This is a genomic window from Actinokineospora sp. NBRC 105648 (genome assembly GCF_030269645.1).
In the GTDB taxonomy this organism is placed as follows: domain Bacteria; phylum Actinomycetota; class Actinomycetes; order Mycobacteriales; family Pseudonocardiaceae; genus Actinokineospora.
Genome location: NZ_BSTR01000006.1, coordinates 204,883 through 256,859 on the forward strand (window position 1 = coordinate 204,883; position 51,977 = coordinate 256,859).

General features: G+C 71.4%; 40 protein-coding genes (1 of these 40 running past the window's edge). 18 read left to right on the plus strand and 22 right to left on the minus strand.

The annotated features are described in order from the left end of the window. The 3 genes from QSK30_RS08540 to QSK30_RS08550 all read left to right on the plus strand — a co-directional run. On the plus strand, window positions 1–1,145 hold the 3' portion of the coding sequence (locus QSK30_RS08540) for an ATP-grasp domain-containing protein (RefSeq protein ID WP_285501067.1). The gene continues 76 nt to the left of window position 1, outside the view; the window shows 1,145 of its 1,221 coding nt (coding positions 77–1,221); its start codon lies beyond the left edge, outside the window; it ends in the stop codon at window positions 1,143–1,145. Window positions 1,146–1,252: 107 nt separating this feature from the next. Further along, window positions 1,253–2,344 (plus strand): prenyltransferase/squalene oxidase repeat-containing protein, encoded by a 1,092-nt coding sequence (locus QSK30_RS08545; protein WP_285501069.1) that lies wholly within the window; start codon window positions 1,253–1,255, stop codon window positions 2,342–2,344. Beyond that, window positions 2,341–3,561 (plus strand): multidrug effflux MFS transporter, encoded by a 1,221-nt coding sequence (locus QSK30_RS08550; protein ID WP_285501071.1) that lies wholly within the window; start codon window positions 2,341–2,343, stop codon window positions 3,559–3,561. The genes QSK30_RS08545 and QSK30_RS08550 overlap by 4 nt, the downstream gene beginning before the upstream one ends. 34 nt (window positions 3,562–3,595) lie before the next feature. Here QSK30_RS08550 and QSK30_RS08555 read toward each other — a convergent pair whose 3' ends face one another. From QSK30_RS08555 to QSK30_RS08580, 6 genes are all read right to left on the minus strand, one after another. Next, a complete protein-coding gene (locus QSK30_RS08555; protein ID WP_285501073.1) occupies window positions 3,596–4,456 on the minus strand; it encodes a glycosyltransferase family 8 protein in 861 nt (286 codons plus the stop codon). A 21-nt stretch (window positions 4,457–4,477) separates the two neighbouring features. After that, window positions 4,478–5,230, minus strand: a complete 753-nt coding sequence (locus QSK30_RS08560) for an SDR family NAD(P)-dependent oxidoreductase (protein WP_285501076.1) — start codon at window positions 5,228–5,230, stop codon at window positions 4,478–4,480. Then, on the minus strand, window positions 5,230–6,546 hold the full coding sequence (locus QSK30_RS08565) for an aminotransferase family protein (protein ID WP_285501078.1): 1,317 nt from the start codon (window positions 6,544–6,546) through the stop codon (window positions 5,230–5,232). The genes QSK30_RS08560 and QSK30_RS08565 overlap by 1 nt, the downstream gene beginning before the upstream one ends. Window positions 6,547–6,780: 234 nt before the next feature. Further along, on the minus strand, window positions 6,781–8,781 hold the full coding sequence (locus tag QSK30_RS08570) for an elongation factor G (RefSeq protein ID WP_285501080.1): 2,001 nt from the start codon (window positions 8,779–8,781) through the stop codon (window positions 6,781–6,783). 148 nt (window positions 8,782–8,929) lie between these two features. Further along, window positions 8,930–10,243 carry a helix-turn-helix domain-containing protein gene (locus QSK30_RS08575; protein WP_285501082.1) on the minus strand — a complete coding sequence of 438 codons (1,314 nt, stop codon included), beginning with the start codon at window positions 10,241–10,243 and terminating at the stop codon, window positions 8,930–8,932. 307 nt (window positions 10,244–10,550) lie between these two features. Beyond that, the gene (locus QSK30_RS08580; protein ID WP_285501085.1) at window positions 10,551–11,285 is read right to left on the minus strand and encodes a class I SAM-dependent methyltransferase; all 735 of its coding nucleotides are present in this window, start codon (window positions 11,283–11,285) and stop codon (window positions 10,551–10,553) included. Between the two features lie 328 nt (window positions 11,286–11,613). Here QSK30_RS08580 and QSK30_RS08585 point away from each other — a divergent pair, with 328 nt between their 5' ends. Beyond that, window positions 11,614–12,852, plus strand: coding sequence for a helix-turn-helix domain-containing protein (locus tag QSK30_RS08585; protein WP_285501087.1), 1,239 nt, complete (start codon window positions 11,614–11,616; stop codon window positions 12,850–12,852). A gap of 515 nt (window positions 12,853–13,367) precedes the next feature. Here QSK30_RS08585 and QSK30_RS08590 read toward each other — a convergent pair. From QSK30_RS08590 to QSK30_RS08600, 3 genes are all read right to left on the minus strand, one after another. Beyond that, a complete protein-coding gene (locus QSK30_RS08590; protein ID WP_285501089.1) occupies window positions 13,368–13,994 on the minus strand; it encodes a hypothetical protein in 627 nt (208 codons plus the stop codon). Between the two features lie 166 nt (window positions 13,995–14,160). Then, window positions 14,161–16,227 (minus strand): hypothetical protein, encoded by a 2,067-nt coding sequence (locus QSK30_RS08595; RefSeq protein ID WP_285501092.1) that lies wholly within the window; start codon window positions 16,225–16,227, stop codon window positions 14,161–14,163. A gap of 19 nt (window positions 16,228–16,246) precedes the next feature. Then, complete coding sequence (locus QSK30_RS08600; RefSeq protein ID WP_285501094.1) at window positions 16,247–16,537, minus strand: hypothetical protein; 291 nt, start codon at window positions 16,535–16,537, stop codon at window positions 16,247–16,249. A 187-nt stretch (window positions 16,538–16,724) separates the two neighbouring features. Between QSK30_RS08600 and QSK30_RS08605 the strand changes: the two genes are divergently transcribed. Together QSK30_RS08605 and QSK30_RS08610 are read left to right on the plus strand one after the other, a co-directional pair. Then, a complete protein-coding gene (locus tag QSK30_RS08605; RefSeq protein ID WP_285501096.1) occupies window positions 16,725–19,898 on the plus strand; it encodes an ATP-binding protein in 3,174 nt (1,057 codons plus the stop codon). A gap of 99 nt (window positions 19,899–19,997) precedes the next feature. After that, window positions 19,998–20,453, plus strand: a complete 456-nt coding sequence (locus QSK30_RS08610; RefSeq protein WP_285501099.1) for a nucleoside/nucleotide kinase family protein — start codon at window positions 19,998–20,000, stop codon at window positions 20,451–20,453. A 275-nt stretch (window positions 20,454–20,728) separates the two neighbouring features. Here the strand turns inward: QSK30_RS08610 and QSK30_RS08615 are convergent, their stop codons facing one another. Together QSK30_RS08615 and QSK30_RS08620 are read right to left on the minus strand one after the other, a co-directional pair. Further along, the gene (locus QSK30_RS08615; protein ID WP_285501101.1) at window positions 20,729–21,340 is read right to left on the minus strand and encodes a dihydrofolate reductase family protein; all 612 of its coding nucleotides are present in this window, start codon (window positions 21,338–21,340) and stop codon (window positions 20,729–20,731) included. A gap of 187 nt (window positions 21,341–21,527) precedes the next feature. Then, window positions 21,528–22,820, minus strand: a complete 1,293-nt coding sequence (locus QSK30_RS08620) for an IS256 family transposase (protein ID WP_502871807.1) — start codon at window positions 22,818–22,820, stop codon at window positions 21,528–21,530. Between the two features lie 437 nt (window positions 22,821–23,257). Between QSK30_RS08620 and QSK30_RS08625 the strand changes: the two genes are divergently transcribed. Next, on the plus strand, window positions 23,258–25,090 hold the full coding sequence (locus tag QSK30_RS08625) for a tetratricopeptide repeat protein (protein WP_285501104.1): 1,833 nt from the start codon (window positions 23,258–23,260) through the stop codon (window positions 25,088–25,090). A gap of 279 nt (window positions 25,091–25,369) precedes the next feature. On the opposite strand, the gene QSK30_RS08630 is transcribed toward QSK30_RS08625, so the two are convergent. The 3 genes from QSK30_RS08630 to QSK30_RS08640 all read right to left on the minus strand — a co-directional run bounded on the left by QSK30_RS08630 (window position 25,370) and on the right by QSK30_RS08640 (window position 29,304). Next, a complete protein-coding gene (locus QSK30_RS08630; RefSeq protein WP_285501106.1) occupies window positions 25,370–26,794 on the minus strand; it encodes a DEAD/DEAH box helicase in 1,425 nt (474 codons plus the stop codon). Window positions 26,795–27,199: 405 nt separating this feature from the next. Continuing rightward, complete coding sequence (locus QSK30_RS08635) at window positions 27,200–28,414, minus strand: FAD-dependent monooxygenase (protein ID WP_285501109.1); 1,215 nt, start codon at window positions 28,412–28,414, stop codon at window positions 27,200–27,202. A gap of 245 nt (window positions 28,415–28,659) precedes the next feature. Next, window positions 28,660–29,304, minus strand: coding sequence for a M23 family metallopeptidase (locus QSK30_RS08640; protein WP_285501112.1), 645 nt, complete (start codon window positions 29,302–29,304; stop codon window positions 28,660–28,662). 145 nt (window positions 29,305–29,449) lie between these two features. Here QSK30_RS08640 and QSK30_RS08645 point away from each other — a divergent pair, with 145 nt between their 5' ends. From QSK30_RS08645 to QSK30_RS08660, 4 genes are all read left to right on the plus strand, one after another. Continuing rightward, window positions 29,450–30,574 (plus strand): sensor histidine kinase, encoded by a 1,125-nt coding sequence (locus tag QSK30_RS08645; protein WP_285501113.1) that lies wholly within the window; start codon window positions 29,450–29,452, stop codon window positions 30,572–30,574. Next, the gene (locus QSK30_RS08650) at window positions 30,571–31,677 is read left to right on the plus strand and encodes a hypothetical protein (RefSeq protein WP_285501116.1); all 1,107 of its coding nucleotides are present in this window, start codon (window positions 30,571–30,573) and stop codon (window positions 31,675–31,677) included. Before QSK30_RS08645 ends, QSK30_RS08650 begins: the two co-directional genes overlap by 4 nt. Then, complete coding sequence (locus tag QSK30_RS08655) at window positions 31,674–32,309, plus strand: response regulator (protein WP_285501118.1); 636 nt, start codon at window positions 31,674–31,676, stop codon at window positions 32,307–32,309. Before QSK30_RS08650 ends, QSK30_RS08655 begins: the two co-directional genes overlap by 4 nt. A 484-nt stretch (window positions 32,310–32,793) precedes the next feature. After that, a complete protein-coding gene (locus tag QSK30_RS08660; RefSeq protein WP_285501120.1) occupies window positions 32,794–33,408 on the plus strand; it encodes a hypothetical protein in 615 nt (204 codons plus the stop codon). Window positions 33,409–33,685: 277 nt separating this feature from the next. Here QSK30_RS08660 and QSK30_RS08665 read toward each other — a convergent pair whose 3' ends face one another. Next, window positions 33,686–35,128, minus strand: coding sequence for an alpha/beta hydrolase family protein (locus tag QSK30_RS08665; RefSeq protein WP_285501122.1), 1,443 nt, complete (start codon window positions 35,126–35,128; stop codon window positions 33,686–33,688). Between the two features lie 209 nt (window positions 35,129–35,337). Here QSK30_RS08665 and QSK30_RS08670 point away from each other — a divergent pair, with 209 nt between their 5' ends. Both QSK30_RS08670 and QSK30_RS08675 read left to right on the plus strand, forming a co-directional pair. Next, entirely contained in the window at window positions 35,338–36,438 is a 1,101-nt protein-coding gene (locus QSK30_RS08670; protein WP_285501124.1) for a sensor histidine kinase, read from the plus strand. After that, window positions 36,435–37,097 carry a response regulator transcription factor gene (locus QSK30_RS08675; protein ID WP_285501126.1) on the plus strand — a complete coding sequence of 221 codons (663 nt, stop codon included), beginning with the start codon at window positions 36,435–36,437 and terminating at the stop codon, window positions 37,095–37,097. The genes QSK30_RS08670 and QSK30_RS08675 overlap by 4 nt, the downstream gene beginning before the upstream one ends. 249 nt (window positions 37,098–37,346) lie before the next feature. Here QSK30_RS08675 and QSK30_RS08680 read toward each other — a convergent pair whose 3' ends face one another. The 3 genes from QSK30_RS08680 to QSK30_RS08690 form a co-directional block, all read right to left on the minus strand. Then, window positions 37,347–37,904 (minus strand): hypothetical protein, encoded by a 558-nt coding sequence (locus tag QSK30_RS08680; RefSeq protein ID WP_285501127.1) that lies wholly within the window; start codon window positions 37,902–37,904, stop codon window positions 37,347–37,349. 3 nt (window positions 37,905–37,907) lie between these two features. Next, window positions 37,908–38,756 (minus strand): FG-GAP repeat domain-containing protein, encoded by an 849-nt coding sequence (locus tag QSK30_RS08685; protein WP_285501129.1) that lies wholly within the window; start codon window positions 38,754–38,756, stop codon window positions 37,908–37,910. A 214-nt stretch (window positions 38,757–38,970) separates the two neighbouring features. Then, window positions 38,971–40,092, minus strand: coding sequence for a Dyp-type peroxidase (locus QSK30_RS08690; RefSeq protein ID WP_285501131.1), 1,122 nt, complete (start codon window positions 40,090–40,092; stop codon window positions 38,971–38,973). A gap of 65 nt (window positions 40,093–40,157) precedes the next feature. Here QSK30_RS08690 and QSK30_RS08695 point away from each other — a divergent pair, with 65 nt between their 5' ends. Then, window positions 40,158–41,468: a right-handed parallel beta-helix repeat-containing protein gene (locus QSK30_RS08695; RefSeq protein ID WP_285501133.1), complete on the plus strand. Its 1,311-nt coding sequence runs from the start codon at window positions 40,158–40,160 to the stop codon at window positions 41,466–41,468. Between the two features lie 7 nt (window positions 41,469–41,475). Here the strand turns inward: QSK30_RS08695 and QSK30_RS08700 are convergent, their stop codons facing one another. After that, window positions 41,476–42,240 carry a hypothetical protein gene (locus tag QSK30_RS08700; RefSeq protein WP_285501135.1) on the minus strand — a complete coding sequence of 255 codons (765 nt, stop codon included), beginning with the start codon at window positions 42,238–42,240 and terminating at the stop codon, window positions 41,476–41,478. Between the two features lie 145 nt (window positions 42,241–42,385). On the opposite strand from QSK30_RS08700, the gene QSK30_RS08705 reads away from it, so the two are divergent. The 3 genes from QSK30_RS08705 to QSK30_RS08715 all read left to right on the plus strand — a co-directional run bounded on the left by QSK30_RS08705 (window position 42,386) and on the right by QSK30_RS08715 (window position 46,027). Beyond that, entirely contained in the window at window positions 42,386–44,827 is a 2,442-nt protein-coding gene (locus QSK30_RS08705) for an SdrD B-like domain-containing protein (protein ID WP_285501137.1), read from the plus strand. A 435-nt stretch (window positions 44,828–45,262) separates the two neighbouring features. Further along, entirely contained in the window at window positions 45,263–45,499 is a 237-nt protein-coding gene (locus QSK30_RS08710) for a hypothetical protein (RefSeq protein WP_285501139.1), read from the plus strand. Window positions 45,500–45,523: 24 nt separating this feature from the next. After that, complete coding sequence (locus QSK30_RS08715; protein WP_285501142.1) at window positions 45,524–46,027, plus strand: hypothetical protein; 504 nt, start codon at window positions 45,524–45,526, stop codon at window positions 46,025–46,027. Window positions 46,028–46,570: 543 nt separating this feature from the next. On the opposite strand, the gene QSK30_RS08720 is transcribed toward QSK30_RS08715, so the two are convergent. After that, window positions 46,571–47,950 carry a hypothetical protein gene (locus tag QSK30_RS08720; protein WP_285501144.1) on the minus strand — a complete coding sequence of 460 codons (1,380 nt, stop codon included), beginning with the start codon at window positions 47,948–47,950 and terminating at the stop codon, window positions 46,571–46,573. A 16-nt stretch (window positions 47,951–47,966) separates the two neighbouring features. Next, window positions 47,967–49,184, minus strand: coding sequence for an MFS transporter (locus QSK30_RS08725; protein WP_502871806.1), 1,218 nt, complete (start codon window positions 49,182–49,184; stop codon window positions 47,967–47,969). Between the two features lie 179 nt (window positions 49,185–49,363). Here QSK30_RS08725 and QSK30_RS08730 point away from each other — a divergent pair, with 179 nt between their 5' ends. Then, on the plus strand, window positions 49,364–50,308 hold the full coding sequence (locus tag QSK30_RS08730) for a LysR family transcriptional regulator (protein WP_285501145.1): 945 nt from the start codon (window positions 49,364–49,366) through the stop codon (window positions 50,306–50,308). Between the two features lie 341 nt (window positions 50,309–50,649). Here QSK30_RS08730 and QSK30_RS08735 read toward each other — a convergent pair whose 3' ends face one another. Beyond that, window positions 50,650–51,561, minus strand: a complete 912-nt coding sequence (locus QSK30_RS08735) for a phosphotransferase family protein (protein WP_285501148.1) — start codon at window positions 51,559–51,561, stop codon at window positions 50,650–50,652. Window positions 51,562–51,977 lie beyond the last annotated feature (416 nt).

Sequence of the window (51,977 nt, forward strand, 5' to 3'; positions counted from 1 at the left end):
GCCAGGCCCGCGACCGGGGCGTGCGCACGCACGTCCTGGGCCGCCCCGACCAGCTCGCCGCGACCGCGGAGATCACCGCGCTGGCCGACGCCGTCTCCGCGGCCGACCCGGAGGACCCCGCCGACTGCGCGCGCTGGGCCCGCGCCGAGGCGGCCAGGGGCACGCGCTTCGACCTGGTCCTGGGCCTGCGCGACCCGGTCCTGGCCGCCACGGCGGCGTGCGCGGAGGTGTTCGGGGTACCGGGGAACCCGCCCGAGGCCATCGCGCGCACCCGGGACAAGGACGTGTGCCGGGCGGCGTTGGCCGCCGCGGGCTTCCCGCAGCCCGCCGTGCGGCTCTGCCGGGATGAGGCCGCCGCGGCCGAGTTCCTCGCCGCGTCCCGCGGGCCGTGGGTGGTCAAGCCGAGGGCGGGGATGGGCAGCGTCGGTGTGCGCGGCGTCGCAGGCCCCGATGACCTGCCCGCGGCCGTCGCCGGACTGCCCGACCGGGAGCCGTTCCTGGTCGAGGAGTTCGTCAGCGGTCCGGAGTTCAGCGCCGAGGGGGTCTTCCTCGGGGGCGCCCCGCGGGTGCTGGCCGTGACGGCGAAGGACAAGCTCCCGCCGCCCTGGTTCGTCGAGAGCGGGCACGTCCTGCCCGCCGAACTGCCCGAACATCGCCGCGCGGAGGCCGAAAAAGCCGTGTGCGGCGCGCTCACCGCCCTGGGGCTGCGTTCCGGGGTCTTCCACGTGGAGTTCTGGCTTCGCGCGGGCGAAGTGGTGCTCGGCGAGGTCCACGCCCGACCCGGCGGCGACTGGCTGCACCGGCTGCTCACCGCCGCGGTGCCCGGCCTGGAGCTGTTCGGCCTGCTCTACGACGACCTGCTGGGCGTCGGGCCGCCCGCCGACCTGCGGCCCACCCGGGCGGGCGCGGTCCGGTTCCTGGTGGCCGAGCCGGGCGAGCTGCTCGACGTGGCCGGCTGGGACCGGGTCCGCCTGCACCCGGCGGTGCTGCACGCGGACCTCTCGGTCCACCCGGGGGACGTGGTCGCCCCGGTGCGCGACTCCGGCGGCCGCGCGGGCGTGGTCGTGGTGGGCGCGGCGGACCCGGCCGCGGCGGCCGCGCTCGCCGACGACCTCGCGGACGGGGTGCGGTTCACCGTCAGATGACGGGTTTGCCAGCTGTGCCCGCGGTTGTCACAGCCGCCATACTCGATCTGCCGCCAGTCGAACCGACACCGACGACCGGGGCGCGCGTCCCCGCGGGAGGTACCGCAGTGAACCCGTCCCACCGCCGAGCGCTCGCCGACGCGATGGCCTGGGTGGCCGCCGCGCACGAGGCGACCGGTCGTCGAGGCGTCTCCGCCGGGTACGAGCTGGTGGGCGGCTGGCAGCCCACCTACCCCGAGACCAGTGGCTACCTGATCCCCACGATGCTGCGGGCCGCCGACGCCCTCGGCGACCCGGACCCGGCCGAGCGGGCCGGGGAGATCGGCGAGTGGCTGCTGGGCCTGCAGCGCCCCGACGGCGCGTTCCCCGGCGGCACCGGTACCGACGGCGACCCGGTGGTGTTCGACACCGGCCAGATCGTCCTGGGCCTGCTGGCCCGCTGGGAGCGCGACGGCGACCGGTCCGCGCTCGACGCCGCCGCCCGCGCCGTCGACTGGTTGTGCGCCCGGCAACTGCCCTCCGGGGCGTGGCTGTCGCACCTGGGCTGGGCGAACACCTACGCCACCCGGGTCACCTGGGCGGTCGCCGCGGTGTGGCGGCAGACCGGGGACCCCGCCCACCTGGCCTGCGCGCACCGCTCGCTGGACTGGGTCCTCGACCAGGTCGAACCGGACGGCTGGATCCCGCGCACCGGGTTCGACGACAGCCGCGTGCCGTGGACGCACACCACCGCCTACGCGCTGCGCGGTCTGCACCGCACCGCCGACGCGCTCGGCGACGACGAGCGCGCCGCGCGCGCCAGGGCGCCCGCCGACCGCGCCGCCCTCGGGCTCGCCGACCTGGTCTCCCCGCTGCACCCCCTGCTGCCGGGGCAGATCGGCGGCGGTTTCACCCCGGCCGCCGACTACGCCTGCCTGACCGGTGACGCCCAACTGGTCACGGTCTGGCTCGACACCGCCAAGCGCCACCGCGGCGACGAGCTGCGCGCCCGCGCCGCCGCGGTCGTCGACCGGCTGGTCGAGCTGCAGGTCCGCCAGCCGCTCGAACCGGCCGCCGTCGGCGCGCTACCGGGGTCGTGGCCGCTGTCCGGCGGGTTCGAGCCCGCCGCGTTCCCCAACTGGGCCACCAAGTTCCTGGCCGACGCGGTGCTCAACCTCGCCGAGGCGACCGGCGGCGCCGGTCTCGCGCCCGCGGCGTGAGCGGGCGGGGCGCCGCGCGCCGCACCAGACCCGCCACCGCCGCGCTGGCGCTCGTGACGGGCATCGGCCCGTTCGCGACCGACACCTACCTCGCCGCGCTGCCGGACCTGCGGCAGTCACTGCAGTCCAGCGCCACCACCGCGCAGCTGACCCTCACCGCGTTCATCGCGGGCATGGCCGTCGGGCAACTGGTGCTGGGCGCGGTCAGCGACGCCACCGGCAGGCGCAAGCTGCTGCTGATCGGCGCGCTCCTGTTCACCGCGCTCACCGCGGTCTGCGCCATCGCGCCCAACGGGGCGGTCCTGGTCGCGGCCCGGTTGGTCGCGGGCATCGCCGCGGGCGGGGGAGTGGTCATCGGGCGGGCGGTGGTGACCGACGCCCACGAGGGCACCGCCGCGGCCGCGATGTTCGGCACCCTGGCCTCGATCAGCTTCCTCGGGCCGATCGTCGCGCCCGTGCTCGGCGGCGCCATCCTCGGCGTCGGCACCTGGCGCACGGTGTTCGCCGTGCTCACCGCGCTGGGCGCGGTCATGGTCGTCGCGGTGCTGGTGGGCATCCCGGAGACGCTGCCGCCCGAGCGCAGGCACCCGCCAGGGCTGCGCCAGTACGGGGCGCGGATGGCCGATCTCGCGCGCGACTGGGGCTTCATGCGCCACGTCGCCGTCTACTGCCTGTCCGCGGCCGGGTTCTTCACCTACATCGGCGGGTCGGCCTTCGTGCTGCGCTCGGCGTTCGACGTGGGGCCGGGGCTGTACTCGGTCGTCTTCGCCTCCAACGCCGCGGCCATGGCGCTCACCGGCGTGCTGTTCCGGGTCCTGGTCGGCCGGGTCGGCGCCGAGCCGCTGCGCGCCGTCGGGGTCACCAGCGGCGCGCTGGCCTCGGTGGGGCTGCTCGCCACGGCGCTGTTCGCCCCGGGCGCGCCGGTGGCCGTGCCGTGGGTGCTGCTGTGCGTCGTGGTGGGCGGCACCGGGCTCACCGTTCCCGCCACCACCGTCCTCGCCCAGCAGGCGGGCAGGCGCGCGGCGGGGACCGCGGCGTCCCTGCAGGGCGGCTGCGGGTTCCTCGTCGGCGCGGCGATGACGCCGCTGACCGGTGTCCTCGGGAGCGGTTCGCTGCTACCGATGGCCGCCGCGATGGCGATCTTCTACGCCGCCGCCCTGGTGCTGCTGCGCGTGGTGAGCAGGCACAGCGAGCGCACAGGGGCCCCCACCCCCTGATGGGGCTCGGCAGAGTCCCATCAGGGGGTGTCCGTCAGGCCGCCGAGGACCGCGGGTACTCCGCGTCCTGGTACTCCCGGTAGAGCGCGCGCAGTGAGTTGGGCGGGAACTCGTCGTGCCACGGCTTGACCCCGCCGATGAAGTGCACCAGCCCGTCGGGCTCGGTCAGGTAGTCGAGGCGGCCGTTGCCGAACCGGCCGTGCACCGAGTGCTCGACGAGCTTGTTCCACTTCTCCGGGAACGGGACCCAGTCGCCGGAGAACAGGATGTTGAGCACGTCCTGGTCGTGGGTGCGGAACTGGTCGCCGTAGCGCCGGTACAGCTCGACCGCCCGGGCGGTCACGCCGTCCGCGCGCCAGCGGTCCACATCGATCAGCAGCACGCCGGAGTTGAAGTACCCGGGCGCCTCGGCGCCGTGGTCGCTGTAGACCGCGGTCTCGCCGAGCCGCCACGACCGCTCGCCGCCGACCTCGTTGAGCGAGGCGCCGAGGGTGCGCCCGCCCAGGTCGACGTCGAGCAGCTCGGTGAGGTCGCCGAGCACCAGGGTGTCCACGTCGAGGTAGACCGCGCGGTGCACGTCGGCGGGCAGCACGTCGCCGACGTAGAGCCTGCCCAGCGCGGACGAGGTCCAGTGCTTGATCATCTCCTGCGGCAGCCGCACCATGTCGGTCAGCCGGTGCACCAGCACGTCGCCGTGCGCGCCCACCCGCTCCGCCACCTCGGTCCGCCCCGCCGCGCTCAGGCCGCCGTCGATGATGTGGAACCGCGGCCGCGCCGCCGGGTCGCGCAGCCCGGCGCGGATCGACCTGGCCGCCACGGCGGCGGGCCGGACGTAGTTGTCGTCGATGGCGAAGACGATCTCCGCGTGCGCGCCGTGCTGCTGGGGGTTGGGCATCGTGGTCCTCCCGCATCGGTGTCACCAGGGCAGGGGGCCCCGGTCGTCGAAGAACCCGCCGCTCGGGCCGTCGTCGGGCAGGGTCGCCAGCCGGGTGATGACCCGGGCGCCCTCTGCCGCGGTCCGGGTGCCGGTGAACCCGTTCAGGTCGGTGGCGGTGAACCCCGGCGCCACCGCGTTGACCTTGATCCGGGCCAGCTCCGGGTCCCGCTCGAAGGCCTCGGCGTACTGGGCGGTGAGCATGTTCAGCGCGGCCTTGGAACTGGCGTAGGCCAGCCGCCGGGTCGGGTCGCCGGGGATCGGCTCCGGCCGCCGGGTCAGCTCGACCGACGCGGTCGTGCTGGACACGTTGACCACCCGCGGGGCCCGGGAGCGGCGCAGCAGCGGCAGCATCGCCCGGGTCACGGTGACCACGCCGAAGACGTTGGTCTCGTAGAGCGGGCGCAGGTCCTCGGCGGTGGTGTCCAGCGACAGCGGGCCGAGGAAGATCCCGGCGTTGTTGACCAGCACGTCGAGCACGCCGTGGCGGTCGTCGATGTGCTCGGCCGCGGCCCGCACGGACCCGGCGTCGGTCACGTCGAGGGTGACCGGCTCGGCCCGCACGCCCCGCGCGGCCAACTCGGCCGCCGCCCGGGCACCCCGGTCCGGGTCGCGGCTGCCCAGCAGCACGGTCAGGCCCAGCTCGGCGAGCTGGCGCACGGCCTGGAGGCCGATGCCCTTGTTGGCCCCGGTCACCAGGGCCGTGGTGGCGGTGCGCACGGCGGTCCCTCCCATCAGGCCAGCTCGGCGCGGATCAGGGACAGGGTGGCGTCGGTGATCTCGGTGGCCGCCTCGTCGTCGACGGTGAGCGGGGGCACGACCATGACCGCGTCCCCCTGCTGCCGCAGCAGCACCCCGGCGCGCCTGCCCCTGGCCAGGACCGCCGCCGCGTGCTCGGCCGACGGCGTCTGCACCACCAGGATCAGGCCGAGGCCGCGGACGTCGAGGACGCCGTCGAGGTCGGACAGCGCGGCGAGCCGCCGGAGCATCCGGCCGCCCAGCTCGTCCGCGCGCTCCACCAGCCGGTCCTTCTCCAGCACGTCGAGGCAGGCCAGGGCGGCGGTGACGCCGAGCGCGTGGCCGGAGGTGGTGTGGCCGTAGCGCAGGCCGCCGACGACGGGGTCGTTGCGGAACTCGTCGTGCACCCGGGCCCGCGCGCTCACCGCGCCGATCGGCACGTAGCCGCCGCCGAGCCCCTTGCCGGAGACGAGGATGTCCGGTGCGACGTCCTCGCGCACGCAGGCGAACATGCGCCCGGACCGGCCGTAGGCGGTGAACACCTCGTCCAGCACGAGCAGCGCCCCCGACGCGTCGCACAGCTCGCGGACCCCGCGCAGGAACCCCTCGGGCAGCACGACACCGCCGCCGACGTTGAGGAACGGCTCCACGACGACCGCCAGCGGCGGGCCGTCGGGGTGGTCGTTGACGGCCCGGTCGAAGGCGGCGAGCAGCGGGGCCAGCGCCGCTGGCCGTCGCACGTCCTCGGTCGCGCACGGCAGGTCCACCATGGTGACGGGCAGCGGCGGCGACAGCGGGTTCTGGTTGCGCGGCAACGCCGAGAGGCTCCGGGACACCATCGTCGCACCCTGGTAGCCGCGGGCCAGCGACACCACCCGCGTGCGGTTCTCCCCCCGGTAGGACGACCAGCAGGCGGCCATGATCATCGCCGCCTCGACGCCCTCGGACCCGCTGTTGACGAACAGCGTCTTGGCCATGCCCGCGGGCAGGTGGCCCGCCAGCCGCTCGGCCAGCAGGCCCGCTCGGTCGTGGGTGGCCGTGGCGAGGTCGAAGTGGTGCAGCCGGTCGAGCTGCGCGGTGAGCGCGGCGACGACCTCCGGGTGGCGGTAGCCGCAGGTGGAGTTCAGCGACCCGGCGTCGAGGTACTCGCGGCCGTCGACGTCCCACACCCGGTGCCCCTCGCCGCGGACCACCATCAGCTCGGTCCGGTCGGCGTCGATCGGTGACCAGGTGTGCCAGACGTGCGCCCGGTCGCGGGCCCTGGCCGCGCTCGCCCGAGCGGTGCTGGTCAGCGGATCGGCGGTGTCCCTCACGCGTGCTCCCGGTGCTCGCCGGACCTGGGGGCCACCGGCCCAGCCGGTCCGAGTGCGGTCGTTGTGCCAGCGATCTGCCTCCACCTTGCCACACTGGCAGCGCCTATGCCAGCGATGATGCCCTCATCTCGGCCGAGGGCTGCCCAATTTTGGCAACATGAGATGCATGAATTGCCAAGAGGAAGGGCTGGATCTCGCCGGAGGACTCAAGGCGAAGCCGGCCGCCGTGGTCGGTCACACGCGGCGCAGGGTGCGCAGCAGGTATTCCTCGCGGTTGAGCGGGTTGTCGTCGGTCCGCGCGCGGCGGGGCGCCTCGCCGGTCACCGGCCGGTGGTGGTCGAACACGGCTTCCAGCAGGCCCTCGCCCCTGGTGAGCGAGGGGAGCGACACCCGCAGCTCGTGCACCCGGGCCGCGGGCAGCACCCCGGTCACCACGGTGGCCGAACCCGCGGGCTCGGTCGCGTCCGGGATCCCGCCGAGGCGCGTCAGGACCGGGAGGACGGCGTCGACCGCGTCCGGCGGGAGCTCCAACCGGAACCGGTCCACCGGCTCGTGCACGGTCGTCCCGGCCTCGCGCAGCGCCGCCATCAGCACCAGCGGCGCCAGGTCGCGGAAGTCGCCCGCCGTGCTGGACATGCTCTTGTCGAACGTCCCGTGCGAATGGCTCTGCCTGGCCCAGTAGCCCGAGTGCGTCATGGTCACCGCGCAGTCGCGCACCCGCCACCCGCACAGACCCTCGGCGAGCGTGGCGCGCACCGACTCCTCGACCGCCCGGAAGAACGCCGCGGGCATCGATCCCAGCTCCACCCCGAGGCCGAACACCACCCCGGACCCGGTCGGCGCGGGGTCGACCCGCAGCCCCACCGTGGCCAGGAACGGGTTCGGCGGCACCCCGATCAGCTCGACGGCCGACCCGCTGCCGGTGGGCCGCTCCAGGCAGATCGTGGTCGTGGGGGCGAAGGTCACCGCCACCCCGTGCTCCTCGGCCAGGGTGGCCTCGATGACCTCCTTCTGCACCTCGCCGTAGAGGGAGAGCGCGATCTCCTCGCGCACCCCGTCGTGCCGCAGGTTGATCAGCGGGTCCTGCTCGGCCAGCAGGCTCAGCGCGGCGTGCGCGGCGCCCCGGTCGGCCGGGTCCACCGGCGACACGACGGTCTCCAGCGTCGGCGGGGGGAACTCCCCGTCCGCCGACGCGCCCGGCGCCGGGTCGCCGACCGGGTCGCCGACGCGCACGTTCGCCAGCCCGCGAACGGTGCCGATCTGACCCGCCACCAGGGCGTCCGAGCGGGTGGCCACGCCACGGTCGAACACCGTGAGGGCGGTGACCCGGTCCTCGACCCGCGCCCCGGCCCTGGTCCGCAGCCGCACCCGGTCCCGCACGCGCAGGGTCCCGTCGAACATCCGCACGTGCGCGATCCGCTCACCCGCCGGCCCGCGCTCGATCTTGAACACCGTGCCGGACGCCGGGTTGCCGGGTTCGCCGCCCGCCACCGGCAGCAGCCCGGCGATCCCGTCGAGCAGCGCGTCCACCCCGGCGCCGGTGATCGCCGAGCCGAAGTACACCGGGTGCGCCGCGCCGCTCGCGGTCTGCTCGGCCAGTGCGCGCAGCAGCAGGTCCGGGTCGGCGGTGCCGCCGCCGCGCACGGCGGCGGCGAGCAGCCGGTCGTCCGCGCGGGTCAGCAGGTCGGTGGCCGGTTCGGCGAAGACCGGGTCGTCCAGCCGGTACGGGGTGAACGCCGCCGCCGGGGTGCCGGGCCCGCTCGCGGCGCCCATCGGCACCGCGTCGGCGCCGAGCTTCTCGGCGATGCCGCGCAGCACCCGGTCGGGGTCGGCGCCGCGGCGGTCGAGCTTGTTGACGAACAGCAGCGTGGGGATGCCGAGCCTGCGCAGGGCGCGGGCGAGCACCCTGGTCTGCCCCTGCACGCCCTCGACCGCCGAGATCACCAGCACCGCGCCGTCGAGGACGCCGAGCACCCGCTCCACCTCGGCGATGAAGTCGGAGTGCCCGGGGGTGTCGATGAGGTTGACCGTGCGCCCGCCCGCGCTGAAGGAGGCCACGGCGGACCGGATGGTGATGCCCCGGCGGCGTTCCAGCTCCATCGTGTCGGTCTGGGTGCTGCCCTCGTCCACGCTGCCCACCTCGTCGATGACACCGGTGCGGTGCAGCAGCCGTTCGGTCAGGCTGGTCTTGCCCGCGTCCACGTGGGCGAGGATGCCGAGGTTGAGGACCGTCATTCCGGGGCGCCTCCGGGGGTCGACTGCCGGCGACGTTACCCGAGTGTGCCCGGCCGGGCAGCCCAATTGTGCCCGGCATCCGGCAAGGTGGTGTGCCGATGTTGCCAACGCCGGGTGGTCGCCCGGGCAGGCCGCCCGGGGCCGCCGGTCAGCCCGCGCCGGTGTTCTGACCGGTCAGCTGCGGTCCCGGTTCGACGGCGGGATCCGCGGCCGCGGGCAGGCCGTAGACCTTCGCCAGCGTCTTGGCCAGGCCGCGCCACACCTCGGCGGCCAGCTCGACGTTGCGCGCCTGCTGGGCCTGCCCGGCGAGGTCGTGCATCAGCGCCGTACCCGCCTCGACGCGGCCGTCGAGCAGCATGAGGCTGCCGCGCAGCGCCTGGAACCGGATCCGGTCGCGGAAGGACAGCAGGAGGTCGTCCGCGGCCACGGCCGCGCACAGCGCCGCCGCCTCCTCCAGCCGGTCCTCGGCGAAGGCCAGCTGCGCCAGCAGGACGCGCAACTGCTGCTGGTGCAGCTCCGAACCGACGCGGGTGACCACGGGTTCGACCTCGGCGATGACCGCGCGGACCCGGTCGGTCCGCGGTTGCGCCGTCTGCAGGTGCAGCGAGGCTGCGGCCAGCCGCAGGCGCACCCACAGCGTCAGGTCGCGGTGGCTGTCGAGCTCCTCCAGCGCGCGGTCCAGCGCCCGCTGCGCGTTGGCGTGGTCGCCCTGGCGGATGTGCACCGTGGCCGACGCCCACAGGGCCTCGACCAGCCGCTTGCCGCGGGCGTCCTCGGTCAGCGCGCACAGCTCGTCGGCGTGCGCGCGGGCCTCGCCGAGCACGCCCGCCTCCGCCTCCGCGGAGATGAGCGCGTGCAGGGCGGCAGCCCGGTCGTCCACCGGCAGCTCCGCGGCCAGCTCGTGCGCCTCTTGGGCGAGCCTGCGCGCGGCGCCGGTGTCGCCGAGCAGGCGCAGGCAGCGGGACCGGCGGGTGCGTCCCCTGGCCCGCAGCTCCTGGGACGCCAGCTCGTCGCTGAGGGACACCAGCTCGGCCAGGAGGGTGTTCTCCTCGTCGTAGCGGCTCTGCTGGCTGCGGATGCCCGCCAGCAGCCACAGCGCCTGCCAGCGCAGGGCGCTGTCCTGGCTCTCCTCGGCCGCCAGCGCCTCTTGCAGCACCTCGGCCACGCCGTCGTCGGCGACCGGCTGCGCGCCGCCCGCGCCGGTGCCCATCGCCGAGGTCACCGCGGCGAGGACCTGGGCCAGCGAGAGGGCTCGCGGCCGGTCGTCGCCCTCGAACGCCGAGAGCGGCACGCCGAGCCGGGCGGACAGGTGCACGAGCACCCGCTCGGTGGGCTGGCGCGCCCCGGACTCCAAGCGCGAGAGGTAGCCGGTGGACAGACCCCCTTCGGCCAACGCCGCCTGGGACAGCCCGCGCTCCAGGCGGAGAGCTCGCAGCCGTGGGCCGAATGTCGGGTTGTCCATGGATCCTCCTTCGCGCTTTCCCCCTTGCCTGCTCTGCCGCTCGAACCGGTTCGCGCCGCACGGCGATCGCGCGGTGCCCGCGGTTGCCGACCCCATCATCGCGTGAGCGAAGCCTGTTGGCAACGAGTTGTCAACAACAGTACTGCACCTTGCTCGGGCGGTGTCGCGGATGGACTCCAGCGTGTCCCCATCGCCCGCTCCCGCCGTGGGTGGGCGGGGCTGCCCGCGAGCGGTGCCGCGGTCGCCGCTCCCCGATCGGTTCGGGCAGGCGCCGACCGTGTTGCCTGCCGAGGCAACACGGTCGGCCTCACGGCTTGCGGTAGACGGAGACGTGGTCCCGGCTGTCCGCGCCGAACGCGCGGCGGTCCCAACCGGCGTACCGCGCGGCCAACCGCAGCCCCTCGAGCTCGGCCATGAGGTCCAGCTCCGCGGGCCAGCAGTACCGCTCCGAGTGCGCCCGCAGCCGCACCCCGCCGCGCTCGTCGATGAAGATCTTCTGGCTGACGAAGGTCTGCGTGGACAGGTCGAACCGGTAGGCCTCCAGGGCGACCCGGTCGTCGAGGACCCGGATCGCCCGGACGTGCTCGCCGCGCGGGTAGGCCGACGGGTCCGGCACGTAGCACTCGAGCACCAGCGCCCCACCGGGGGCGAGCACGCGGGTGGCGTTGCGCAGGCACCGCCGTTGCCGAGCCGGGTCGGTCAGGTTGAAGAAGGTGTTGAACAGCAGGTACACCACGTCGAACGGCCCGGTCAGCGCGATGTCGGCCATGTCGCCGACGATGGTGGGGATGTCTCGCCCGCCCGGCTTCTCGCGCATCTTGGCCACCATCTCGGCCGAGCCCTCCAGGGCACTGACGCGCACGCCGCGCGCGGCCAGCGGCACGGTCACCCGGCCGGTGCCGCTGGCCAGTTCCAGGACCCGGCCCGCGCCCGCCAGCTCGGCGAGGAAGTCCACCGCCGGTCCCGGGTCGGTCTCGCAGATGTCGTCGTAGTCGTCGGCCCACTGCTCCCCGAAGAACCCGGGGTCGTCGAACTGGGACATCGGTCCACCCTCCAGGCCGGTGGGCGGGTGTACCGGTTCCCCGCCCCGGCGGCGCGTCGGTCCACTGAGGACTTCAGGATCGGGGCGGCGGGCGGTCCGCCGACCGCGCGGACCACCACCCGGATCGGCCCCGCGGCGTGGTGCCCGCTCGCCTGTCACCCCGGTTGGCAAGGTTGGCACACAGTTGCCAGACGGTCAATCGGCCTTCGGTGTGCCGCGAACCGCGGCGTTCCGGCTTGTTGACAGGTTTGCCAACCCCCGTTGCCCTGGCCACAATGTGAGGGGGCGGTGTGTCACCCGCGACGCCCGCGCGATGGGGGAGGTGGCGGTGGAGCAGCCTGCGTTCGGTCGGCGCCTCAGGGCGGTGCGGCTGGCGAAGGGGTTGTCGCAGGCCGCGCTCGCCGCCGGGGGCATGTCCACCGGCTACCTGTCGCGGCTGGAGTCGGGGGCCCGCCCGCCGACACCCCGCGCCGTGCGGTTCCTCGCCGACCAGTTGGGCGTCCCCGCCTCCGCTTTCGACGACACGCCGCCGCCGTCGCTCTCGCACGTCCTGGCCCTCGCGGTCTCCGCGCAGGACCGGTCCGACCTCGCGGGCCCGCTCTCCGAGGCGGTGACCGGCGACGGCGGCCGGGCGGAGTTCCTCCGCTGGCAGGCGCTGTGGCGGCTGGCCGCGGTGCGCCGCGACGAGGGTGAGCGCGAACTGGAGCACGAGCTGCTGGTCGAGCTGGTCGCCCTCGGCGACCGGCTGGACACCGCCGAGCTGCGCGTCCGCGCCAGGGTGCACCTGTCGGCCTGCCTGCTGGCCCTGGACCAGGCGGACGCCGCCGCGGCCCGGGCAGCGGAGGCGCGGTCGCTGTCCGCCGCGCTCACCGTCGCGGACCAGGTCCCGGCCTGGCACGCCCTGGTGCTCGCCGAGCTGGGCGCGGGCCGGGTGTCCGAGGCGGCCCGGTACGCCGACGAGCTCCGCGCGCTGACCGAGCGGTCGCCCGCGCCGCTGGTGGTGGAGGCGCTCTGGCTGGCCGGGACCGCCCGCACGCTGCTCGGCGAGCTGGCGGTCGCCGGCGAGCTGCTGGGGCGCGCGATCGCCCGGTGCGACGGTCACGCCGACCCCGCCCAGTGGGCGCGGCTGCGGCTGGCGGCGGCGGCGGTGCACCTGCAGGCCGACCAGCCGCGCGCCGTCGAGGCCGCCGCCTGCCTGGCCGAGGCCGAGCCGATCGTGGCGCTGGCCGGTGACGACCGGGACAAGCACCAACTCGCCCTGCTGCGCGGCCACTTGGCCGTGGCGGGCGGTCAGCGGGCGGACCCGCGAGCCCTGCCCGCCCAGGTCGTCGAGCAGCCGTTGGTCCTGCCGCCGCGCGACCGGATCCAGTTCACCGCCATGCGCGCGCGGGTGCTGATCCTGTCCGGCCGGGCCCCCGAGGGCGTCCAGCTGCTGCGGGAGCTGGCCGAGCAAGCCGAACGCGCCCGCGACAGCACCCTGGCCGCCCGCATCTGGCGCGACCTGGCCACCGCCCTGGCCTGCACCGGGCACGAGCAGCCGTCCCCGTCGGCCGACGAACCGGACTGATCCCCGGCGCCGACCGGATCTTGCCAGGCTTGCCAAAAGGGTTTCCCCCGATGGCACATCGCTCTATGGTGAGAGATCCGGAAGTCGTCTCGCGCAGGAGAGTCAAGCATGTTCCCCAAGCTGACCCGGTACTTCCCCGCCTCGCCCCCGACCGGCCCCGCGGACGGGGACTCGGACATCGACTGGCCCTCGGCCACCAGGCCCGACCCCGGCCGAGAGTGACCCGCCGCCCCGCATAGCGCCACCCCTAGAGCGTTCGGTTGCGAATCGGCGCACGCCGAACGAGCCCCACGGATGCCGGAAACCGGCCACATCGCTCTCGCCCCTTGATGTCCACAAAGGACGTATGGCTCACCTTCGGCCGTCTCGCGCGTCGCGGCACAGGTTGACCGGCCCATTCCAGGAGCGCCGTCCCAGCCCGAGCAGGTAGGCCGAATCGGCCCTGGCGACCACGAGCACCGCTGCGACCAGCGACAGCGCGCAGACCCTCGCGGCGGAACCGCGCGACCGCGTGGCTAGACGTCGATGAAGACCACTTCCTCGGCTTCCGAGACCGACACGCCTGCGGCTTTGAACGCGGCCACCCAGTGCTTCATCTCGGTGCTGTGGGGGATCGCCCGCAGGCGCACCAGGTCGTCGTCGAGGACCAGGGCGCCCATGACCTCGCTGGGGGTGTGGTCGTCCTCCACGCGGCGGTAGAGGATCCGCAGCGAGGTGATGTCGCTGAACGGGACGGTCCACTGGGTGCCGTCGTGTCGGCGCAGCTCGACGTGCGTCGGTCCGACCGGGGGCACCACCCGCACCGCCACGACCTCGCGCTGGTGGCCGGTGCGCATCCACCGGATGGTCGTGGCGACCCCGCAGAAGACCAGCATGTGCGTCCCGACGTAGAGCCTCGGTTCGCGGCGGAACACCGGCGGGGACCAGAGGAGGTTGAACGGGGGGAAGCCGAACAGCAGCACCACCAGTCCCGCCGCCGCGCCCCACCACGGTCCGGCGAATCCCGCGACGGCGAAGTAGCCCACCGCGGTCGTGCCGCCGAAGATCACCGCGGCTCCGATGGCGTTGACGACCTTCATGACGGTGCTTTGGTTGGGCTTCCAGGTCCAGGCCCAGTGCACGGCCTCGTCAGGCGTGGTCACGTGATCAGGTTAGGCCGACCCGGGTGGCGCGTGTGGGTGGTTTCCCTTGATGTGGAGGCGCTTCGCAGTTTGTCAGCCAAGCTGCGGATGGAGAGGGCCGGGGGTTCCCGGCCCTCTCCTCGTTCCAGTCCAGCTCGACGACACCCCGTCCCGACGGCCCCGGGTACTACCTGCGCAGGGTCAACCGGGCTGTGGCGATGTTGTTGCGGTAGTTGGGATCGCCCACCTTGATCGAGGCGCCTGCGGCGACGAGGTTCTGGGGTCCGGTCAGGTTGCGGTCGGAGATCACGGTGATGGTGTAGGTCGCCGTCGCGCCGGCGGTGAGTGACGGGCGGGAGAAGGCGACGGCGCGGTTGTTGTCGGTGAGGGTTCCGCCGCCGGGGTTGGTGATGCGTAGGCCCCTGGGTAGGGAGATGCCCGAGTAGACCGCTGTCGCGGCCGCGGGGCCGTTGTTGCGGACGGTCAGCGTCACGGTGAACGGTGCGCCGCTGGTTGCGTTGGTGGGCGCGGAGATGGTCACGGCCAGGTCGGACTTGGCCGGGCCCTGGGGTGCGGTGACCGTCCCGGTGAAGGCAACCGGGTTTGTCACCCCTGCGGCGGTGGCGCTGATGGTGATCGCGCCGGTGGTGGTGCCCGCGCTGAGTGTGGGCGAGGTGGCTTGCCCGTCGGTGGCCGTGTTCACCGTCGCGGTGGTCGTGCCGCCGGGGAAGGTGGCTGCTCCGCTTGTGACGGTGAAGGTGACCGGTGTGTCCACGGCTGGGGTTCCGGCGGTGGTGGTGACTGTGGCGACCAGAGGTGCGGCGAACGTCGTGCCCGCGGTGGCGGACTGGCCGCTACCGGAGGTCGCCGTGATGGCGGCGGGAACGGCGGCGGTGACGGTCTCGGCGAAGGTCGCCGACGTCGCGCCCGGGGTGCTGGCCGTGACGGTGACCGGTCCGGTGGTGGCGCCCGCGGTGATCGCGGGTGCGGTGGCCCGACCGTCGGCCCCGGTGGTGACCGTGGCGGTGTTGGTGTCGTCGGGGAAGGTCGCGGTGCCGTTGATGGTGAAGGTGACCGAGGTGCCTGCCGTGGGTTGACCGGAGGTGTTGGTGACGGCCGCCGCCAGCGGTGTCGGGAATCGTGTGCCCGCGGGTGTCGACTGGCCGTCACCGGCGATGGACCCGACCGCCGCGGGGCCGTTCGGTGGTGTCGGGTCGGCGATCTGGGCGAAGATCTGCCCCAGCGCGGTGGTGAAGTCCGCCTCGCTGCCGCCGGGCAGGTAGTAGTACCGGCCGCCGGTCTCGTCCGCGATGCGCTTGAGGACGACCTGGCTCGGCAACGGGCCCGCCAACGCCGACCGCGCCGCCGCCGCGCCGCAGTCGCCGGTCAGCAGGACGTTGACGCGCACGCCTGCCGCCCGCGCGGAGGCGATGATCCCGTCCACGTCACCCGCCTGGGCGGAGGCGTCGGTGGCCACGAGCATCTGCCGTTCGACGCCCGGGTCGCCGCCGAGCGCGGCCACGCCGGAGTTGATGCCGCCCAGGACGTCCTCCGGGCAGTCACCGCCACCGCCCGCGGTCAGCGCGTTGACCCACCCCAGCGCCTCGGCGCGGTCGTCGGTCGTGCCGACGTCGGTGGGGCTGTCCTTGAACGTGGTCAGGCTCCACCTGGTGTACTCGTCCTCCGGCCGCGCGGCGATGTAGGCGGACAGCGAGGTGGAGACACTGCCGATGACCCCGGCCATGGACCCGGTGTCGTCGATGACCATCGACGTCCGCTTCGGCAGGCAGTCGATCGGCCGCGGGTCCGAGTACCGCGTTCCGTAGCGCTTGGGCGTCGGCTGGCCGAGCATCTGCGAGTCGATGTCGATCCTGCCCCGGTAGGTGCCCGGCGAGCACGGGCCGACCGCGAACAGCTCGCCGCGGAACCACGTCTGCGGCAGGCCCGCGACGGTCTTGGTGACCGGCTTGCCCACCACGACCGCCTGGAAGCCCCCGGACGGGGTCTGCCGCTCCAGCGTGATGCGCGCGGTGACGGCGTACTCGCCGCCCAACGACACGCAGGTGAACCCCGCGCTCGTCTTGATGTCGACCCGGTTGAGGTTCCTCAGGTTGTAGGACGAGATGTGCGGGTGCTCCGGCAGGATCTCCGGGCAGGCGATCACGCCCACCGCGCTGGAGGTCGCCGACGCGGGCGGGGCGACGACGGCCGCCACCAGCAGCAGGCCGAGCAGCAAAGCCAGTCTCTCCTTCACGACAGCCTCCGATCTCGGGTCACTTCCGGAACGCGCCCGCGACGATGTCGGCGGCGGCCTCGATGGCGGGGAGCGGGCGACCGTGCTCGATGGCCACGATCAGGCGCTCGATGGCCTGGAGGAGGACGACCGTGGCGCCCGCGGCGGACAGCGTGGCCACCAGCCAGTGCAGGGCGGCGACCAGCCCGGCCGAGCCGATCATGCTCGCGAACTGCTGGGCCACCGACGCGGTGAGCCCCTGGTGGGCGGCCACGGCGACCGCGCCCTTGACGACGAACGCGACCTTGGCCGCGACGGCTTCGATGATCATCGCTGGTACCCCCGTGGGGACTCGGCCGACCCGGACCGCCCGGCTCGGTGGACGCCGACCCGCACGCTAACCACGGACCTTTCCGCCGCCTTGTCGCCGCCTTTCCGCCGCCTTTCCGCCACCGTGTCACGCGATCACCGCCCGGTCCGACTCATCCAGTGCGGACACCTCGGAGGGCCGGTACGACATGGTCGACTTCCACGTTCGGGTGCTGGGGCGGGTCGGACTCGTCAGCGCCGACCGCGTCGTGGCGCTGCCACCGCAACTGGCGAAGGTGCTCGCCGTGCTCGCGGCCGAGCAGCGCGGCCGGGTGGTCGAGGCGCAGGTCCTCGCGCGGGCCCTGTGGCCTGAGCGACCGGAACCGGAGCGGCTGTACCCGCTGGTCGCCAAGCTGCGCAAGGCGCTGGGCGTCGCCGGTCTCACCGTCTCGACCGCACAGCAGCACGCCGGGTACCGACTCGAACCCGCCCCGGGCCCCGGCGGCGTGCGGGTGCGCGAGGCGCTGGACCGCTATCGGCTGCAGACCGCGCTGGTCGACGCGGAGGCGCTCATCGACCAGGGAGCCGCCGCCGAGGCGGTCGAGGTGCTGCGACGAGCCGCGGCCACGTGGTCGGACCGGCCGTTCTCCGTCGCCGACGTCGACTGGGAGACGAACCTGCCCGCCGTGTGCGAGCGGGCCCGGGCCGAACTGGAGGCCCTGCGGGACCGGCTCGCGCTCCTCTGGGTCACGGCCGGGCTGCTGACCGGCGACCGCGACGTGCTCGGCTGGCTCGCCACGGACCCGGAGCAGACCGCGCGACTGGCCCGCAACCAACACCTGTGGTTGCTCCGGATCGTCGCGCTGCTCGACGACGGCGATCCCACGCGCGCCGTGGAGTTGCTCGAGCGGCTCCGCCGGGACGGCGGATACGGCACGATGGCCCGCGCCGCCGACGATCTCGTCGCGTTGCACGAGTTCGGTGCCCGGTTCCAACTCAGGCTCCTGAGCAGGCGACCGACCACCCCGGGGCCGGACGCGCGGTCGTTCGCCGACCACGTCGCGGCCGTGCGTGAGGGCGAGCCGGACGTCCGCACGCATTCCCTTGTCCACCAGGACTTCGCCCGGCTGCGCGAGATCGCCGCCGCCGCCGGTGTCCGGACCCTGCACGTCGTGGTGGGTGACCTCGGCCTGTGGCGCGCGATCCTGGCCGAATGCCTGTTCGCGACCTTGCGCGATCCGCTGACGCGCGGGCAACAGCCGCCCACGGCGATCGGGTTCGTGGTCGACCCGCGTCCGTTCACCCCGGGTTCGACCCGCGTGGTCGAGGACCTGGCGGCCCTGCTCCGCCTGGTCGCCAGGCGCGGCCCGGTCGTGGTCGTCGTCGAGGGGGCGGACCGGCTGGCGCCTGCCGACGTCGACGTGATCAACGAGGTGGCGTGGCGGTGCGCGCGCGAACGCGTCGGGTTCGCCCTGCTGGGCGACCGCGTCGCCGGTCCCGTCGGGGCCCCCGGCTTCGAGTGGCTGGCGGCGGCCGCGATCACCGAGGTCGACTTGGCCATCGACACCCGACTGGTCGGCCGCGTCGTCGGCACGACCGCCGCCGAGGCCGATGAGCACCTGGCCGCGGCGACCCGGTCCGGTGCGGTGCGGGTCACTCGGGGGCGCGCCCGGTTCGCCTCCGCCGAACTCCGCGACGCCGTGCTGACCGAGCTCTCCGGGCGCTTCGCAACCGCAAGACGCTTGCACCACAACGCTTTCACCGTGCTGTCCGGCACGCCTGCGGCCTCCTACGCGGTCTTGGCCTGGCACGCACTGGCCGCCCAACCGGACCTGCCCGACGATGTCGTGGCGGGCGCGTTGTCCGCCGCCGCTTGGGACGCGTGCGAACGCCGCAGCCATGAGGAGGCGCTCGACTTCGCCCAGCGCGGACTCGCCGTGACCAGTGACCCCGAACTCCGGTTCGCGTTGCACTTGGCGCAAGGGGATGCCCACCACAGCCGGGCGGACATGCCCGCGGCCTCGACGGCGTACCACGCCGCCCTCCGCGCGGCGGTGAACGACCCGGTGCGCCGGGCGACGGCGGTGGTCCGCCTGGCCCGTCGGTGGTCGGCCCCTGGTCGAACCGACCAGGAACTCCTGCCGCTGCTGGAAAGGAGTCGGGCGGAACTCGTCCCACTCGCGGCCGACCCGGCGGGCAGGCGCTTGTGGCTGCAGGTCAGGGCCCACCTGGCGCACAAGTCCACAATGGCCCTTCCGCCTGCGGACCGCGCGGACGAGGTCCCCGCGGGCGTGCGAGAGGCCCGTGCCCTGATCGAGGAACTCAGGCCGGACGACCCACCCGAGGTCGTGTGCGACGTGCTGACCGAGTGCCGCTGGGCCCTGTACGACTTCACCCCACCCGCGCGACTCCGCGACATCAGCGAGATGCTCGAGCGAGCCGCCCATTCCGGCGGCCCCGAACACTTCCACGGCGAAGCCGTCATCGCCACGGCCATCGACCAGCTGCGCTTGGGCGAGCTGCACAACGCGCAGGCCACCGCGGCCCGACACCGGGAGATCACCGCGCGCTCGGCGCACGGGTTGATGCCGTGGCTCCAGTCCACTCTGGACACCATGTACGACCTGTGGCGGGGGAACCTGGCCGCGGCCGAGCAACGCCTGTTCGGCCCCGGCCAAACCCTGCTGGACAGCTCGGCGACCCCGACAACCGGCGACTCGTTACGCCAGACCTGGATGGCGCAGGTCTTCTGGCTGCGCCGCGAACAAGGCCGCATGAGCGATCTGAGGGCCATCGACCTCGACACCGGCGCGCAGCAACGGGAGTACTTCCCGGTCTGGATGGCCGCGACAGCCTTCCTGCACAGCGAGACCGACAACCCGGCCGCCGCGGTCGACGGCCTGCACGCCCTGTTCCACCGCCTGGACGGCCTGCGCTCCCTCCCGCCCCACGGCTACGGCGTCACCGTTCTCGCCCTCGTGGTCGAGACCATCGACAGCCTCACCCGACGCCACCACCCCACGGCCGACCTCGTCGACCTCTGCCACAGCACGGACAAGCTCCTCGCCGCCCACGCGGGTGAGCTGGTCCTGGCAGGCTGGCCCGCTGTCCTGCTGGGCCCGGTAGAAGCATTCCGCGCCCGCCTCGCCCTGGCAGTCGGCGACTTCCGCACCGCACTGTCCCTTGTAGATGGTTGTGCGAACACTGTTCGAGCCGCCCCCGCCCAACTCGGCTGGTTCCGCGTGCACCGAGCGCGCGCCCTTCTCGGCCTCGGACACGCCCCGGAAGCGCGCTCCCTGCTCGACTCCGCCCGGATCATCGCCGACCAGAACCACCTACACGCTCTGGCCACGGCGACACGACAACTCATCGACGACGCTTGACCGGCGACCGCCTCGGTCTGGTCTCATGCGGTTGATCTGGCGTGGGAGGATGGTGGGACGGTGGCGCCACGGGTGACCAGGTTCAAGCGAGGGGTGGCAATGGGTCAAGGCACCCGTGGCGAGCTCATCAGTCGGCTGGCCGAGGCGATCGGGTCCGTCACGACCACGCACCCGGTGCGGGTCGCCATCGACGGGCCGCCCGCCGCGGGCAAGACCACGCTGGCCGACGAACTCGCCGTCGTCCTGCGCGCCCAGGACCGCGCCGTCATCCGCGCGACCATCGACGACTTCCTCGTCCCCCGCGCACAACGCTACCGACGCGGCCGGTACTCGGCCGAAGGCTGCTACCTCGACGCCCACGACCACGCCGCACTGTGCCGGGTCCTGCTCGGCCCGCTGGGCCCGGGCGGGGACCGCGGGTTCCAACACACGGCCTACGACAAGGACACCGACACCCCGGCGTCCCCGCCCGCCGCGATCGCCCCCGCGGACGCGGTACTCCTTTCGACGGCGTTTTCCTCCTGCGCCCGGAACTCGTCAACCGGTGGGACCTGACCATCTTCGTGTCGGTCCCACTTGAGCAGACGATAGATCGCGCCCAGCACCGAAACACCACGTTGACCGGATCCGCCGCCAACACCCCCGACATCGAACGCTCCTGGCGCGACCGCTACATCCCTTCCCAATACCTCTACCTCGCCAAAGACCGCCCCACCGACCGCGCCGACATCATCGTGCACAACGACCAGCCCCAACGGCCGACCTGGGCAGTCCGACCACATTCGGTACCCCGGCTTTGACGCAACACAATGCCGTGGTGGCAAGGGAAGTCAGGCCGTCACATACCGCGGGCGCCCGGCAGGCCGGTAGACCTGGATCGCCACGCCCTTCGCGTCGACCCGCGACTCCACCAGCTCGAGCGCGCGGTCCGGACCGTTCTCCGGGAACAGCCTCGCGCCCTGGCCGAGGATCACCGGGACCACGATCAGGGTCATCTCGTCGACCAGGTCGTTCTCCAGCAGCCACCGGATCAGGGTGCTGCTGCCGTGCACCTGGAGCTCACCCCCGGGCTGGGCCTTCAGCTCGGTGACGGCCGCCGCGAGGTCGCCGCCGAGAACAGTCGTGTCCGCCCAACCCGGCGCGGTGAGCGTGGTCGATGCCACGTACTTGGGGGTCCCGTCCAGGGCCACGCCGACGGGGTGCGCACGCATCTGGTCGATCGACCCCCACGAGCCGGCGAACAGGTCGTAGGTGCGCCGACCGAACAGGAACGCGTCAGCGCGCTGGTAGGTCCGCGTGATGAACGCCCTGGTCTCGTCGTCACCGGCCCCGAAGGCCCACCCGCCGCGTTCGAACCCGTTCCGGCGGTCCTCGTCCGAGGCGCCGCCGTTCCCCTGCGTCACTCCGTCGATGGTGATCTGAGTCGTGGTCGTCAGCTTCATGATCGCGGTTCCTCCAGCTCGGCGCCGCCCCCTGCGGGCGGCTCACCACTGCTACGAACACCACCACCCCGATCCGACACCCCTCCCGGAACTTTCTCGAAGGAACGTTTGACCTCCTGTGCCGCGCGGGAGGCGCTGGGACTCGGTGACGGGTCTGTCCCGTGATCGGTGTTTCCGGCGTTGTTGATCAGTAGGTCTCGGCGGTCGGCCAGCGGTCACCGAACGTGATGGCGAATGCGTTGATCACTGGCTTCCAGCGCATCGTCCACCGGGCGCGGCCCGTCCCGGTCGGGTCCAGGCTGCGAGTCACAAGGTACAGGCACTTCATCGCCGCCTGCTCCGTCGGGAAGTGCCCACGCGCGCGGATCGCCCGCCGGTAGCGGGCGTTCAACGATTCGATCGCGTTTGTCGAGCAGATCATGCCCCTGATCTCGACGTCGTAGTCAAGGAACGGCACGAATTCCTCCCAGGCGTTGCGCCACAGCCGAATCATGGCACCATATTTCTTCCCCCATTTCTCGTCCAAGTCCTCAAGGGCAGCCAGTGCGGCGTCGGGATTGGGGGCGGTGTAGATGGGTTTGATGTCTCGTTTCACCGCGTCCCAGTCCCGCTGTGACGCCAGCCGAAACGTGTTGCGGATCAGGTGAACGATGCAGGTTTGCACAATAGTCCGCGGCCACACGTTCGTCACGACCTCGGGTAGGCCCTTGAGGCCGTCGCAGACGAGGAAGAACACGTCGGCGACGCCGCGGTTCTTCAAGTCGATCAGCACGCTCATCCAGAACTTCGCGCCCTCGCCACCGGTGCCCATCCACAGACCCAGAACGTCCTTGCGGCCGCCGATGGTGACGCCGATGGCGGCATAGACGGGCCGGTTGGCGACCTGCCCGTCACGGACCTTGACGTGGATCGCGCCGATGAACACGGCCACATACGCCGGGTCGAGTGGCCGGTTGGCCCAGTCCTGCATCTCGGCGACGACTTTGTCGGTGATCCGCGAGATCGTTTCCTTGCTGATCGAGGATCCGTAGATCTCGGCGAAATGCGCGGAGATATCCCCGGTCGTCATTCCTTTCGCATACAACGACAACACGATCTCGTCGACCTCGGTAAGCCGGCGTTGCCGCTTCTTTACGATCTGCGGCTCGAACGTACTCTCCCGATCCCGCGACACGTTGATACCGACCTCGCCCGCGGCATCCGAGATCACGGTTTTCGGCCGGGTGCCGTTCCGCACATTCCTCGACTCACGGCCGGGCTCCGCCTGACGCCTCTCGTGCCGCAGGTGTTCGGCGATCTCCTCGTTCAGCGCGGTTTCCAGCACGTTCTTGGTGAACAGCTTCAACAAGCCGTCCGGGCCGGTCAACGCCAGCCCGCGGGCCTTCGCCTCAGCCACCATCGCCGCCGCGGCGGCCTGCTCCGGCGACAGCACCGCCGGCTTCCGATCACTCCTGCGTGGACTCACAAGGTCCGATGTCATCACTCACAGTGCCCATCTCGCCGGACCTCAGCCCGGCGTGTCGCCGGAAACACCGATCTTGGAACAGTCCTGCGGTGACCGGCACGAGTTCGGGGGTCGGTGGTCGCGATGTCATCCAATTGGCATCTTCTTCTGGTGGTGGCGGAGTGGGAAGGTGGCAGCTTCGCTTGGCCGGGGGAATCGGCGGACTCCGAGGAGCGGTGGTGGCCAACGAGGTGTACGGCGGTATTGCGGGAAGTGTTCTTCAGGCTGGGGTCCTGCAAGGGGATGTGCACGTCCACGGTCGTTCGGGCCACGCCAAACCGTGGCAGTTGCCAAGGGTCGGGCAGGTGTTCGTGGGTAGGCGGGGAGTGCTTGCCGAGCTTGATCGGGCGGTGGGCGACGGAAGAGTTGTCGGGGTGTGGGGGCCGGGGGGTATCGGGAAGACGTGGGCGGTGGTGAAGTGGGCGCAGGAGCGGAAGGAGTTGTTCCCGGACGGTCAGCTGTTCGTTGATCTGCGCGGGTTCAGCCCGAACGGTGACGCGGTTTCGACCGCAGCCGCGCTGCGCGGGTTTCTGGACGCGTTGGGTGTGGCGGCCGATCGGATCCCGGCGGGGGTCGACGCGCAGGCCGCCTTGTACCGCAGTGTTGTGGCGGCTCGGCGGGTCTTGGTGGTGTTGGACAACGCGGCCTCCTTCGAGCAGGTCGAGTTGTTGGTGCCGGGCGGGCGTTCGTGCGTGGTGGTGACTGGGCGTCGGGCGTTGGGTGGTTTCCTGGCGCGCGTCGGGGCGCGGTCGATCCGGTTGGCGATGTTGGGGGAGCGGGAGGCGCGGGGGCTGCTGGAGCTTCGGCTCGGGCAGGGGCGGCTGGCGGCCGAAGCCGAGGCTGTTGCCGAGGTGTTGGCGTTCTGCCAGGGGTATCCGTTGGCGTTGGCGGTTCTCGCGGGGCGTGCGCAGGACACGTCGTTGGCGCGGCTTGTGGCGGAGCTGCGCGAACTGGGTGTGGCGGCACTCGACGACGACGATCCAGCGGCCAGTCTGCCCGCGGCGTTGACCACCTCCCAGCGGATGTTGAGCGCCGAGCAGCGGCGGGTTTTCGGGTTGCTCGCCGTCGCCCCCGGTCCGGACGTGAGTCCGTTGGCGGCCGCCGCGTTGACCGGGTCGCCGAGGGTGGCCGGGGTTCTCCGCGCGCTGCGCGAGCGATCGCTGGTGGACGTCGGTGCGGGTGAACGGTATTCGATGCACGACCTGGTGCGGCAGCACGCCGGCGCTGGCGTACCCGATCGAATCGGCGGATTGCGCCGGCTGGTGGACTTCCACGTGCACACGGCGTACGCGGCCGACCACCTGCTCTACCCCCACCGGCCCGCCTTCCCGCTCGACCCGCCCGAGCCGGGAGTGCGGCCGGCGCCGTTGGCGGACGTCGCGGAAGCGTTGTCCTGGTTCGACGCCGAACACGCGTCGTTGCTCGCGTCGGTGAACTTGGCTGCCCGTAACGGTTGGCATCGCAGTGTGTGGTGTCTTGCCTGGGCATTGGACACCTTCCACTTCCGCCGCGCGCACCGCGAGGTCAGGTTGACGGTGTGGCTCACCGCACTGGACTCGGCGGAGCACCTGTGCGACCCCGTGGCGCGCGTCAGCGCTCACCGCAACGTCGGGATCTCCCACGCTCTCCTGGAGCACCGCACCGAGGCGCTCGAGCACCTGGGCCGGTCACTCGCGCTCGCCGAGCAGCAGGGGAACACCGCCGAGCAGGCCCGGACCCACCAGATGATCGGCTGGGCGTTGCAGGCCGAGGACATCTCCGGGGCGCTGCGCCACGCCACCCGGGCCCTTGCCCTGCACGACCACCTCGACCACCCGGTCCGCCGGGCGGACACCCTCAACCAGGCGGGTTGGCACGCCATCCACAGCGGTGACCTCGACACCGCCCGTACCCACTGCCTGCTCGCGCTCGACCTGCACCGCGCCCACCACAACCCCGACGGCGAGGCGATGACGCTCAAGAGCCTCGGCCTCATCGCCTACCGCGGCGAGCGCTTCCACCAGGCCGTCGAGCACTACGAGCGGGCCATCGCGCTGGTGCGGACGCTCGCCCACGCCTACAACGAGGCCGACCTCACCGTCCACCTCGGACGCGCGCACCTGCGCCTCGGCCAGGTCGACCGAGCCCTCGCGCTCCTGCGGTCGGCCCTGACCCACTACCTGACCCAGTCCCGCGACGACGACGCGGCCCGGGTTCGAAGTCTCATCGCCCACGCCGAACGCCTCAGCCGTCCCGACACCGGGTGAACCGGCCGGACACCCGAGTCGATCATCGCCGGTTCGCCCTCGCGGTGGACCTCGCAGGCCCGGCGCCGCGGCGCGGCCGCCTGGACGACGATCGGCGGACCCAGACCCCCAACCGATCCAGTGACCATCGGACACCACGATCCGCTCGGCATCGTCCCCAGCCGTTCTGGGGGATGCCGTCAAGGGCGTCGTGCGGGGCTGGTCCACTCCCGACGTCGAGGGTGGCGGTGCCGAAGCTGGACCGGACCTGGTCGGCCGACATGAGGGGTGCGGTGCCGCCTATCGCCCGCTGCGTCGGCCGGCGCGGGTGCCTGCCGAGAAGGCGGCGGCCCCGCCGGTGCTCTTCACCGCGGGTGCCGGGGTGGCCGCGGGCACCGACCGGGACTGCTTGGGAGTGGACGGTGTCTGCCGGCGCTTGGCGGCGGTGGGTTTGCGGTTGGTGCGGATCGGCCGGTCGGCGGTGGGCATCGCGGTCGGTGCGACGAAGGTGCGCTCGCCGGGTGCGAGCTCGGCGAGCAGCGGGTGGCCGGGGCGCATCCGGGTGACCTTGGCGGCGACGCCCGCCTTGCGGGTGAGGTCGCGGACGTCGGCGACCTGGGCGTCGGTCATCAGGGTGATCACGGTGCCGGACGCCCCGGCCCGTGCCGTGCGTCCCGAGCGGTGCAGGTAGGCCTTGTGCTCGACCGGGGGGTCGGCGTGGATGACGAGCGCGACGTCGTCGACGTGGATGCCGCGGGCGGCGATGTCGGTGGCCACCAGGGTGGTCGCCCGGCCGTCGGTGAAGGCGAGCAGGTTCCTGGTGCGCGCGGTCTGCCCGAGGTCACCGTGCAGTTCCACGGCGGGGACGCCCTCCGCGATGAGTTGGCGGGTCAGTCGTGCCGCGCCGCGCTTGGTGCGGGTGAACACCACCGCCCGGCCGGGTGCGGCGGTCAGGTCGACCAGGACCGGGAGCCGGGCGGCGGGCTGCACGTGCAGCACGTGGTGTGCCATCGCCGTGACCGGTGAGGACGGCGGGTCGGTGCTGTGCGTGGCCGGTTTGGACAGGAACCGGCGCACGAGCACGTCGACGCCCGCGTCCAGGGTGGCGGAGAACAGCAACCGCTGGCCCCCGCGCGGGGTCTTGTCCAGCAGCCTGGTGACGACGGGGAGGAATCCGAGGTCGGCCATGTGGTCGGCCTCGTCGAGCACGGTGATCTCGACGGCGTCGAGGTGGGCGTGCCCGGTGGCGACGTGGTCGGCGAGCCTGCCCGGGCAGGCGATCAGCACGTCGACGCCCGCGCGCAGCCCGGAGATCTGGGGTCCCGGTCGCACCCCGCCGTAGACGGTCATCGTGGTCAGTGACAGGGCTTCGGCCAGTGGTGCCACGGCGGCCGCGATCTGGTCGGCCAGCTCGCGGGTGGGGGCCAGGATCAGCGCCCGCGGCCTGCCGGCCCGCCGCGGCTTGGTGCTCGCCGCGAGCCGGGCGAGCAGGGGCAGCGCGAACGCGTAGGTCTTGCCCGACCCGGTCCGGCCACGCCCGAGCACGTCACGGCCGGACAGCGAGTCCGGCAGCGTGGCGGCCTGGATCGGGAAGGGGCTGTCGATGCCGCGGGCGGTGAGCACGGCGACCAGCGCCGCGGGCACGCCCAGGTGGGCGAAGGTCAGTCCGTCCGGGTTGTCACCGGTGGTGGACGGACTGGTCTGGCTGGGGCGGCGAGCCGCCATGTGGGTACTCCGAAACGTTGAGGGACGGTCTACTCGACACGCGCCGCCAAATCCAAGCGCGGGTCGCGGACCCGATACGCGGACAGCCCGCATCGTCGCAGGCGAGACCGCAGGACCAACCCTACAGGACCAGCCGGCCCACCTGCTGGACGTGATGCGCGAGGTCTGGTGGGGAATCGCGGGAAAGCGCGTTGGTGGTCGCTTCGCTCGGGACGGAAGACTTCCCTGGTATCGAGTTGCTCGTGACCACTCGAGGCAGTCGCAGGTGGGTGCGTTGGGATCCCGACGGCCATCCGGTGGTGGGGTCCGGGTGGCTGAACAGGGCGGCGATCAGTCGTCGGATCCGCAGTTGTCTCGCTCGCTACCTGCCGTCCGCAGGGTGCAAGGGGCGCGGATGCAGTGCCCCTACGGCTTGGCCGGTGGCTCCGAGGGCCCGGAGTCGGGCACCCCGGCGTAGTCGGGCAGGTCGACGCCGTTGATCGCGCGGTCGATCAGCGCGGTGAACGCCTCCATGTCGGGCTCCGGGGCAGGTTCGGCGTCCGGGTTGGGGACGGCACGGCTTTCCGCGTGCAGCCTGCCGATCTCCTGGTTCGCCTCGACGAACGAGCGCATGCGGGCCTCGTAGGCGGCGAACCCCGCCTCGGGGTCCCAGTCGGCGGCGGCCAGTTCCCCGGCGAGCAGGTAGGCGGCGACCAGGGCCAGCCCGGTGCCCGCCCCGGACATCGGGGACGAGCTGAACGCGGCGTCGCCGATCAGCGCCACCCGGCCGTTCGACCAGCGGTCCATCACCACCTGGGCGACCTGGTCGAGGTAGAAGTCCGGGGTGTCGTCCAGGTGCGCGAGGATGTCCGGGGTCAACCAGCCCAGGCCCGCCATCCGCTCGCGCAGCAGGTGCTTCTGGCTCTCGACGTCGCGGTGGTCGATGTCGGAGTCGGCCGCGGGGAAGCCGAACATCGCCATCGCCCGGGTGGCGTCCTTGATGGGCCGCAGGCCCGCGGTCCGGGCGGACCCGGGGTCCTGGTACTCGAGGAACCAGCGGTCCAGCCCGAACTCGTTGGGCACGCTGTAGAAGGCCAGCACGAGCCCGAGGTGGCGGACGAACCGCTCCCGCGGCCCGAAGACCATCGCCCGCAACGCCGAGTGCAGCCCGTCCGCGCCGACCACCAGGTCGAAGCGCCGCCGGTCGCCACTGGCGAAGGTCACCTCGACCCCGTCGGCGTCCTGGGTGAGCTCGGCGATCCGGTCACCGAAGACGTACTCGACGCCGTCGCGGGTGTCGTCGTAGAGCACCTGCGACAGGTCCCCGCGCAGGATCTCGATCTCCGCGATGAACCCGTCACCACCATCGTCATCGGCGCGGTATGTCTCCAGCACGTTCCCGTCGACGTCCACGGTGTGCGCGCCCGCGGTGTCCGTACAGGCCGCACGCACCGCCGCGTCCAACCCCATCCGCCGGATGACCTCCTTGGCCACCCCGCGCGCGTCCACCGCCTGCCCGCCGGGGCGCAACCCGGGAGCCCGCTCCACCACGGTCACCTCGGCTCCCCGCCGCCGCAACCAGTGGGCCAGCGCGGGCCCCGCGATGCTCGCCCCGGCCACCAACACCCTGGTACCGCTCACCGCGCCCCCCCAATCGCCCAACCGGATGACGGTGCGGAGTGTATGTGAACCGCGGGTGGCTTCGCGGTCCGAGCAGGACTTCGCCCAGGACAGGCGTCGTGTGACGCGGACAATCAGTCACTGCCTGGGAGGCAGGCCGGTAGAGCGGATCAACTGGAGGTGCGCTGAAAGCGGCGGGGAGGCGTGAGTCCTTTGGTGACGGCGCCGAGGGGCGGCCGTGACGGCCGCCCCTCGGTCATCTCCGACTACGGGCAGGCCTGCTGCCTACCCGAGGCGTATGCCCCGCCGACGAACCCGATGAAGTTGGTCGGCTGCATGGCCTGCCCGGGCGCCCACGTTCGGTTGTAGCAGGCGTAGTTGTGCTGGGAGTACATCTCCACGTGCACGTGCCTGCCCTGCCAGCAGGAGCTCCAGCTGTAGTCCCCGACCGTGCCGATCGTCGTGCCCCACCGGTTGATCGTGGCGCCCTGGGACACCGTCGGGTTGACGTGCGCGTAGGTGACGGCGCCGATCTTGGTGCCCCCGGTGTAGAGGCCGACCGTCACCCGGTACCCGCCCTGGCTGATGACGCCCGACGCGCAGGCGGCCCGGACGACCTCGACCTTCGCGGTCACCGGAACTGCCCCGTCCTGCGGGGCGGCGTAGAGCACCACCGCCGCACCGGAGCCGACCGACTGGAGATCGGCCGACCAGTCCCCGCCGTACGGGGTGTGGTGCGTGCTGGGCAGTGATCCACCGGTCGGCCAGGTTGCTGCCGACGGCGACCCGACCCACACAGCAGGTTCGGCACTGGTGGTGGCAGTCGACGTGGCCGCGGTCGAGAGCAGCGCCGAGAACGTGAACAGGGCTGCCAGCGCGGCCCGGAAGAGGGAGCGGCGGTGTGTGGACATGTGATGTTCCTTTATTCGGGTGAATGCCGGGACTCCGGTGCTATTGACGCTAGGTCCGCGACGACTTCCAGGAGAGGGGCGTTCACCCGACACAGTCCGGTCACGGAGTGCGCGACCCTGATGGTCTCGACCGAGAGGAGCCGGGATGGGCGAGGGCGCGGCGGTTCAGCGGCTATACCACCTCGGCCGTGCGTACACGGCGTGGATCCGGGTGGGGACGTTCGTCCCGATCGCGGTGATCGGCGGACTCGGCGCCACCGCCGCCACGGCGTGGCCGACCGCGGCGGTGTTGACCACCGTCGCGGCGTCCAGCGCCTTCTACCTGCTCGTTCTGCGCCGCCGCTGGCGTGCGCACCTGGTCGCGGTTGATGCCGCCGCTCTTGTGGTGCTCGCGCTCAGCACCCGGTGGACGATCCCGCCCGACTGGTTGGCGGAGGGCAAGTCTTGGCTGGTCCCCTTCATCACCTTCGCCTGCGTCGCCTACCAGTACCACCTCGGCAGGATGTTCGGTGCTGTCCTCGCCGTCGTGGTCCACGCCGCACTGGTCGTCGGCACCGTGTGGGCTCTGCCGGAGCAGGCTCCGGTCTTCGGCTTGGTGTCCGCCTGTTGGTCGCTGGTCGTGTCGGTACTGGCGAGGATCCTGTGGACGCTCGTGCGCCGGGGTGGACGGATGGCCGATGACGCGATGGCCGCGGCCGAGCGGATCCGCACTGAGCGCCGGGTCGCCGCCGAACTGCGCTCGGACGAACGCGCCCTGACCAACGCCTTGCACGACACCGCCGCGACGACGTTGCTGCTGGTCGGGTCCGGCCAGATCGGGCGCGGCTCCGAGGCGGAGGCCATCCTCAGCAACCAGGCGCGACAGGATCTGGACGTGCTGCGTGCTTTCGGCCGACAGCCTCCGGAGCGGATGGACCTGTGCTCGGCGTTGGCCACCGCGCTCCCCGCATCGGTCGCGGTATCTTGTCCAGCAGGCGTGCCGCTTCCGGGCAGGGTGACGAGAGCCGTGGTGGACGCGATCGGGGAGGCCGTGCGCAACGCCACTCGCCACGCCCACGCGGATCGGATCGAAGTCGAGGTCACAAGTGGACCCGGCGGGTTTCACGCGGTGGTGCGCGACGACGGTGTCGGCTTCGATCCGGAGCGGGTGCCTGCGCCCAAACGCGGAGTGCGGGAGTCGATCGTCGGGCGGATGGCCGCCGTGGGTGGCGCTGTGGCGATCGAGTCCGGGACGACAGGGACCTCGGTGCGGCTGAGGTGGCCCGCATGAGCGGTCTCGACCACACCGTCGCCCGGTTCCTCGGTGGACTGCGGATCGCCGTACTGGTCATCGCCGCGACCGTGTTGGCTACCGCGAGCCTGCTCCGCACCACGGACATACACCGTCCACTGTGGACCCAGTTGGCAGCGTACTGCGCATTCGCGGCGATCATCATTGCCGAGTTCGTCCTGCTCGTGCGTGGGAGGTCGTGGGGCCGGGCTCGCTGGCCCGCGCTGGTGCTTGCCTTCTCGGCGTCCATTACCTCGACAGTGACCTTGCTCAGCGGCGAGGCCACCGGAGCCCTCGACTGGGCATACGGAACCATGGGCTGGATCGGCGTGCTGCTGTTGCTGGACCGCCCGATCGGCTTCCTGGCCTGTTTCTTGGCAACCCACGAGGTGGTCACTCTCACCACCCTGGTCCTCGGTGCGGACGGCGGCACCGAGTTGGTGATCCTCAACGCCGCCGTCGCGGCCATCGGAGCACTGGGCTTTCCCTTCGGGACCGGACTCGGCGCGACCGCCCTGCGAGCTCTGGCGGTCACCGCCCACCGCCTCGCCGAGGAGGCAGAGGATGCCCGGACGCGCGACGCGGTCGGGGCGGCGGTGCACCGGCGCAGGCAGGAACGGTTCGCGGGGCTCACCGCCACGACTGTCCCGTTGCTGACGGGGTTGGCCTACCGAACGCTGGACCCACACGACGCCGACGTCCGCCGGGCTTGCGCCATCGAAGCAGCTCGCATGCGCAGGCTGTTCGCCGAGACCGACGAGGTGGCCGACCCTCTCACGCACGAGTTGGCCACCTGCGCCGACGTCGCCGAGCGGAGAGGCGTGCTGGTGGAGCTGGAGACCAGCGGCCGCTGGCCGACACCCCCGCTACCGGTGCGGCGGGCGCTGACCGATGCCCCGCTCGCTGCCCTCGCCACCGCGACGACTTGGGCGAGGGTGACCGTGGTCGGCACCGCCGAGTCGGTATCGGTCGACGTCGTCGCCGACTGCGGGCCGGTCGACCTACCCGTGAGCGACACGGCGGTGGTGGAACTGGAGACGATCTCGGAGGGAGACCTGCGGTGGGTGCGGACGCGCTGGGGAACAGACCGGTCACCGCAGTGATCGTTGACGACCACGCGGTGGTCGCAGCAGGAGTGCGGACATGGTGCGCGGCCGCCGACCCGCCGATCGAGCTGATCGAAGCCGGACCGGACCTGGCCGCGGTGTGGACCGGACCGGGCGCCCAAGCGGCGGTGGTCATCCTCGACCTGCACCTGAACGCGGGACACGCGGAGTTCGGGGCGCTACGCAGGCTCGTCGACGTGGGCCGCAGGGTGGTGGTGTACACCCAGGCGGCAGACCCCGAAACCGCGACCCACTGCGTCGATCTCGGCGCGCTCGCCTACGTCACCAAGCGCGAAGGCGGTGCGCACCTGGTCGCCGCGATCCAACACGCCGCGGACGGACGCCCCTACACGCCCCCGTGGTTGGGCGGTGCACTCGCGGCTGACACCGACCTGGGCAGACCGAAGCTGACGCCGATGGAGGTCGCCACCCTGCGGGCCTGGTTCGCCTCGTCGTCAAAGCGGTTGGCCGCGGCGATGCTGCGGATCAGCCCAAAGACCATCGAGACGTACCTGGACCGGGTGCGGACCAAGTACGCCAACGTCGGCAGGCAAGCGCCGACCAAGAGCGCGCTAGTCGCCAGGGCGCTCGAGGACGGCTGGATCACCCTGGACGAACTCGACGGCTGAACTCAGCCTCAGGCCAAGGCGGATGCGATCGGCTTTCGCCTTGGCCGGTCGGGTGCCCACAGCACGAGGGATGAGCGACACGGGTTCACGCGCACATCGAGTGTCCTGTTCATCGACCTTTTATCGGCCCACCGGGGCCCTGTGCCAATGTCGAGTTCCGGCCTGAGTCTCGGCGCTGGAGGAGAATCTGGAGCGGAACGGCTACGAGACCGTGCTGGTTCGGAATCCGCTTGCCCGAGGGTGAGGCGGTCATGTTGCCCGGGCCACCAGGCCGCGGGTTCCGGCTCCTCCGCAGCGACCACCGCGCCTACGCGCTGCCCGTACAAGATGATTCCCTGGCCGCACCCTTTCGCGCATTTCCTGGCTTGGGGCCCTCGGCGCGGATGGGTGCGGATTCCGCGAGGAGACCGCCTCCTGATCATGATGGCGTAACACGAGCCCACCGGTTCTCGATGGAGTCCACAACTGACCTTTCGATCAGTGGGTGAAATCGATGGTACGAACCCTCCTGGCCCCGGCAGTTGTTCTCCTGGCCGTGACTGCGGTCGGGTGTGACGGCGGGACCACCCCTCCGGCGGCGCCGACAGTTGTCTTCCCGGCGTCTACGGTGATCAGCGCGAGCAACCAGGTCGCGACCTTCGACTCGTCCGTCAACGACGTCCTGACCCTGCTCAACGGTCAGATCCCGATTCTGGAACCTGGATCGTCCACACTGCCGACAATCGCCCTCAGGAAAGGAGTCTTCGGTGGTCAGGTCAAATCAGACGCAGAGATCTACCTGCTGTCGAGGGAAAGCCTCCTTGATGACACGCGCGCGGTCGCCGTCCGGATCACCGGCAGCGCAGGTTCCGTCAACACCCCAACGCGCCTGCTGAGCGTGGTAGGAGCATCCGTCAACAAGCTCTCCGCCGACTCGGTCCAGGCTTTCAGCGAGAGCGTCCTCCCCAAGCTGTCCACCATTGCCCAGACCCGTACGACGATCACTGTCGGGACGTTCTACACACTCACGATCATCGTCAGCAACTCATCCTCCCTCACCTTCATCTACACCCCTGTCGGAACCGAACCGCCAGTCGAAGCGGAGACCCTCGGCCCGTGATCGCCGATTCACCGTGGATGAGTTGGTTCGGCGCCCGTCCAGCTGGCTGGTGGGCAAGCATCGACAGATGACCGAGAGCGTCATCGCGTACCGAGTACTCGACGAATCGGACCCAGGAGCACAAGATCCTCGCTTCCGACTCGGGGTGGAGTCGGTCATGGAGGGCCGCGCGCGGACAGTAGCGCGGGCGTTACGGTCACAACACACTCGAGCGGGACAACAAAGGCTCCGTTTGAAGATTCGCCGCATAGATGGTGGTATTCCCGGCCTGGGCCGATCAGCGCCCGTTGCCAGGGTGGAACACGGTGAGCTCGCCGTAGGTCGACAGAGTGCCCGCCAGGTCACTGGATCCGTCGCGCATAACGGAATCCAGGAACGCGAGCGTGGCGCCGGCGACGACGCGCGGGCTCTCGGCGCGGCCCAGTGAGCCGACGATCGAGGGCACCGGCGGCAGGTACAGGGGGCCGTCCATGAAGGTCAGGTGGGCGGCGCCGGGGATGGTTAGCCGGTAGTTGGTCGCCGTGCCGCGCGTGAGCACGTCGGTGAGCTGCGGCACGTAGCGCGGATCGGTGTCCGGGGTGATGGCCTGGGTGAGCGCGAGCGTCGGCTGGCCGAGGTCAGGCGACAGGGAGCCGCGGGGGTAGCCGTCCAGATCGATGACGGCGTCGAACCGGTGGTCGTGCCTGGCGGCCTGCAGGGCGGCGGCGCCACCCATGGAGTGACCGGTCGCGGCGACCCGGCCGGTGTCCAGGCGCCCGGCCAGCGGGTCGGCGCCGTCGCCCCGGTCGAGACCCTCCAGCCGGGTCAGCGCGAAGCCGAGGTCGGCGGCCCGGATCGCCGTCCAGTCGTCGGCCAGCCTGTCGTCCTCGCCCCGGTCGCCGGTGGAGACGGTCGCGCTGGTGATCGTCCGGCCGTCGGCGAGCACGACGGCGGCGGAGTCGTACGGGTGGTCGAGCGCGACGACCACGTAGCCGTGGCTGGCGAGTTCCTCCGCCCACGCGGTGTTCTGGGTGCGCACCCCGCTCGACCCCGGCGAGAACAGCACGATCGGGAACCGTCCTCCCCCACCTGCCACCGGGGCGTCGGGGATCGCGTGGGTACGGGCGAGCGGAACACCGTCGAACAGGAAACCCGGCAGGCCGACTCCCTGGGCGAGTGCCTCGGAGACGGTGCGCGCCTCGTCCTCGTCGCGTCCGAGGTACTGGGCGCGCGGTACGTCCGCCGAGCTGTTCTTCGCGGGGTACCAGAGCTGGGCCACGACCGTGCGCCGGTCCTGCGGATCGGTGGTGAAGGTCTCCGGGCGGTCCGGGTCGGTCCACTGCAGAACGCGGGTGCCGACCGCGAAGTCGCCGGAGAGCTCTGGGAAGACGGGGACGGGGAAAGCCCACGCCGCCGCCGGGCCTGTGGCGATCAGGCAGGCGCACGCCACCGAGCCCGGCAACGCCAGCCACCAGCGGACCCGCCGAGCGCGGTCGCGCACCAGCGGGAAGATGGCGAACGGGGCAGCGATGATCGCACCCGCCAGCACCGGCAGCAGCTGCCAGCGGAGCCCTGTCACGCAGAGCGCGATCGCGGACGGCAGGAACGCCGCCCCCGCCGCGATGGTGGCGCGTGGGCGGGCAGCGGCGGGCAGCCAGCGCGCCACCACCAGCACGACGGCACTGAGCAATGTCAGGACTTCCAGCGGGGACAGGTTCAGTCCCGTGATTATCTCGGTCACCCGGCCATGTTCGGTGCCTGGCTCGTGCGTCCACATCGCTCCCCAGACGCGACCCCGGTGCCGTCTCCAGTGGCAATCGAGCACCTCGGATCAGCCGCCGGACTACGACCACGGGAGGTACCGGGACTCCTCCCGTGGTCGCAATCCGGCTCGCCGCAGTCAGCCGGCGGGCTCATGTGCGGGGCGGGCCGTCGGCCTACCATCGCCGTGTGACGAACGAGCGGCGCTGGGCGTCCCGGCTGCCGCGGGCGGTGTGGGACTCGCTCCTGCCCGCGCTTCTCCTGCTGAACGTCTTGACCATGTGGACGCCCACGGAGCTACCGGTGGCCGCCGCGTTCACCGCCGCACTCGCGCTGCCCTTGGTGTGGCGGCGCCAGGCCCCGCTCACGGTATTCGGCGCGGTGGCGACCGCGGCCTTCGTCCAGTGGCTGGTGGGCGTCCAGCTGCCCGCGGACGTCGCACTGCTGGTGGTTCTCTACACGGTGGCCGCGACCTCGGGCAGGCGCGCCACACTCGTCGCCGTCACAGTCGTGGAGATCGGGGCCGTCCTGGCCTGCCTGCGCTGGGCGACGGATGGCGCGTTCCTTACCCCGCTCGCCGCGCTCACCGCGCTGGTCGTCGCCGCGGCCGTGCTCGGTGTGAACGACCGGACCACACGTGCCTACCTGGGAGCCGTGCGGGACCGGGCCGTCGCCGAGGAGAGAGCCAGGATCACCAGGGAGATGCACGACATCGTCACCCACAACCTGTCCGTCATGGTCGCGCTCACCGACGCCGCCGTCTACGCGCAGCACCGGTCGCCCGACAAGGCCACCACCGCGATGCTCCAGGTCGCCGAAACGGGCAGGCAGGCACTGACCGACATGCGGCGCTCACTCGGCGTCCTGCGCACCGACGAACCGGACGCGGCGCGCCACCCGCTGCCCGGCATCGCCCAACTGGAGACCCTCGCGGGCCAGATGCGCGCCGCCGGGCTCCCGACCGGCCTCGACATCGACGGCGGCCACACGCACATACCCGCGACCGCGCAACTGACCGTCTACCGCCTGGTGCAGGAAGCCCTGACCAACACCCTCAAGCACACACCCACCGGCACCCACGCGAAGGTCAGGATCGAGTGCGCCGCCGAGACAGTCACGGTCGAGGTCACGGACACCGGCCCGCCGACCTCCCCGGTCACCGCCTCCGGCCACGGCATCACCGGCATGCGCGAGCGCTCGGCGGGCTACGGGGGAACGGTCCTGGCCGGACCACTTCCCGGCGGCGGCTGGGGAGTGCACACCCGCCTCGCCTTCGGCGGCGCCCCGTGACGATCCGCGTCCTGATCGCCGACGACGAGGCGCTGCTGCGCATGGCGTTCAGCATGGTCGTGGAGGCCCAGCCGGACCTGGTACCGGTCGGCGAGGCCGAGGACGGCGCCACCGCCGTCCGGCTCGCCACCGACCTGCGCCCCGATGTCGTCCTGATGGACGTCCGCATGCCGGGAACCGACGGGATCGAGGCGACCCGGCAGATCACCCGGAGCTGCCCGCAGACCCGGGTGCTGATCCTGACCACCTTCGACCTGGACGAGTACGCCTTCGCCGGGCTCAAAGCCGGGGCCTCGGGCTTCCTGCTGAAGAACACCAGGCCCGAGGAGCTGCTCACCGCGATCCGCACCGTGGCCGCGGGCAACGCGGTGGTCTCCCCGCGCGTCACCCGCCGCCTGCTGGAGAGATTCCGCCCCCACCTCCCCGACGCCGCCGCCACCGCCCGCGACGAGCGGCTGAACAGGCTCAGCACCCGGGAGCGTGAGGTGCTCGTCCAGGTGGGCTCCGGTCTGTCCAACGCCGAGATCGCCGCCACCCTGCACCTCGCGGAGGCCACGGTGAAGTCCCACCTGGGGCGAATCCTGCACAAGCTCGAACTCCGCGACCGGATCCAGGCCGTGATCTTCGCCTACGAGAGCCGCCTCATCCACCCGGCGTGATGCCCGCGGGTCTAGGCGGCTTCTCCGACGGTTGTCCTGATTGGCCTGCCAGTCGCTGTGGCGGCTGCCCGCGTGGGCGGACATCGTGTCCACTTCGGACGGCCACGCCGCGAGGTCGTTGCCCGGTGTCCTGCGGCCACCCGGGTTGGCCGCGGAACGGGTGGTCGCGGCCCCGTCCGAGGGCCGCGACCCACGGGACGGTACCGGACCCGGGCCGGGGAACCCGTGCCGCCGCCGGTGAAGTCGGCGCTAGCAGCCACCCGGGGCCGGGTGGAGCCAGGACAGTCCGCCGGACGCGGTGTTGAGGTAGTAGTCGACCACGCCGCCCTGATCGGTGTACGTGCACAGGTCACGGCGGCCGTCGCCGTTGAAGTCGGTCTGCCAGACGCGGTTCGGCATGGTGTTGCCGTATTGCCTGCTGATGAAGGTCACCGTCGTCGGGTCGGTTTGGCGGAGCACGAAGAAGGCGTCAGCGGGGTTGAACGCGTCGTAGTCGGTGAGCACGATCTCGTTGGTGCCGTCACCGCCGAGGTCGACGACCTCGCCCATGTCGCCGCAGAGCGGGTAGTTGGTGGGGTTCGGGTAGGTGTAGGTCGTCGCGGTGCCGTGTCCGCCGCCGGGCAGGCCGTGGGCGATCCGCAGCGAGCACGTCGAGCCGGCGCTGGTGCCGGGGGTGACCACGTCGGTCAGTCCGTCGCCGTCGACGTCGCCGGAGAACGGGGCGTTCCAGTCGCCCGCGCCCGCCGGGGATGCCAGGGCCAACGTGAGCACCGCGGCCGCGCCGAGGGTGCCGATTCTCTTCGCCATTGCTCAGACCTCCATGAAGTTGCCGGTGCCGTCATTGCGGAAGTGCTGCACCCGCAGCTGGGGCACGTGGGAGATCAGGCCGATGTCCGGGACGCCGTCGGACCCGATGTCGGTGACGAACACCTCGTGCGGGTCTTGGGCCTTGGCGAAGGTGATCGCCGCCTTGCCGCTGCCGAAGTGCAGCTCCGCGGCCCAGGAGGCGTACTCGCAGCGCCGGGAGAGCAGCATGTCCTGGCCGCCGTCACCGTCGAAGTCGGCGAGGAAGTGCTGGGGGACCGGTTGGGAGGAGCAGCCGGAGACCGTGCCGGGCACGATGGCGCCGTCGGGGGTGCTGTGGAACGAGCGGATCTCCATGCTCTGGTCGCTGGAGGACCACACGTCCGGCAGGCCGTCGCCGTTGAAGTCGGTCGTCCGGATCGTGCTGGGGAAGGGCAGGCCCGGGTACAGGCCGGTCACCCTGATCTCGTCGCGCACCAGGCGAAGGGTCAGGTAACCCCCCGAGTACCACTGGAACCCCGTGGTGATGATGTCCGGCTTGCCGTCGCCGCGCAGGTCGGCCACGACACCCATGTCGGGGCAGAACGGGGCACTGGTGCGCGGCGAGTCGTAGCTGTAGTCCTTCGGCGTGCCCAGGGTCCCGTCGCGCTTGCCCAGCGCGATGCTGAGCACGCACGGCCGGTTCTCCCCACCGCCCGCCTCGATGGCGGGCAGGACCTGGTCGACGATCCGGTCGCCGTTGACGTCGCCCCGGAAGATGCGCAGGTTCGGTTCGCCGCCGGCGGTGGCGGGCACCAACACCATCGCCACCACCGCGGCGATGGCGGCCAGAACCGCCATCCGTGGCTTGTGCATGGGACTCCCCTCGTCGGTCGGGTACGCGCTGTCGCGGCCCGTCCACCCAGGTCATCGCCGCCGGTGTACTGCGTGTTCACCCTCTCACCCACAGTGACTCCGACCGGCCCCCACGCGGACGGCAAAGCTCGTACGTCGCACGATCAAACGGTCCCGGTCACTTCGCGGCCGGACGTCCGGCGAGTGATGATCTCCGGTAGGCCTCACCCCTGGCCTACCGGGCGAAGAGCGTGGCGCCGAGCGGGTGCGTGTCGTCGAAACCGGGGAGTACCAGGAAAGTCGCGCTGGCCGTGGTGGTCGTGAACGGCAGCAGCGCGTCGCCGTTCTCCATGTGGGTCAGGGTGTTGGTGAAGGTCTTGACGTCGTTCTGGAAGCTGATGAACAGCAGACCCGGGGCGGGTTCGTCGATGCTGTAGGAGCGGCGCAACATGAGGCTGACCCCCACCACCGCCGAGTGCGCCCTGCGGACGTGGGAGCCCACCGGGATCAGGTAGCGCCCGTCCGGCGTCTTGGCGCCGAGGTCCGGGTCGGACGCGATGGTGCCGCCCGACAGCGGCTCGCCGGTGCCGCGATGTCGTCCGAAGACCGCTTCCTGTTCGGTGACGGGCAACGCGGCGAACCGTGGCAGGTCGAGCTCCATGCGCCGGAGCACGGCGATGGTGCCGCCCGCGACCGGCACTGGCCCGGGCAGCCACAGGTCCCGGCCCTGTTGGGCGGCGGTGTGCGGACCGACGACGCCGTCGGTGAAGCCGAAGGGGTTTCGTGGTGCGGTGCGGCTTCCCTCCACCGGAACGGTCGAACCGCGGTGGCCGGACTGCCGCCACCGTTCCCGCACCCGATCACCTGCTTGGCGTAGCAACGCGGCGGCGGCGATCGTTGGGATCATCGCGTCGTTGGCGCAGATCTGCAGCAACAAGTCACCGCCGCGGGCCTGCGGTGCGATTCGCTCGTGGGAGAACGGTTGTAGGTCCAGCGCACCGGGCAAGGACGGGTCGACCGCACGTACGAGCTGGGGGCCGACGCCGATGGTCACCGTGAGATCGCCCGGCGGCAGGCCGAGGAGTCGCGCGTCCGTCCCCGCGGTCAGCGCGCGGACAGTCTCGCCGAGTTCGGCCAGCAGCGAACCAATTGCCGTGCCATTAACGACATCGACCACTACGACGAGTAGGTTGGCCTGGGCCGAATGGGGTGTCGTGACGCCGGCCTGGAACCGCCCCGTCGGCGGTACCGACGCGGGGGCTTCACGTTTTGCCGTGTCCGGCGCGCACCCGGAGGTGAGGCCCGCGGCCAGAATGGTCGCTGTGGCGCCGAAAAACGCGCGACGTGACGGTTCCACGGCGTGGAGGGTGCCACATTCGCGCCGCTGTCGGCGAATCCGTCGGCCGTGCCACACTGGCGCCCATGCTTCGTCTCGGTCTCGCCGTGGTCTTGGCGCTCGCCCTCGCTGGCTGCGGCGCCGACGAGGGCGCACCGGGCAAGCGGCCGGACGGCGCGCGAGTGACGATCAGGGTGCCCGCCGACGCCCCGACGATCACCGCCGCGGTGTCCCTCGCGCGGCCCGGGGACCTAGTGCTGGTCGCACCGGGTGTGTACCACGAGTCGGTCAAGGTCGGCACGGCGCGGATAACCCTTCGCGGCGAGTCCCGGGACGGGGTCGTGATCGACGGGCAGTTGCGGCAGCCGAACGGTGTCGTCGTCACCGCGCCCGGCGTGGCGGTGCAGAACCTGACCGTGCGCAACAACACCCAGAACGGCCTTCTGCTCACCGGTTCGGCGAGGGCGGCATCCGGGTCGCCCGGCGACGGCGGCTACGACACCGGAGACGAGCCGGTCGCCTTCCTGAAGTCTTTCCTGGTCTCGCACGTGACCGCCACCAGCAACGGGTTGTACGGCATATACGCGTTCTCCGCCCAGGGCGGCGTCATCGAGCACTCCTACGCCTCCGGCTCACCCGACTCGGGAATCTATATAGGACAGTGCAAGCCGTGCCGGATCGTCGTGCGGGACAACATCGCCGAACTGAACGCGGTCGGCTACGAGGGCACCAACGCCAGCGGGGACGTCTACGTCGTCGGCAACCGGTTCACCGGGAACCGAGTGGGCCTCACCACCAGCTCCGACCACCAGGAAAAGCTGCTGCCGCAACAGAACGCCACCATCGCGGGCAACCTGGTGTCGGACAACCAGCAGGCCGCGACCCCCGAGCAGGCGGAGGGCGGGTGGGGGATCGGCATCGGTGTGGACGGCGGTAGCGACAACACCTTCATCCGCAACCGGATCACCGGCAACACCAACGCGGGCCTGGTCATCACCGCGACCGCCGACATCTCGCCCAACGGCAACCAGGTCGTGGACAACGTCTTCGCGACCAACGGCGTCGACATCGGTTGGACCTTCCCCACCGCCACCCGTGGGCGAGGAAACTGCTTGCGCGGCAACGACCTCACGACGACCGCACCCACCGGACTGGCCACGTCCGCGGTGTGTCCGGGTACCGAGCAGTCGCCATCCGCGACGTGGGTGGTGCCGAAGCCGCCACGCGGCATCCCGTTCACCGACGTCGCCGCGCCCGCCCCGCAGCCGCAGTTCCCCAACGCCACCACCGCGGGACCGACAGCCGTCCCCGAGATCCCCGTGCTGCCGGACCTCGCGGACATCCCCCTGCCGCCCGCGTCCCTGCTCGCCGACGGCGCGCTGGTGCGGCCGTCCTGAACAACGGCTACCGCATCCCGGGGACGGGCTGCACCGGGACATAGGGCCGGGCGTCGAAGTCGATGACCACCGGCCGCGGCTCGGACGCCACATCGGCGTGCACCCGGCGCATGGTGCCGTCCGCGTCCACCCAGTAGCGGACGTTGCCCGCAGTGCCGGGCCTGGCCCGGGCGGCGGGCCCGGCCATGACGTCCACCTCGAGGTCGCCGACCCGCTCGCGTCCGATCCACGTGGCCCCGTTCTGCGGCAGCAGTTCCGCGTTCTCGGGCCGGTCGCCCGCCAGGCTGAGCGTGATCAGCAGCGCGCTGTCGAGCGCGCTGCCGGACGTGCTCAGCGGTCGGCGCCGCCAGCCTGAATCGGGTGGCGTAGCCGGTGCCGCCATTGGGGTTTCCACCATGGGGTTGACGGATACCGCGGTGGCGCTCCATTGGATCAGCCCATCACTGGACGTGTCGCGCCCGGTGCCGCGCACCACGCCGTAGCCCACGTGGGCGCGGAAGTCGACCGAACCGGTGATGACCAACCCACCCGAGGCCGTCGGCACGGTGATCGTCACCGCGCGACCCGCCGCCTGGTAGTTGAGGAACCGCGTGATGGCAAGGCGGTTCGCCTCGTCCGGGGTCAGCGGTCGTGGTCCGCTCGGTCGGGAACCGGTAATCAGGAACACGGCCACGCCGACCGCCACGACCGCGACGCCGATGGCGACCACCCCCCAGGGGCGGGAGAACCACTTGCGCCGCAAAGGATGTCGTCGAGCTCGAATGCTCCGCACGCGGCGTGATCTTAACGGGCCGGTGATTCACCCCCCTGGTTCACCCAATCGCCTGCACCCAGCTCGGTGCCGTTCTGGTTGTCTGTGGCGGTTCGCGACGACTTTCCACGAGGGGGACGTGATGCGGCGGGCAACCAGGGGAGTGGTGAGCAGACCGGTGCGGGTCGGCTTGGCCGTCGCCGTACTCGCGTGCGGCGCCATGTCGGGGCCCACGGCGGCGGCCGACGCGGCGGACGGAACCCTGACAGTCCAGGTGTTACGGGACTTCTTCGGCACCGGCGTCATCAACGCGACGATGGACGTGCCGCAGCGGGGCATGGCGGTCGACGTCAGCGACCGCGACGGTCACCACGTCACCGGTACCACCGACGCGACCGGGAAAGTCGTGGTGCCGCCGTTAACCGACCTGGTCGGCGGGCATTATCGAGTGGATGTCACCATTCCGGCGCCGTACAGCGGATATCTGCGCGCCGCGCCCGCGTCGACGGCGACCAACCACTTCGACAGCTTCACCACCTTCGTCGAGGTGTCCGGGGGCAAGGACGACTCGGTGGTCACCGGGGTGTGGAACGCGGCGGACTACACGCTGCCGGACAGCCGGTACTTCGTCCCCGTCCAGAGCGGGGCGAGCGGGACGGACACGCGGGCGTTGGTGGCGTTCGGGGTGAACACCCGGGGCACGTGTCCCGACCAGGTCGCGTGCCCGACGAGCCTGGCCACGCAGGCGCAGCTGGGCACGACTTTCGGCCTGGCGTATGACAAGTACCGCAACCGCCTGTTCCAGAGCGCGTTCGCCCGGCGGCACACCCGGTACGGGCCCGACGGCGGCGACGCGATCCACGCGATCCCGCTCGACGGCGGCGCGCCGACCCTGTTCGCGAAGGTCCAGGGTGCCGCGGTGACGCCGCACGACACGGCCAACCTCAACAAGGACGGGGGTTTCACCGAGGCGCCCGGCAAGGAGAGCATCGGCGGGCTTGCCCTGTCGGAAGACGGTTCCACGCTCTACGCGATGAACCTGCTGACCCGAAACCTGATCACCTTCGACGCGACCGGCGACACCGCCGCGGCGCCGAAGGCCACCGTGCCGGTCCCCGACCCCGGCTGCGCGGCGGCCACCGACTGGCGGCCGTTCACCGTGGCCGCGCACGACGGCACCGTGTACGTCGGCGGGGTGTGCAGCGCGGAGAGCACGCAGGACCGGGCCGACTTGAAGGTCGTCGTCTACGCCTACGACGGCGCGGGCTTCACCGCGGTGCTGACCCAGCGGCTCGACTTCGAGCGCGGCGAGGTCCTGGTCAACGCGACCCCGGACGCGCGGGGCGAGCACTGGAACCCGTGGGACACCCGGCTGTCCACTTGGGACAAGCACGGCGCCGGCTCGCTGATCGACCCGCAGCCGCAGCTGGCCAGTCTCGCGTTCGCGCGGGACGGGTCGATGGTCCTCGGCTTCCGGGACCGGTTCATGGACGCGACGGGCTGGGCCGGGCTGGACCCGCGGCCGGGCAACGACTCCGTGCAGAACGGGTTCTCCGGCGGAGACGTCAACATGGCGTGCGCCAAGCCCACCGGCGGGTACTCCTGGGAGGGCACCGGGGACTGCCCCGACCACACGAAGAACACCGACCACGGCCTGCAGGACGCGGGCGTCGTCGAGTACTTCCCCGGCGACTACTTCGCCCCGCAGGGGCCGACGACGCGCGGACCGCACCAGGAGGCCGCGCAGGGGGCGGTCGCCTACATCCCGCGGCAGCAGTGGGTCGTCAGCACCCAGATGGACCCGACGATCCACGTCGCCACCGGCGGCGCGGGCTTCTACGACATCAAGACCGGCCAGGGCCCCGGCAACAACGCGCCCGCCAACGCCTACGAGTTCGTCGGCGCCAACCAGAACGGCTTCGGCAAGTCGGGCGGCCTCGGTGCCATCGCCTACCAGGCCGCGAACGCCCCCATCCAGATCGGCAACCTCGTCTGGTTCGACGGAGACCACGACGGCGTCCAAGACCCCGGCGACGTCCGCTTGCCCAACGCGACGATCAACCTGTTGGACACCAACGGAAATCAACTCGCCACCACAAAGACCGACGCCGCAGGCGAATACTACTTCGGCGGCGTCGGCGCGACCTACGAACTGACCCGCGGCGCGAAGTACACAGTGCAGTTCAACGTCTGCACAGCGAACACCGACAAGGTCCCCGAACGCCCACCCGCCACCGACCTCCGCTTCACCCTCCCGTTGGTGGCGACCGACCGAGTCCACGACTCCAATGTGGTTCCCCCCACCACAGGCCAACTCTGCAACGGCCTCGCCCCCGTCACCGCCCCCAACACCCCCGGCGAGGTAGACCACACAATCGACGCGGGTGTGTACATCCCCCAGCCCACCCCGACGACAACCCCCACTCCCACGCCCACCAACCCGACGACCACAACCACCACCCCGGCCCCGAGCCCCATCCGCCCACCGGCCCTCCCCAAAACCGGCGTCTCGGGCCTGCCCTGGATGATCGCCACAGGCGTCTTGGCCCTCGGCACGGGCTCCGCCCTACTCTTCGCGAATCGCAAACGGCGCGCCAAGCGCGACTGAGCCCGGGCTCGCTAGTCCGAACCCGGCTGAGCGTCGGTGCCCTGGGGCATCCCGGGGCACCGGAGCAGCCACGGCTGATCGAACTGGGTGGGCTGCTGGCCGAGGACGTTCCAACGGGGGATGGACCGGGTCTGTGTCCGATGGGAGGGTGCGGCCCAGAGTCCGCTGGAGGGCTGCTTGATCTGGTAGCGCGCACTTTCGACCTAGTGGCCGCCTCACCCGGTCCTGAGACGACGCCCCGCTCGGCCGCCGACGGCGTTTCTCACCGGAGGGGTGTCGGCATGCGTCAGCCATGCCGCCCTCGGGCGGTCCCTGATCGGTTCTGCCAGGGCACGATGCAACAGGTCCGGTGAGCACTACTCCAGTGCTCTTGCTGTCCACCCGTCACGGACCGAGCCAGCTACCAGCGATCGCACGCTTGGCTGATCGGGTGAGGTGGAGAGCAACTGGATTGGCGTCGAACTCAGAGGGGATAAGGACCATGTGTTCGTCTTGCCAGGTATCATGTACCGGATGTCCGGCCAAGTCACCGCTACCTCCGACGGCCAAGGCCACACGCGCGTGCGAGGTAGCGTCACGATGGAGATGCGCAAGGTTTACAACTTCGACCCGTGGAAGCACCCGCTCACGCTGCGGGGCAGTGAAACCATGACGATCGACCGGCCGTGGTGATCGGTGACGTGGACAGGTGAGCATGTGCCCGTCAAGACTCGTTGGTTGACCGCCGCCGCGCTCGTCGGCGTGGCGGCGGTGGGTGCGGTGATCCTGTTCTGGCCGAGCGACGAGGCGGATCCGCAGGCGTACCCGGGCAGCGTGTCCGGCTACTCCATCGACGACGCCCAACGCCTGTCGAGGGTGCGCCTGCCGGAGTGCGCCCGGGCGGGCACGCGGTACTTCGTCGACCCGGAGTGGGAACAGAACGTCACGTTCGACTTCGCCGGGACCGCTGACTGCGTGGCCTCGTTCCTGTCCGGTCTGGGAGAGGACAGCGAACACCCGGATTCGGTGTGGCCAGGCACCTCCGGACAGCCGATCCGCCCGCCGGAGGGCTCAGCGATCCCCTGGGTCTTCGCCACGGGGACCCCTGTCGACACCTGGTACACAGTCTTACCCGGCAACTACCGCGAACAGGTGGAGATCGCGGTCGACCGCACGACCCCGACCCCGCACGTCTACATCCGCGCGATCGACCTGGACTAGCTCGGGCCGTGCAGCCAGGCGATGGCGTGGTGTGTCAAGGCATTGGTAGGCCCAGGATGTTGATGCTGTTGGCGGCTTTGCAGCTGGCTCGGTCGAGGACGCTTCGGGCCGTCGCAACCGGCTCGTTTGATGACGCGGCGATTGGTTCACACGCGTCGGTCGGTCAGACCTCGGAATTAGGCGAGGAAGTACAACGAGACTCATCCTGACGAATGTGAGCTTGACTTCTTTCAGCACCGGGCGACCCGCCTACCAAGTCTCGGAGCGCGGTCACCGCATACTTATCTGTACCGGGCCAACCGAGGCTCACCTCGGCGCGCTCGTAGTCGCTCGCGCGCACCGTGCTGCTGCCCCACGACCGGTCACTGCCGCGCGTTTGCAGCACCAGCTTCTTCCGCGAACTCTTCCGAGTCCGTTTCTCTGACGTGAAATCACCGAACCGCTTTACCAGCCAACGCTCTGAGTCGATTACCCGCAGTTTCATGCCTCCTCGCGGCGCCGTTGCTGTTGGTGATCCGACCCGCCTGCGTCAGCTCTCGCCGCTTACCACCGCTGGTTCTTAGATCGCCTGACAAGGGGACGGAACCGGGCCAGTTTCCCGCGATCCGTGCTCGGTGGGGTCCGTACGGCCATCAGTTCGTCGACGACGTCGGCCACCTCCCGGCCGTCCCCGGGGTCGATGGCGCCGGCGATCAGGATCTGGGTGGCCTTTCCCAGCACCGAGCTCCGGTTCTGGTTGTCGACCACCTTGACGCCCGCGGCCCCGATGTGGCGCAGGCTGAGCCCCTGGGCCATTCCGGTCAGCATCATCGTCAACTCGTCGAGGGAGATCCCCGGGCGCAGCGACACACCCCGCGTTTCGATTATCTCCGCGTAAACACCGCGCCAGTACTCGAAAGAGTGCTCGTACACGCCGGCGAGGGCGACCCTGATCTCGTCGTGGAAGTCGGCCAGGCCGGTCATCAGGTACTGGAACCGCGCCGAGGTCTCGTTGGCGTAGAGGACTCTCATGTCCTCGTAGGCGACCTGGTCCACCGCGGCGCTGAAGTCCGCTGTCTCACACAGTTCGGCACGTGTGCTCTCGTCGAGCATCCCGTCGGTCAGCGAGTAGCGATCCCTCAGCACGTACCGGACCAGGTCACCCAGGAAGAGGGGGAGGACATCCCAGCGATCTCGGAGCGTGCCGACCGACGGCTTCGTCGTGGGCCTCTCCGCCTCGGGCACCGCCCCGTAGAGGGCGCGCGCGACCCGCTGGTCACCCCGCGCCTCCCGGAAGATCACTTTGGCCTCGTCGATGACCCGGCTCTTCGTCAGCGTGCCCAGCGGATGGAACGAGCGGCGCTGGGCGTGGACGTTGCCCAGCAGTTCGTTCTCGGCCAGTCGCCGTCCGCCTTCGAGGAATGCCCGGGTCACCGGACTGTTGGCGAGGTCGAGGCCGGTGGAGGTCTTGCGGCTCTTCGTCCGCACGTTGATCGCTATGTCGTCGAGCGGGCCGTCAAACATGGTGTCGAGTATCGCCGATTCCCAGCGCGGTCGGTTCCTCCGCGGCGGAGGAACCGGTGCGGAGGACGCGCGCGTCCCCGATCCGCGCTTCCCTGTGATCACCGACTCTTCAGAGAGGTGATCGCCTTGAACAAGAACCCGCGCAGGCGCCGTCCCGTCCTCGTGATCCAGGCTGTCCTCGTAGTGCTGCAGCTCGTCCTCGTCCTGCTCGAGAGCGCGGCGGCGCTCGCGAGTCTGCTCAGCAACCTGTGGTGACGAGCCGACGCGCCTAGCGCGGCCGGTCGGTGGAGCGGGCGATTCGGTCAGGGTGCGCACCGAGTTGGCCGAATCGCCCGCAGTGACCTCGCCGTCGCCGTGACCGGCTGCCGCCTTGCGACAGGTGCGGCGAATGACCGGCTGTGTCGTCGATTCCGGCCGCAAGCGCGGGCTCTCCGCGTCAGGCTCGTGCCCTGGTCGGGGCCGCCTCCTCGGCCGGTGGCCCCGAGTGCCCGGCTGCCCGCCGCGGCAGCAGGAGGGGCGTGGCGAGGAGCAGGAGCCCGGCCGCGGCGAGGCCCGCTCGCAGTCCGATGAGCTGGCCGAGCAGCACCCACAGCACGGTGACCGCGGCGATGCTGAGATTGCTGGTGATCGACCAGGCGGCGAGCACGCGGGCGTGGCGGCCCGCGTCGGTGTTGGTCAACCGGTAGGTGGCGAAGACGGGGTTGAAGATGCTCATGCAGACGATCAGCCCGAGCTGGGTGGCCATCACGATCAGCAGGCCGGTCACGCCCGGCTGGGTGAACACCAGCCCCAGGGGCCAGAACGCGCGCAGCGCGCCGAAGACCCGCAGCACCCGCTGTTCGCCCCAGCGGTGGGCGACGCGGCGGGCGAGTCGCGACCCGATCAAGCCCCCGACGCACGGAATCGCGAAGGCCAGCCCGTACTGCCAGACCGGGAACCCCAGCTGGGAGAGCATCAGCACCGACAGGAGCGGCTCGCCCGCCATGATCAGGGCGTTGACCAGCATGGTGTTGAGGAAGAGCCTGCGCAGCGTGGGGTGGGCGAGGACGTAGCGCCACCCCTCGACGATGTCGTGCCACCTGGTGGTGCGGTCCGCCTTGCGGTCCGCGGGCCGCTCGGGTTCCCTGATCGCGCCGATGCAGAGCGCGGAGCCGAGGTAGCTCACCGCGTCGACCACCACGGTGACCACCGGTCCCAGCAGCCCGATGGCGGCGCCACCGGCGGGTGGTCCGATGATCGTGGCCGACCAGGTGGTGGACTCGAATCGGCTCGCGGCCACGAGGAGTCGGTCGCCGGGCACGATCGCGTTGAGGTAGGCACCGCTCGCGGCGGTGAAGACGATCTTTGCCGCCGCGACGGCGCTGGAGACCAGCAGGAGCTGCTCGAAGGACAGCACGCCGAGCACGTGGGCGACGGGGATGGACGCCAACGCCCCGAAGCAGGTCAGGTCCATGAAGATCATCACTGGCCGCTTGGCGTGGAACTCGACCCACGGCCCGAGGGGGACCGCCAGCACCGCCCCGACCGCGAGACCGGATGCCGACAACACCGCCACTTCCGCCGTGCCGGCGTTCAGCACCGTGATGGCGACGACCGAGAACGCTCCGAAGCCGACCCAGGTCCCGTAAGCGCTGACCGCGTAGGCCGACCACAACCACCTGAATGAATGGCTGAGGCCGGCCGTCCGCCACATGTTCCGCACTCGCTTCGCTCCCTCATCCCTCGTGACCAGTTCTCCGGTGCCGCGACAGTGAAGCCGGTCGGCAAGGGGCGGCACCAACAACGGGTCAGTCGGTGTGTCACAACTTCTGGTTGTGGTGATAAGTTGCCCCAGTGCATCTCGACGCGGTCCGCACTTTCGTGGTGGTCGCCGAAACCGGAATGGTCCAAGCCGCTGCCGACATTCTGCGAATCACCCAGCAGGCCGCCTCGAAACGGATATCGAGCCTGGAGCGCGAGCTGGGTGTCACGCTCTTCGTGCGCGGTGCCAGGGGCGTCCGGCTCACGGTCGACGGGCAGGCGCTGCTCCCGCACGCCCGCGAGCTCGTTCGCGTCGCCGAACGCGCCGCGGCCGCGGTGACCCCGGGCCGCAGGGCCCTCCGGATCGACGTCGTCAACCGCCGGGGTGCGGTCTCCAACGCCCTGCAGTCGTTCTACCGGCAGTCCCCCCGGATCGAGCTGGACGTCGTGACACTGACCAACATCGACGCCGCGACGGCACTGGCCGAGGTCAGCGCCGGGGCCCTGGACGCCACCTTCAGATCGCTGCGGGACACCGCGGGCAAGGTCGCGACCGGACTCCGGTCGTCCCGCGTCATCGACGAGCGGCACCAACTCCTGGTCGGCCCACGCCACCCGCTGGCGAGGGCCGAGACCGTGACCCCCGCCGATCTCGCCGACCACCCCATCTGGATGCCCGGCATGTCCGACGCGGAACCAATCGGCTACTACGACGACCTCGCGGAGGAGTTCGGCCTCACCATCGACAGGATCGGCCCCAGCTTCGGTGTCGAGGCCCTGCTCGCCGAAATCGCCGACTCGGCAAGGCTCGCAACCTTTGTCGGCGAAGGCGCACAATACCTCTGGCCGGAAAGCTACGACCTACGTCGAATCCCAGTCGTCAACCCGGCCCCGATCTACCCGATGTCCGTGATCTGGCACGCGGACAACCCAGAACCCGTCCTCGCGAGTTTCATAGCGTACCTGGAAGCCAGATGCCGAGCCACGGCAACCGACGACGTGTGGACCCCTGACTGGTCCCCACCACGTTGCGTTTGAGGCCGACGCCGCACAAGCTCAAGATGCGGTTTCCGTGCTGGACAGCGCCAGAGGCGCGGGGCTTCCGTTGACGAGCAGTCCACTTGAGACCATTTGGGACTCTCGAACCCGTTGCGACTTGGGCGTGCTGCTGGGTACGTAGGTCGCAGGTACCGCGGCCGAGGGTGTTCCCGTGTGGCCCAGGCAGGTCATGGCGGCACTGGTCGTGGTGGGCGGGGTCGGCCGACCACGCACCCCGGTGGTCACCGGTGCTGTTGGTCGTCCCGGGGGCGGCCATCTCGTTGCTGGACCAGGGTTGCGAACCCGGTGACCTGTCCAGTGGCGACAGGGTCCGTCGATGCTCAGGACGGGGAGAAGCGGATGCCGAGCGTGGCGAACCGGGTGGCGAGGTCGTCGACCCAGGCGGCCGGGGTGCGGTGGTCGGGCAGGGGAACTCCGGCTTCGCTTCGCCACAGGGCGTCGTCCAGGGTGGTGCGCAGGTGCCAGGCCATGATCCGCTCGACCGACAGGGCGCGGCTGCTGAGGCGCTCGTAGTGCCGCACTGTGGCTGTCAGCAGTTCGCAGTCGGGTCCGGTGGCCGGGAGCGCTCGGAAGTCGTACTCCGGCTCTGCGGCGCTGACGGTCTCGTAGTCGACTACCAAGCATAGGCGGTCTTCGCGCCACACCTGGTTGTCGCCGTGCAGGTCGCCGTGTACCAACGCGGGTGGACACGGTGTGGCCAGGAGTTCGTCGGCCCAGTCGCACCAGTCCGCGACGGTGTGGCGTTGGTCTGGCCGCACCCATCGGCTGAAGCGGGCGCGGATCTGTTCGGTGGTGGCAGTCGCTCGCGGGGTCGGCAAGGTACCGGTTGCCTGCTCGACGCACGCGCGCGTGCCCGGATCGTGCAGTGCCACCAAGAAACGTGCCAGTTGTCTGCCCGCGTGGTCACGGTCGACGGAGTCCACCACGGCGAACAGCGACATCCCCGGAACACGCCTGGTAACCAACAGCACCGGCTCGGTACCGCAGGCGACGACCTCGGGCACGAACGGGATCCGAGCGTCGCCCGCCAGTGTCGACAACACGCTGATCTCATGGGCCAAGCGCCGCGCGGCCGGGGCCGACCAGGCGAACTTCGCGACGAACTCATCACCCACGGCCGCACTCGACGCCCGCCACTGCGGTTCGTCCCGACCCACCAGCTCGGGCAGCACGACCCGAAGCCCGGCCAACCCGGGCGCGACGACCCGCAACGCCTCCGTCAAGGCGTCCACCGAACACTCGGCAAGCCACTCCACGAACCCGATACTCCTCCCCAACGAGGGGTCACGCCACGTGCTCAAGCGGCTGACGCGCCTGCCGACCCGGACGTGATCCCCTGGCCACCCCGCTGTCGCGGCTCCCTGAAGTGCCGGACTTGTCGCAGGCTAGAAAGCCCGGGCGCCACGCGGCAATGTTGGCGCAGAGGCATTCCTGGCCCGGCTCACCGAAGCGCACGCTGTTCGCACGCGTGCGCGACGGTTCCTCGCCTTCGGCGCTGACGTCGAACCACACCGCCGGGCCCTAGGGCCTGTATCGAAGTTGCTGTGACTGCCTGACCTGGATTTTGGCGTTGTCGGGTGTGTCGGTGATCAAGAATGGGCGAGGTCTCCGGTAAAGGGTTCGTCGACCAAGAAGAACCTGAACACCG

Coding starts and splice junctions, on each gene's coding strand:
- QSK30_RS08620 (WP_502871807.1), bottom strand. CDS start 22,820: ATGACATCGGACCTTGTGAGTCCACGCAGGAGTGATCGGAAGCCGGCG.
- QSK30_RS08680 (WP_285501127.1), bottom strand. CDS start 37,904: ATGGCGAAGAGAATCGGCACCCTCGGCGCGGCCGCGGTGCTCACGTTG.
- QSK30_RS08575 (WP_285501082.1), bottom strand. CDS start 10,243: ATGGACAACCCGACATTCGGCCCACGGCTGCGAGCTCTCCGCCTGGAG.
- QSK30_RS08605 (WP_285501096.1), top strand. CDS start 16,725: ATGGTCGACTTCCACGTTCGGGTGCTGGGGCGGGTCGGACTCGTCAGC.
- QSK30_RS08695 (WP_285501133.1), top strand. CDS start 40,158: ATGCTTCGTCTCGGTCTCGCCGTGGTCTTGGCGCTCGCCCTCGCTGGC.
- QSK30_RS08560 (WP_285501076.1), bottom strand. CDS start 5,230: ATGGGAGGGACCGCCGTGCGCACCGCCACCACGGCCCTGGTGACCGGG.
- QSK30_RS08630 (WP_285501106.1), bottom strand. CDS start 26,794: ATGGCGGCTCGCCGCCCCAGCCAGACCAGTCCGTCCACCACCGGTGAC.
- QSK30_RS08600 (WP_285501094.1), bottom strand. CDS start 16,537: ATGATCATCGAAGCCGTCGCGGCCAAGGTCGCGTTCGTCGTCAAGGGC.
- QSK30_RS08570 (WP_285501080.1), bottom strand. CDS start 8,781: ATGACGGTCCTCAACCTCGGCATCCTCGCCCACGTGGACGCGGGCAAG.
- QSK30_RS08580 (WP_285501085.1), bottom strand. CDS start 11,285: ATGTCCCAGTTCGACGACCCCGGGTTCTTCGGGGAGCAGTGGGCCGAC.
- QSK30_RS08685 (WP_285501129.1), bottom strand. CDS start 38,756: ATGCACAAGCCACGGATGGCGGTTCTGGCCGCCATCGCCGCGGTGGTG.
- QSK30_RS08640 (WP_285501112.1), bottom strand. CDS start 29,304: ATGTCCACACACCGCCGCTCCCTCTTCCGGGCCGCGCTGGCAGCCCTG.
- QSK30_RS08650 (WP_285501116.1), top strand. CDS start 30,571: ATGAGCGGTCTCGACCACACCGTCGCCCGGTTCCTCGGTGGACTGCGG.
- QSK30_RS08615 (WP_285501101.1), bottom strand. CDS start 21,340: ATGAAGCTGACGACCACGACTCAGATCACCATCGACGGAGTGACGCAG.
- QSK30_RS08610 (WP_285501099.1), top strand. CDS start 19,998: ATGGGTCAAGGCACCCGTGGCGAGCTCATCAGTCGGCTGGCCGAGGCG.
- QSK30_RS08555 (WP_285501073.1), bottom strand. CDS start 4,456: ATGCCCAACCCCCAGCAGCACGGCGCGCACGCGGAGATCGTCTTCGCC.
- QSK30_RS08645 (WP_285501113.1), top strand. CDS start 29,450: ATGGGCGAGGGCGCGGCGGTTCAGCGGCTATACCACCTCGGCCGTGCG.